Source organism: Nonomuraea sp. ZG12 (genome assembly GCF_052068115.1).
Classification (GTDB): Bacteria; Actinomycetota; Actinomycetes; order Streptosporangiales; family Streptosporangiaceae; genus Nonomuraea.
In genome coordinates, this window is record NZ_JBQHCW010000044.1 from 1 (window position 1) to 41,792 (window position 41,792).

Below are 41,792 nucleotides of genomic sequence, written 5' to 3' on the forward strand. Positions count from 1 at the left end.
CCCCAACATGGACTACGGCCTGGGAGTGTTCGTGATGACCACCGACGACGGCCACACCGTCATCACCCACAACGGCGGCATCTCGGGCCACGCGGCCCTGATGTACAGCACCCCCGACGGCCGCAAGACCCTGACCGCCGCGCTGAACTATGTGGACGCCTCCGACCTGCCTCTGTCGGAGGCGTTCCAGAAGGCGACGCAGAGACTCGTCAACGAGGTGTTCCGCGGCGGGCGGACCGGATCGGCCCAGCCGAGCTGAGGCGCCTGACAGACGCCACCGGATGGAGCAGTCCCATCGAGCTCTCACCCGGCATGCAGGAGAGCGGCCCCGACCTTCCGAAGTCGGGGCCGCTCTGGACGCAGAGACGGTTTTCGGTCAGACGAAGTACCGGGCCTGCAGGCGGAACAATTCGGCGTAAAGTCCGTCGGCCTCACTCAGCGTGTCGTGGGTGCCGACCTCGACCACCCTGCCACCGTCCAGGACGACGATGAGATCAGCCGCCCGGGCGGTGGTGAAGCGGTGCGTGACGAGGACTGTCACGCCGCCCTCCAGGCGGTTCAAGCCGGCGTACTGCCGGAACAGCCACTCCTCGGCCCGCGCGTCGAGGCTGGCGCTGGGCTCGTCCAGAACCCGCAGCAGCGCCGCCTGTCGCATCGCCGCCCTGGCGTTGGCGACCGTCTGCCACTGGCCCCCGGACAGCCCTTCGCCGTCCCACGATGTTCGCCCGAGTCTGGTCTCCAGGCCCCCGGGCAGCGAAGCGAGGAGCTTGTCGCCGCCCGCCGTCCGCAGCGCCTCGGTGATCCGCTCCGGATCGTCGCGACGCTCGAGCCTGCCCAGCCCGATCGAGTCCCCCAGGGACATCTCGATGTGCACCGGGTCCTGGAAGGCCGCCGTGATCCGGGCGCGCCAGTCCTCCGGGGCGAACCGCGCGAGATCGGTCCCGTCCACCAGGATGCGCCCTTCGCTCGGCCGGTAGAGGCCGCTGAGCATCTTGACGAGCGTCGACTTCCCCGCGCCGTTCTCGCCGACCAGGGCCACCACGGCGCCGGCGGGGAGTTCGAGGTTGATGTCGTTCAGTGAAGGCTGATCACGGTTCCAGTACCGGAAGGTGAGCCCCTCCACCTTGATGCTGCCGTTCAGCCGGGCCGGCACCGTCACCGGCGCGGCCGGTACGACGGCCGCGCGCTCCACGGCGCCGTCCTCCACCACGTCGAGGAACGCCCGGACCGCCCGAAGCGACTCCAGCGTCCAGAAGGTCATGCTCAACAAGTTCTGCACCTGCCCGGTGATCTGGCTGGTGACGGCGACGGCCGCGACGACGAGGCCCAGCGAGGCGTCGCCGGTCAGGCCGGCCCGCACCATCAGGACGATGGCGGTCGCGTACGCCAGCACGAAGAACAGCCAGGCCAGCGCGACCGGTACCCGGGCCCGTCGGTCAGCCCGGGCGATGTCACGGCCTCCGGAGTCCCACTCCTCGCGGTGCCTGCGCCGCAGCTCGCCCGCCAGTCCGAAGAGACGGGTCTCGCGACCGGGTGCGGCCGTGGTGGCGAGCGTGAACAGATGACCGGCCAGCCGGGTCCGGGGCGTGGCACGTTGCACGGCCTGACCGCGCTTCTTGTCGGCCGCCCGGGTGGCCAGCACCGTGGGTACGGCGAAGAGCGGCAGGACGGCGAGAACGGGAACGACCGAGGCCATCACGACGGCCGACGCGATCAGGGCCAGCGCGGCTCCGGCCAGCCACACCAGCCGGTCGAAGGCCGGCCCGATGTCGCCCCGCGCACCACGGACCAGCGCCGCCTTGTCGGAGCGGCTCGAACGCTCGTGGACCTCCAGCGTCGGCGTCGTGCCCACCACGTCGATGAACCGGCGCTCGACATCGTTCTGAATCTCCTCCTGCAGGCGAAGGCGGGTGAAATAGCCGGCGATGAAGGTGCCCTGGGTGAGCATCACGAAGATCGCCACACACACCACGAGTGCCACCACACCGGTGGTCGAACGCCGGTTCGCCAGCTCGCTGAACAGTCCGAGCAGAACGGCGAGGCCGACTCCGGTGGCCTGTTCGAGAATCGCCACCGCCACCGCGAGCAGCGACCGGACCCGGTCGATGCGGGGTCCGGTCGTGAGGACGAAGCGCAGGGCGCTGATCAAGACGGTCCCTCCTCGAAACGCTTCGCCTGCAGGCGGAACAGCTCGGCGTACCGGCCGTCGGCGCTGATCAGCTCCTCGTGCGTGCCATCCTCGATGATCCGGCCGTGATCGAGCACGACCACCCGCTCCGCCTTGCGCACGGTCGCGAACCGATGCGAGATCGCGACGGTGGTGGCACCAGCGGTGAGCTCGTGGAACGTGTCGTAGAGCCGAGCCTCGGCGCGGGCGTCGAGGCTCGCGGCCGGCTCGTCCATGATCAGCAACCGGGCGCCGTGCCGCAGGCCGAACAGTGCCCGGGCGATGGCGATGCGCTGCCACTCGCCGCCCGACGCGTCGACCCCGCCCGTGTACCCACTGGACATCACCGTGTCCCAGCCGTCCGGAAGTCCCTCGACGAACTTCAGCAGCCCGGCCTGGCGCGCCACGGCGCGCAGGCCCTCCTCGTCGTCCGCGTGGGCCAGAGAACCGAAGGCGATGTTGTCCCGCACGGTCAGTTCATAGCGGGCGAAGTCCTGGAAGACGGCGACCACCTGACGCTGCCAGTTCCGGCGGTTGCCGTCCTCGATCGGGGTTCCGCCGACGCGTACGGCGCCCCCGCTCGGCGCGTCCAGACCGGCGACGAGCCGGGCCAGCGTCGTCTTGCCGGCGCCGTTGAGACCGACGACGGCGAGCGACTGACCCGCGGGAACAGTGAGGTCGATGCCGTGCAGCACCTCGTCGGAAGCGCCGCCGTAGCGGTAGCGCAACTCCTCGCAGGAGATGGTCCCGACCGGCGCCGGCCAGGGGTCCTCGTCCGGCGCGACCGGCGTCGCCACGACAGGAAAAGCGAACGCCTCGGCGGCTGCCTTCGAGCCGAAGCCCATACGGAGATCATCGTCATCAGCCCGGAGCACCTGAAGGAGCGCCCGGACGGCCAGGCCGCCGATCGCCAGATCACCCACCGTCGAACCTCCGGTGGCGGCCCGGTATCCCAGGAAGTAGAAGACCGAGGCGACCGTGAGGCCGGTGACCACGACCACCACGACGACGAAGAAGCGGTGCTCACGCCGCCTCTGCCAGACCTCCATCATGTTCGGGCGCCACTCCGACTGGTAGGCATCACGGAAAAAGGCGGCGAGGCCGAAGAGTCGGACTTCCCGGGCCGCGCCCGGCGTGGTCGGCACGTCCCGCAAATAGGACGTACGGCGCAGCTTCTCCGTCTGATCCACGGTCTCGATGACGGCTATCCGGTAGTTCTGGACCAGCCGGGAGTGGATGACGGCGAAGACGGCGAAGACGATCAGCCCCAGTCCCCAGGTGACCTGGGTGAGCAGTGCCGCGGAGCCGATGCTGGTCACCCACATCGACGCCTTGGTCGAGAAGCCGAAGACCGCTTCCCCGGGCGGCATGTCGATGGTTCCGTCGCCCCGGGCGCGCCCGAGCCGGCTGAGGTAGGCGGGATCCTCGAGGTGGCCGATGGTGGCAGGCTCGGAGGCGGCCATCATCACGCGCTCGCCGAGCCGACCGGTGACCCGGCGGCCGAGTGCCCGGCCCAGGGCCGTCCGCGCCGAATCGGCGAGGTGGGTGAGGAAGAACAGCACGACGATGACGGCGGCCCAGCGGTAGCACTCCCGTGCCGCCGGGGTGCCCAGGCCTTGGCCGATCGCCGAGGTGAGCCCATCTACCAGTTCGCCGATCGCGACGGTGATGCCGACCGGCGCCGCACCGGCGACGATGGCCGTGACCGCCGTCAGGATGGTCGCGGCCGGCGCCACCGAGAAGGAGTATCCGATGAGGGTGGGCATCACCCACCGCGTCGCCGGGGGCGGCAGCCGACTCGTATCCGCGGTCATGCCTGCTCCTCGTCGTCGAGGTCACCGGCGACCGTGGCCCGGACCTGGGCGCTTGACATCTTTCCTCCCTGGTCGAGCGGGGGCTTCACTCATGGCCGCTCTCGGGGAACTCCCGGCGCACGAGCGAGGACAGCGCTGTCGCAGGCACCTCGGGCCGCTCGAATGCCTCGTCCAGATCGGGAACGGTTACTCCCACACCGAACTCGATCCGGCCAGGCGAGGCGACGAGCTTCCGAATGGTGACACCGGCGTCCACCTCGCCGCAATGCAATTAAGACGTCGCGGAGGCGGCCCAGGGCGATGGCGCGCGCTCGGCCACCGCAGGCGTCGATCTCCGGCAAATGGGCCGGCAGGATCTTCTACGGGCCGGACCAGACCTTGATCAATCACTCAGCCCTTCGGAAACCAGGTCATGCGCACCTCGGTCGCGTGACGGCTGGTCCGCCGATCGCCTGCCTCTACAACACGTCGCGTTGATCGAGAACCTGACTGCGGTCCGGGTCTTCGTCGTACGGTACGTCGCCGAGGCTGCGCGCCCTGTTCGACCGGGTGGTGGTCCGGCCGGGTACTGGCGGTGGGCTCGTCTTGGCCCCAGGGACAGACTCACCTCAGGACGATCCGTCGTGCCCTGGCGAGGTTGGCGATCAGTTCGGAACGTGTCTGGTGCTCGTGCGCGACCCACGCGGGCTGACCGGGGCCGCTGCGCCACGACTCGCTGAGCGGGCTGTTGTCGACGGTGTCGAACCCGAACTGGTCGTACAGTCGCGTCACGAGTTCCACGGCTTCGGGAAAGTCGCTCGAGGCCGACAGCGCCAGACGGCCGGGGGCGCCCGCCGCTTTGCCCGCGGTGGTGATGCGGGGAGCTTGGATGTGGGTGAAGGCCTTGACGACCTTGGAGCGCGGAAGCTGTTCTTGGCGTAGTTCGTGAACGGTCTTCTCGCCCGAGTCGATGACCGGGATATGCCCATCGCGCCAGACCATGTAGTTGTTCGTGTCAAGCATGATCTTGCCTGCCAGCTCCTCCGCAGGCATGTCGTTGACCACCTTGAGGGGGACCGCCACGACTGCGAACTCACCGGCAGCGCCGGCGGCGGTTGCGGCACGCGCTGACGGTCCGAGCTCGTCAATGAGGTCCTTCAAGGTCTCAGGTCCTCGTGAATTGGCGATAACGACGTCGTAGCCGCTCGCGATCGCCGCCCGCGCGACCTGGCCACCGACCTCACCTGCGCCGATGATGCCGATTACGGTCATGGGTCCTTCACCTCAACCTCTCGGGTCGTCGGCCGGGCTCAGATCTGGTTCAGGCCGCCGTCGACGTACAGGCTCGAACCGGTAATGAAGCTGCTCTGCTCCGAGGCGAGGAAGGTCACGGCGGCGGCGATCTCCTCCGGGCGCCCGAGCCGGCCCAGCGGCACCTGCGCGGCCAGTTGCTGCCTGAGGCGGGCGGCCTGCTCCGAGTCGGGAGCGAGCCCCGACAAACCAGGGGTATCGGTCGGGCCGGGCGTGATGGTGTTCACCCGGATGCCGCGTCCCTTGAGCTCGTTGGCCCAGGTCCGGGAGAACGATCGGGTGGCGGCCTTGGTCGCCGCGTACACGCCGAACGCCTCGTCGCCGACGTCCACGTTGGTGGAGCCGTTCAAGATCACCGAAGCGCCGTCGTTGAGCAGGGGCAGCGCCTTCTGCACGGTGAACAGCGTGCCCCGGACGTTGATCCCGAAGAGGGTGTCGAAGTGCTCCTCGGAGACCTGCTCAAGTGTCACGAACTCGGCGACGGAGGCGTTCGCGAACAGTACGTCCAGACCCCGCCCCCGGCTGCGGATCGTCTCGTAGAGCCGGTCCAGGTCGGCCAGGTTCGAGATGTCGCCGATCACCGCGGTAGCCGCCGAACCCATCACGTCGACCGCCGCGTCGAGTTCGGTCTTGCGCCGACCGGTGATGAACACGTGTGCGCCCTCGGCCGCCAGTCTTACGGCACTGGCCAGGCCGATTCCGGTGCCGCCGCCGGTGACGAGTGCGGTCTTACCCTCAAGTAGTCCCATCCGAACAACCTCCTCAGACTTCCGCATCGATCGATGCGGAATTAGAACAGTAGCACTTCTGCAGCGATCGATGCGGAAGGGGTAGACTGCAGAACGTGGAGACCAAACAGAGCGGCCCCATCGGCCGGCCGCGAGGATTCGACGCCGACGAAGCCCTTGAGCGCGCCATGCTGGTCTTCTGGGAGCACGGCTACGAGGGGGCCAGCCTGACCAGGCTGACCGACGCGATGGGCATCTCCACCACCAGCATGTACGCAGCCTTCGGCAACAAGGAGGAGCTGTTCCGCAAGGCCCTGGAGCGCTACACCGAAGGCCCGAGCGCATACCTCGCCGAGGCGCTTGAGGAGCCGACCGCCCTCGGCGTCGCCACCGCGATCCTGTCAGGCACCGTCCGGACCACCACCCGCCCGGCTCACCCCCATGGGTGCATGGGCGTCCAGGGCGCCCTGGCCTCTGGCGACTCCGCGTATGGGGTCCGTGACCTTCTCGTCGCCTGGCGTAACAACGGCTGCTCCCGCGTCCGAGAGCGGTTCCAGGTAGCCATCGACGACGGCGAGCTGCCTCCGGAGACCGATCCGGGCCTGCTGGCCCGATACGTCACCACCTTGGCATTCGGCATCGCCGTGCAAGCCGCGAGCGGTGTCGGCCGCGACGAGCTCCAGGAGATGGCCGACGCCGCCCTACGCACCTGGCCCCTCCCCTGAAAACCGCCCGGCGCCTGCGTCAGGGCTCGGTGAGGGCGTCGACGGCCAGGTGCACCAGCGGCGCCCTTCCCGGCCGGGCGCGGGCGAGATCCGGTTCGGACAGATCGGACCTGGACCAGCAACCCCGAGGAATGCACCCGCATGACAACCAGTGCTCAGCAGCTGATCGAAGCGGCACGTCTCGCACCGCTGGCCGGCCCGTTCGACTGGGAGCAGGCCGAGCATCGGCTCGGGGCGCCCGTGCCGCAGGACTACCGCGAGCTTCTCGACGCAGGGGGTGGCGGACTCTGGCTGGACTACTTGAGGCTCTACGTTCCGGCGCCCGGCCCCGGTCTCAAGCACGTCGATCTCGAGAGGTCGGGGCTGGAGTTCGAACAGCTCCAGGACCTGTTCGAGGACGAGGTCGTGGGACCGCCCGACGATCTCGACCCTGATTCCAGGCTGCTGCCCTGGGCCTCGACCGGCACGGGGGTCACGCTCTATTGGCAGGTCTCACCCGAGGCGGCGGCCGATTCGTACCCGATCCGGGTCTCGGACCGGAACGGCGACGTGTGGGAGAGGTACGACCTGCTCACCACCGACCTTCTCCTGGGAATCGTCCAGGGCGAGGTGCACAGTGAGCTGCTCAACGAGTCGTGGATGGAACGCGACGTGCTCTTCAAGCCCTACGCCGACGAGTAGCGTGGTTCGCGCCCTGCTCGGTTCCTGCCCGACATTCGCCTGCCACGTGAGGCAGGCCCGTCTGGCTAGGACCACGAGAACGAGCACCGTTTGTCGTTAGAATGGGCCGCATCTGGGTGGGCGGGCTTGGGCGTGTTCACGAGTGTCAGCACCACTGTTGTCGTTGCGGTGGGATGATAAGGACGCTACTCCCTGTGAGGATGCGCCGTGTCCCGGTCGGAGAAGGTCGCGTGGCATGCCGACATTCGCCGTGACCATCGGACTGGGATGTCGGGGCGCGCGCCGAGCGCAAGTACGGGTGAGCTGCCGGACGGTGGCCAAGGCACTGGTGTCGGCGTGGCCGGAGCCGCACGGGGACGGCCATGACCACAAATCATCTTGTGATCCTCAACGAGCTCGCCCAGGAGCTGAAAGCACTCGAGACCGGCATCGCCTGGTTCAGCTCCCTGAACCCCGCCGAACAAGGCCAAGTCCTCCGTGAGCTCTCCAACTACTGCATCCAAGCCCACCCCAGCCAGGAAGAGACCGCCGAGAGCATCCGCCGCGCCGGCCTTCGCCCAACCCATACGCCTGCAATGCTCATCATCCGCCCAGGCCTCCCCAGACAGCTCAACAAGATCATCCATCTGCCGCAGGCCGAGCGGATCAAATCCTTCCGACTCCTGATCGCACTGCTCGGCATCGCTGACATGCGCAGACGACTGCAAGATTGCATCAACGGATGCAACCATCCCTGGCACCACCTCTAGGCCGGCACGCCCTACGAACCCCGATGCTCGCGACGAGGAGGGGGTCTTCGACGAGAACGGCTCCTGAAGTACTGAGCGATGATCATGGCTGCCGGCGGCCAGGCAAGTGTGGCCACCTGGGCGTCAGGATCCGTGGTGGGATCGCTCGTTGGCGATCACCGCGATCAACAGCGGGATCACCGCCCACGCGGCGAGCGCGGTGAACGCCGTCCAGGTGGGCATGATGTCTGGGACCTGCTCGATCAGTTGGAGCGCCGGGTACGCCGGCAGGAACGGGCTGATCTGCTCGCCCCAGGGCAGGTTCATGGCGAGGAACGGCAGCACGAGAACGATCGCCACCAGCGCCGCCGTCGCCACAGCGCCGTTGCGCAGGATCGTACCGAGCGCCAGTCCGAGCAGCGTGGTGACCACGATCATCAGCGTGCCGCCGGCGATCACCGTCCAGGCTCCGGCAGGCAGCAGCGAGGGGCGGAACTCCGCGGCGACGAACCGCCCGAAGAGATAGCCGGGCACGGAGATGAGCAGCGAACCGCCGACCGCGGCTCCGCTCAGGACTACCGCCTTGGCCATCAACACCCGGGCCCTGGACGGTGTTGCGACGAACGTCGTGTCGATCATGCCGGACGCGTGCTCGCCGCTGATGGTCATCGTGCCCAGCATGCCGAGCGGAAGCTGAGCCAGGACCACTCCCACGTACACGGCCACGACGATTCCCATGGCGGCCTGATCGCTCGTACGGGCGGGATCCCAGCGCGAGATGACGGTGGCGGCGCCCAGCGCGGTGAGCGCGAGCGACACCAGCACCCCGATGCCCAGCGCCCACCAGGTCGAACGCAGACTCCGCAGCTTGATCCACTCGGCGGCGACCGCGCTCACGGGGCGCTCCTTTCGATGATGTTCATGAACGCGTCCTCCAGCGACATGCCCGGGCCTACCAGCGCGGTGATCGCGGCGTCGGCGCGTAACCGGCCCTGGGCGACGACGATCAGATGGTCGGCCGTGACCGCCATCTCGCTCATCAGGTGGCTCGACACCAGCACGGTGCGGCCCTCGGCGGCGAGGGACTTGAGCAGGCCGCGCATCCAGCGGATGCCTTCGGGGTCGAGTCCGTTGGTGGGCTCGTCGAGCACGAGCACTTCCGGGTCGCCGAGCAGAGCCGCGGCGAGCCCCAGCCGCTGCTTCATGCCCAGCGAGAATCCGTCGACGCGCTTGCCTCCCACGTGGCCGAGCCCCACGAGCTCCAAGAGCCCGCCGATGCGGGTGCGGGAGATGCCGTTGGAGCGGGCCAGCCACCACAGGTGCTGCTCCGCCCGCCGCCCGCCCTGCACCGCGGTCGCGTCCAGCAGCGCGCCGACCTGGGTGAGGGGCCTTTTCAGCTCCCGGTAGGGCAGGCCGTTCACGGTGGCCCGTCCGGCGGTGGGCTGGTCGAGGCCGAGGAGTAGCCGCATGGTCGTGGTCTTGCCGGCGCCGTTCGGACCGAGGAAGCCGGTGATCCTGCCGGGCGAGACCGTGAAGGAGAGGTCGTCCAAGAGGCGCTGACCAACGTGCTCAAACACGCTGGAGCCCGCCATGTCCTGGTGCGGATCGAACGGCAAGCGGACGGGCTGACGGTGCAGATCACCGATGACGGCACGCGAGGCCGGGCACAGCCGTACGGACACGGCCTGACAGGGCTGCGCGAGCGCGTGCACCTCTTCGGCGGCGAGTTCGAGGCAGGCGCTCGCCCCGTACGCGGCTTCCGTGTGATGGCGAGGCTACCGCTGTGATCAGGGTGCTGGTGGCCGACGATCAGACGCTCATCAGGGCGAGCTTCCGCAGGTTGATCGACTCCACGCCGGGGTTCCAGACGGTCGGCGAGGCGGCGACGGGCGCGCAGGCGGTGACAGCGAGCGCTCGCGATCACCCCCGCCTGGTGCTCATGGACGTGCGCATGCCGGAGATGGATGGCATCGAGGCCACGCGTCGCATCTGCGCCGACCAGCCGAGGACGCGCGTGCTCATGGTGACCACGTTCGACCTGGACGAGTACGTCTACGGAGCGCTCCAGGCGGGCGCCGCGGGCTTCCTGCTCAAGGACACGCCACCCGCCGAACTGATCAGGAGCATGAACGTCATCGCGTCGGGCGAGTCGCTGCTGGCGCCGACCGCCACGCGGCGGTTGATCCAGCGGTTCGTGAACCCGCCATCGCGGGCAGGTGGCCTCGACATCACCGAACGCGAGCGTGAGGTCCTCGTCCTGGTGGCCCGGGGCATGTCCAACGCAGAGATCGCCCAAAGCCTGTACGTCAGCCTCAGCACGGTGAAAACGCACGTCAGCAACCTGCTGACCAAGCTCGATGCCCGGACCCGCGTCCACCTGGTCATCGCCGCATATGAGGCGCACCTTGTCTGAGTAAGTGTCTTCTTGAAGCACTTCCGGGGCGCGCGACGACGACGACTACCTCCGCGTGGAGGCCCACGCCTGCCCGATGACCTCCTGCGCCCCGGCCGGTTCGCCCTGTCGGACCGGCAAGGCCGTCGCCCTGGCCGAGCAGCTGCGCGCCGTCGGCATCGGCCGTCGAAGGTGTTGAAGGTGCGGAAGACGAGCGCTCCCCAATGCTGTCGGTCGCCTAGCCCTGCCTCTCCGTGACGGGTCACGCACATGGTCCTCCGCAGGCGGAGGACCATGTGTTCGAAGAGAGGCTTTCGGGGTTCCCGTAGCACTGGGGAGCGGACGTACGAGATCGCGGCCCGAACTCGCGGGGATCGGCAAGCGTGACCAGCACACTGTTGCGGTGTCGGACTCAGGCCGGAACCGCGGGCCGCGACGTCATCGGGTGATCTTCCGGCCGGTCGAAGGCGCCGCCCTCACCCGGCAGATCACCGGTTGCTAGCTCTTGCTCCAGATCGACGCGATCACGCCGTCCTCGGCGCTCAGGATCTGCGGCCGATACCCCAGCGTCTTCAACTGGGCGGACTTGACCGTGTAGGTGACCTTGGACAGGCTCAGGTACTCCTTCAGGCCGGTCGCGCTGCCCTTGCTCCACACGGTGGTGTACAGCTTGCCGGGCTCGACGGCCATGAGGACCGGACGCAGACCCTGCTTGGTCTTCGCGAGCAGCTCCTGGCCGCGCTCCTGCACGGTCTGGCCGAGGGTCACCTGCACGGCTCCGGTGGCGCCGCCGGCCACCCAGACGGCCGCGTACAGGGGCCTCTCCACCGTGCCGTACACGTCCAGGGACGCGATGCTGTAGCCGGCGGCGGTGAACTCGGCGTTGACCTTCGCGAAGGTCTCCTTGGACATGCTCAGCTGGGATTTGGCCAGCTGCGTGGTCTTTTCGAAGACCGCCCCGAAGACCGCGCCCGAGCCCGAGCCGGTGCCGCTGATCAGCTTGGGCTGGTAGCCGGCCGCCAGCTGCTCCTTGATGCGCTTGGGCAGGTCCGTGGCCGACAGGCCCTGCAGTACGTTGACCTTGCGGGTGGCGTCCTTGGTCCACAGGGACGTGTACTGCGGGCTGGCCGCGTTGGTCACGTTCAGCGCCGTGGGGACATAGCCCTTGCTCAGCAGGTCTTTGCCACGCTGCAGCAGCTTCGTCCCGCTGAGCGCGTCGAGCGAGAGCCACTCCAGCGGCAGGTTCTGGACGGTCAGGGTGTGCTTGGCGGACTGCTCGGCCATCGCCGGGGATGCGAGGGCCAGCAGGGGTGCGGTGGCGGTCGCCACCGCCGCGGTAAGGGCGGCAACCCTCTTCGCGTTCCTCATGTTCCTCCTCAGGTAAAGGTCATCCCAATTAGGGACAAGTCGTGACCATAACAGAGGATGAGGAGATAGCGACCCATTGTTACCGCGATCGTGACAAGGCCGTGTCAAAGCTCTCGACATCCGAGGCTTACTCATGTCTTGTGCTGCAAGAGTGCTCACGCTGGGGCGGGCTGCGAAACCGTGCAGGGCGTGCCCTCGGCTCTCCACCTCGGCGGCGAGTTCCGCGGCGGCCGCCATCGTCGCCACCGCGATCAGCATCTCGGCGTCTCGTCGATGCAGCACGATCTGGCAGAAGGGGGAGTCGCCGGCCACTTGAGCGTCCTCGCCGATACTCACGCCGCCGTCAAGCACCTGCGCGAGCAGGGCTTCCCGGTCACCGATGAGATGTGCGCGCGGCTGTCGCCAATCCAGTACGAGCACATCAACTTTCTGGGCCGCTACGCCTTCGCCCGCGCCGGGTCACGGGCCTGTATTTCCCTCGAAGGAGCCCAGGTTGATCAGGCTCACGCGGTGGTCCCAGGCGTCCCACCTCACATACTTGTGCGCGCCCCAGTAGTAATTGTCGAAGCCCATGAGGTCGCCGTAAGCCTCGTCTTCGCGCACCCGGTCGGGTCTGCTGAACGCGGCCAGGAATTCCTCGTACGAGGTCAAATGGTCAAAGTAGGACAGATGAGGGCCGTATATCGTGAAACCGACGACTGCCCCGGTTCGAACCTTGTAGGTGAGCTTGTCGGCGCAGTACAAGAATCCCTCTGACCGAGAAGCATGGTCGACGACCTCGTCGAGAGTCAGCCGCTGCCCGTCAGCGTCGTAATACTCCCTCTCGACGCCGGCCCCGCTGTGGTGTCGGGTGACTACGGAGGACTGAGCCTCGATGATGCTCCGGCGTGGAACCCTGGCTGTCGGTGCCCCCAGGGTTATCCCACCCATCTCGACCGTCGTGAGGTCAAGGTGGGGCAGGGACAACATGTCCAGGTTGTCGAGGATCTCGAGCATCGTCAAAGTCTAGGCTTGCCATCAATGCCAGGCGTGATGTCGACATTGCGCCTGCCTTAGGGGGCCGGACGGGGCGAGTCTCGTTTGTGTGTGGGGCGATGATTTGTTACGGAACGCCTCGGAGATCCAGCCCGACACCATCCACGCAGACACCCAAGGCCAGTCGCTACCGGTCTTCGGTCTCGCTGCGCTCATGGGATTCGACCTGCTGCCCCGCATCCGCAACTGGCACGACCTGATCTTCTACTGGCCCACCCCGAACACCCACTACCAGCACAGCGACTCGCTGTTCGGTGACGAGGCGATCGACTGGACCCTGATCGAGACGCACTGGACAGACCTGCTGCGCACCGCGATCTTGATCAGAGAACCGGCTATCCTCGGTCACCCTGCTGCGCCGCCTGGGCACCCGCCACGGTAACGCTGCACGGGCAGAAGATCGGAATCTTATGAGCCGCGAACCCGACCCAGCCGTCCTCTACCCGGACGTGGCCGCCCACGGCAGCCTCGCCGCAGCACTCCACGCCGCAGTCGCCGGCCAGGGCCTGTCCCTTCCTCTGGCCGTCACTCCCTCTGATCCACTCCGCCATGCCACGATCGCCAGCGTCGTCCCGCATCGCCACTCGTCCTACGTCACGGCGTGGCATCACGAACGGCGCTGGACCATCTGGGGTTCGTCCAACGACAGACTCATGATCTGCGGTGACACCAAGGACATGCGTGAGCTTCCCGAAGTGATTCGTGGCTGGGCCGAAGGAGCCAGCCTCGACGAGATCGACCAGGCTGCGCCCTTTGACCTCCTGACCGGACGTTTCGAGGTCCCCGACAAGAACCCCGCCGCCATCATCGCCTCAGAGTGGCAGTACCTGCTCAAAGACGCCCGCGACGCCGACTGGCCCGCGTACCAGGCACTCATCGAGGCCGCCTACGCCGAGCCCATGCTGCGACGGCTCTACCCCTACACCAGCCACTGGACGCTGGGCTTCTCCAGCAAGCCCGACTACCCGTTCTCCCGGCCCTTCGCCTGGATTGACGCACCACGAGGAGCCGGCGGCTACACCATCAGCGAGGGGCACAACGACCCCGACCCGATGGAGATCCCCACACCCGCCGAAGTGATCTCCATCGCCGTCGACCGAATCCCTGCCGACCTCCTGCAGACATCCCTTGAGGACCCCGCGCAGGACTCCTGAAATCAACCCGGTCGACCCGGGAGGGGACACGATCGGGCATGGCCGACCACATCTACCTTCGGCATGCCACCGACCAGCAGACCGATACCCGCCAACGACACGCCCTGGCCCCGCTGCCGACCGCCGACGCCCCCGCTTATGAGGACCCCGCCACTTCCAGCCGCCAGCGCTCCCTGGATCGCACGGGATTCACCCGGCTCCTGCACGAGGCCACCGTAGGCGACACCATCCGCATCGCCGACGCCGCCCGCCTGTTCCGCTCCGACATCCTCGCCCTGCGCCCCGTGCTCATCCGACGCGGCCTGCACCTGCGGGTCGAATCCGGGCTCCTATCGGGGATCGACCTGGCCAGCGACGACCCCGGCACCAAGATGATGGTCTCGGTCCTTGCCGCCGTGCCGGAGTTCCAGCGCGACATGATCAGCGAGAACACCCGGGAAGGCGCCGCCGAGGCCTCCGGCAAGACCCTCGGCCGCCCCACTGCTCTCGACTCCGAACAGAAGGTCGCCGTCCTAGCTGCCTACCGGGAAGGCGCCGCCGTCAAACCACTGGCCCGTCAGCACCAGGTCGCCCCCAAGACCATCCGCCGTGTCCTGGCCGCCGCCCGCGCCCGCGAGTTGCCCAACCAGCTCGACACACCCCCTGGCCATCCCCGGCCAGGACCACACGCTCCGCGTCACCGCCCCGCTCGCGCTGCACCGCGCTGCCCTGGAGCAGAGCGCCGCTCTCGCCGCCAGCGCCGCCGGACCGGCCGAACGCAAGGCACACCGCGTGTACGCCGCCCGCATCACGAACGCCGGCCAGCAATGACACTTGACACCTGACCGATCTACGCCACCCAACGCCAATCCGCTGACCAGCAACTACCTTGGCCCGCGGCCCGTTTCTGCCGTATCCCGGTGGCACCCCTATGGGAGTGGCGCAGTTCAGCGGCGCTCGAAGGGATTGATTCCCCAAGGGTCGTGGTGCGGCTCACCGCGCTCGCGCAGCTCGATCTGGTAGGCCCGCCAGATGTCGGCCTCTGTCAGTGGCGCCGGGGCGCCGTAGCGCAACGCTCCGGACCGGCCCCCGTTCGCGGTACCCGCCGTTGAAGGCGGCATACGACAGGTCCGGCTCGGCCAGGCGTCGGCGCAGCTCAGTGCGCCGGTCGTCGATGATGGCGGCCTGGCCCGGGCATCATGGCCATGGCCGCTATTCGCTCGCTCAGCGCCTCCACCACGGGGATACTGCATATCGATGATCGAATATGACAGTCCGGCCTCGTTCCGCGGTCAGCTCCAACGGGGACGCGGTGCCGCAGTGCGTCGCACGTCGACCGCCCCCGGCGCCGCCGACGCGGTGTACGAGTGCGTGATTACGGACACGCGCTGGGACCGACAAGTTGACCAGCGCGACAGCTACCTCGCCGGTCTCATCGCTCGGCTCGACCTGCCACTGGCACCGATCCAACAGCACCTGCTCACGTACGACGGCGAGGACGTCGAACCGGTTGAGCTTGCCTTGCAGGTCCTTGCCCTGCTTCCGATGGTCGGTCGACTCGACGCGGCAGCCGTGCTGCGCGGGTACGCGATCGACGGGCCGCACTGGTCCACGGCGCTTGAGGCGATCGGCTACAGCGGGGCGATGAAGCTCCCCGCGATCTGGGACGGGCTCGCTGACGACGTCATCGCCAATCGCGACGATACGCAGCTTGCACAGGCGATCTGGTGCGACACGGAGCCGTGGACGACGTTTGCGCAGTTCCAGCCACGGGTCCGGCGAATCATCGACGAGCTCAAGGCCTCCCGCTCACCCAGACCGGCCAGACGCGACACACCACCCGAAATCGCCGCCATCGACAACGAAGACCTGGTCGCGCTTGTCGCTGCCGGCGGCTCCGAACGGCGGCGGGCGCTGGGGGAACTGGGTAGGCGCGGCGATCGCATCGTCTTCGACTTCGCCGAAGACCCGGCCCTACGCAACGCGGCCGGGTGGCTGCCGGGCATCCCACAGGCGCTCCACCACCTCGGGCCAGACGCGCTGCCACACGCCCGCACGTGGATCGGCAGCGGCGACGACACACTCGTCGCGTTCGGGGAGCGTGTGGTGGCAGAGGTCGGAGACCGGGGCGACGCCCCGGTGTTGCTGGCCGCGCTGCACCGCACAGTCGTCGCCGGAGAATGGTGCGCTGCCGAGGTCCCAGCACGAGGCCTGGGCCGGTTGGAGATCCGTGAAGCCGCGAGCGAGCTCATGGCCGCGTGGGAAGGCACGGTTCATTCACTTGCGCGGGACATTCCTGGACGGGCTTCGGGGATGCGCGCCGCATGAGGCCGAAATCGTCGCGGTCGAGGGACTTGACGATTGCGAGCCAACGGTTCAACAGCGCGCGTGTGAGGCAGCACCAGATACGGCCGCATTCCGCTCGCGTCTGCGGGAGTTGGCTGGCGATCCCCTGGCGCCGGAGGTTCACGAGGCCGCGAACACGAGACTGCAGGTCCTGGCCGGCAGACCCTGAGCTTCTCAAAGCGCTACCAAGATCGGGCCATGGCCCCTTTCTCACGTATTCAGTTCCCATCCCTTGTAGGTGCCCGTCCCCGGAGGACGGTGTCACCTGCGGGGTTAACGCCCGGGCGGGCGACCATCTCCTAGTTGATATGCGTGAGGGGACATCCCCTCGTTGCTGGGGCACGGCCGGAATACGCCCGCGACCAGGGCCCCCCTCCGTGGCGGCCCTGGTCGCGGGCCTGACGTTCCGGCTCGAACACTGATGGATAAGTCGGCATCCTCCGCGACTGTCCATCTTGCGCAGGTCGCCGTGCTCGATATCGTCTCGGCCGTATTCCGGTCGCACCCCTCACAACCCGTTCTCACTCAGATGGGAGCAAGCGCACGTTCTGGGAGATGTGTGTGAGAACGCTCTCCATGGGCCGAGCGTCAACGGATGTGACATAAACCCCGGCTCACCGTTCCACTCCTACTGGCAGGCCAAGGTCGCCGCCGCCAACCCGAGCGTGACCAAAGCGTGGACCGATGCCGGGTTCAAGAACGCGGTCGCCGCGCACGGTGCCGGTCTGGGCATCGACGTGGAGGTGGTGCGGCGCGCCCCGCATACCCTCACAGCTCGGCGATCTCGTCGATTGTCAGGTGTCCAGCAAGTAGGAGTAGGTCGCCGAGGCAATGTACGGCAGCGCGGCAGGGCACTGCCTCGTGGATGTCTCTCCGGACTCCTTCCACGGGCCGTTGATCTTTGTCGACGTCGTTGCGCTCCCCTTGGTCTTGCAACGGATCACGACCCGAAAGGTGTGCACGTTCTTGCACGCTGCTCTGCCGATGTCGATCTTTGGGGTCCGGTCGGCACTTGCACTGCATGTCACTGAATAGGTGGGCTTGGCCGCCGCAACGCTGCCCGCTGATGCGGAGCTGGGTGTGGAGCTGATCAGGGCGATTGAGCCCATCGTTGCAAGGCCGAGCGTGGTGGTCAAAGCAAGTGTCGGTACCAGCTTTCGCATGCGATCTCCGTTCGTAGCATCTTGGACTCGATCCACACGGTGAGCAAAGCAGAAGCCGGTATGAGCGCGGTATGTTGCTGCCGCTCATCCTGGATCCACGGCGGTGAAACTCGAGGCGAGAGCCGCGAAAGAAGTGAGGTGCCCTCCGAGCTGGGAGGACATAGATGCAATAGGTAGTCGTTCATCTGGTTCACGTGAGGTCGGCGAGGAATGCGGGGATGAGGCGTTCTTCCATGACCGCGCGGCCGGCGGCGCCCATCGCGTCGGCGAGGGCCTGGTCCCAGAGGCTGGCCGCGGGGCTGCCGGTGAGTGGGGTGGATTCGCCCAGCTCCAGCCCAGAGGAGTAGTCGGCCGCGGCCATCCGCCAGGGAATCGCGCCATGCCGCAGTTGGGCAGAGGCGAGGATACGCAGCCTGGTCCAGTCGACGTCCGGCACGATCTCGTACTCGACCTGCTGCTGGAGGGTAAGCCGGAACGGGATGCCGTGCGCGGCGGCGTCATCGTTTCTATGCGTCGTGACCCGGTCGGGGCAGTGTCCTGCCGGGACAGCGAGCGCGGCTTGCGCCGTCTGCGGGCGACCAGGCCGAGCTAGGCCGGGCAAGCGGCCGGCCGCTTGCGATCTGGTCCGCCGCGGGTTCGACACGGTCGCGGCGGACGTGCTGTGGTGCGGTGATGTGACCCAGATCGACACCGACCGAGCATCACGATGCCGCGCTGGCCCGCGCCGAGCCCCTGCACGGCGCGGAAAGCGATGAGCTGCGGCATGGTCTGGGCCAGGCCGCACAGCGCGGACCCGGCCAGGAACAGCGAGATGGAGCAGACCGCACCGAGCTCGCCCCCTCATGACCTGGCACATGCGCACCGGCCATTACCCCACTTACCAGCACTACCTGCGCACCGCCACCCGCAAGGACGACAGGCAATGGCAGTTCGACCTCGGCCTCAACTGCCTCCTCGACGGCATCAGCGCCCGCCTGGTGAGGGCGCCCGCTTGGGGGCTCAAGCGGAAAGCAACGGCCCGTGAGAAGTTGCGGGATGACGGAGGTTATCTGGCAACTCAGCGATCATAGGCGTAGCTGATTCGAGACCCGCCCCGGCGACCTTGCCGAGGTCACCACCGCCACAAGGAGCCGGCCGGCAGGCGATGCCCTGTCAGTTAGCCGGACACCGGGTCAGGATGGTCCACGAACGGGGTCCGCTGAGCCAAGGGGCCCGAAGGTCCTGGCCACGGGCGCCAAAGGTACCCGGCGCCTGCGCTCTCGGCCATGTTCGCACCAGCGCTCAGTCGCCGGCCAGGGTCCCGCCCAGAGGGGTGCGTTCGTAGCGCACGGATCGGCCGGTCCGCGTCCGCGTGACCATGCCGGACTCGCGCAACACCGCCAGGTGGCCGCCGACCGCGCCCAGGCTGAGACCCAGCTGGCGGACCAACTGCGTGGTCGTCGCCGGCACCGCGAGCGCCCGCAGCACCTGCGCGCGGTGTGGGCCGACCAGCCGCGCCAGCGCCGCCGCACCGCTCTGCGGGGGCGGCGGCCCGAGCAGGTTCGCGACGCCACGCGCCGGATACACCAGGGCGTACGGCCAGGGCGGCTCGACGTAGCTGATGAGGGTGCCGAAGACGGTCGGCATCAGCAGCAGGCCCTTGCCACCCAGCCGGTGCCGCTCCCACTCGGTCCGGGAGCCGGTGCGCACCTCGATCACACCGTCGGCCCCCTCGGAGCGCCAGCCCACACGCGGATCCAGGTCGGACAGCGCCGCGGCCCAGCCGTACATGGCGAGGTGCCCGGCGCGGTGCACCAGGTCGCGCTCCAGCACCGTACGCAGCCGCGGCCAGTCGGGCTCGACCAGCGCGTGCCAGGTCGCCTCGATCGCGTCCGAAAGCCGGGTGAGCACGTCCGGGGCGGCCAGGATCTGCTGGACGTGGCGCGGCGGCGTACGCAGCCCGACCAGGTTGCGGGCGATCTCCGCGCGAATCTGGCGCAGCGGAGTCGCCCGCACTGCGGCGAGTTCTACGGCGAAGTCGTCGCCGAGACCCGAAGGCGGAGGATGGATGAAGTCGGCGTTGTAGCCGCCGCGGCGAAACAGCGTTGTCAGCGCCCCGACCGCCGGCGTCTCGCGGAGCAGCCGCGCGTACCGAGGCGCGATGCGCTCCGCCCAGGGCCGCAGCGGCCCGGCCGGCTGCTTGCCCGCAGCGACCCGCAGCGCGTTCATTGCTTCACCCAGCGGCGAGATCGCGTAGCGGGTGTGCGCCACATCGACCGGCCCGACTTCGATGGCCAGCATCTTTCGCCTCCACGCGAAAGCTTAACGCCTCCCCCTGCACCGCCCCGAAACTGGCCCGCATGACGACACTCCAGGACGCACCGGCGCGGGCCACCTACCGCGAGGTGTTCGCGGTACGCCAGTTCCGCGTGTTGCTCACCGGCTACACGCTCTTCCTCGGCGGCGAGACGGTGAAGATGCTCGCGCTCTCGGTGACCGTCTACGCCGGCACCGGCTCGTCCCTGCTGGCCGCGCTGGCCTACGTCGCCGGCTTCCTGCCCTACGCCCTCGGCGGCACGCTGCTGCTGGCGTACGCCGACCGGTGGCCGCCGCGGGCCGTGATGGTCGGCTACGACCTGGTCCGTGCCGCGGTCGCCGCTGTGCTCGCCGCCGGGCTGCTCTCCCCCACCGCGATGCTGGTGCTGGTGTTCGTCACCGGCATCCCGAGCGCGGTCGCCTCCGCGGCGCGCAGCGCGCTGCTGCCCGTACTGCTCGACGGCGACCGGTACGTGCTCGGCCGGGCCGTGTTCTCCATGGCCGCCGGCGGCACGCAGGTGCTCGGCTTCGCCGTGGGCGGGATGCTGATCGCGGCGCTCGGCCCGTACGGCGCGCTCTGGATCACCGTGGCGAGCTGCCTGCTGTCCGTCGCGCTGCTGCGCCTGCGGCTGGCCGAGCGGCCGCGCCGCGGCACGGCCGCAGGGTACGCGGTACGCGAGACCTGGCGCGTCAATCGCGAACTGCTGCGCCGGCCGGCGATCCGTTCGCTGCTGCTGGCCCAGTGGCTGCCGCCCGCGCTCGTGGTCGGCACCGAGGGGGTGCTCGTCCCGTACGCCGTCCAGATCGGCAACTCAGCCGGGCTGCTGTTCACCGCCGTGGCGTTCGGCATGCTCACCGGCGACCTCGCGATCGGCCGGCTGGTCACCCCGGAACGCAGGGAACGGCTGGCCGGGCCGCTGGCACTGCTGCTCGGCGCGCCGCTGCTCGGGTTCGTGTTCTCGCCCGGGCCGGTTACCGCGGCGCTGCTGCTCGCCGTGTCCGGGTTCGGGGTCGCGTACCAGCTGGGGCTGGCCCGGCGCTTCCTGGAGGCGGTGCCGGAGGCGAATCGAGGCCAGGCCTTCGGGCTGATGCTGACCGGGACCATGACGTTGCAGGGGCTGTTCGCGGCGGGCGGCGGGGCGTTGGGCGAGGTGTCAGCGCCTGGTCTGGTCGTCGGCGCGGCGGGCGCGGCGTCCCTGCTGGCCGTCTTGGGTCTCTGGCGCGTGCTCGCGTCACCGAGGGCGTAGCAGCGCGTGAGGAGCGACTGATTTCCTGAAGTTCTGTCACCTCGGACTCGTCCCCTACCGACGAGGCGTACGTCGGCCCCTGGCTGCCTCTCACTCAGCACCCGGTGCCGGCAGCCGTACGGTGAAGATCGTGCGACCGGGCGCGCTCTCCACCGCCACGCTGCCGCCCTGCTCCAGCACCACAGCGTGCACGATGGCCAGCCCCAGCCCGGTGCTGCCGGCCGCCCGGGAGCGTGAGCCGTCGCCGCGTGCGAACCGCTCGAAGACGTGCGGCAGCAGGCCGGCGGGGATGCCGGGGCCGTTGTCCGCGACACGCAGCACCACCTCCCGCCCGCTCACGCCGACGCCCACCGTGACGCGGGTCCCCTCCGGCGTGTGCGTACGGGCGTTGCCGAGCAGGTTGGCCAGCACCTGCTGCAGCCGGGCCGAGTCGCCCACCACGATGACCGGCTCCTCCGGCAGGTCCAGTTTCCAGTCGTGGCGCGGGCCCGCCGCGTGCGCGTCGCTGACGGCGTCCACCGTCAGCATGGACAGGTCCACCCGGTCGTGCGCGAGCGGCCGGCCCGCGTCCAGGCGGGCCAGCAGCAGCATGTCCTCGACCAGGGCCGTCATGCGTTCCGCCTCGGACTCCACCCTGCGCAGCACATGCGCCACCTCGGGCTGTACCGGCTGCCCGCCGCGCCGGCTCACCTCCGCGTAACCGCGGATGGCCGCCAGCGGGGTGCGCAGCTCGTGGCTGGCGTCGGCGACGAACTGGCGTACCTGCGTCTCGCTGGCTTGCCGTACCTCCAGCGCGTTGCCCACGTGGTCGAGCATCCGGTTCAGGGCCGCGCCGACCTGGCCGACCTCGGTGCGCTCGTCGGCGTCACGCTCGGCGACCCGCTGAGGCAGCTCCACTTCGCCGCGGTCGAGCCTCAGCTGGGACACCCGCGTGGCGGTGGCCGCCACCCGGGACAGCGGGCGCAGGGCACGCCGTACGATCACCACGCCCAGATAGCCGACCCCGGCCAGTGCGAGCACGGTCACCCCGGCCACGACGCCGGCGACCAGGTAGAGCGTCTCCCGCGTCTCGGCCAGCGGCAGCCCGGTGATCAGTACGTCCCCGTCGGGCATCCGCCGCGCGACCAGGCGGTAGTCGCCCAGATCGCCGAGGTCGTAACTGCGGGGCACCGCGTCGGCGGGCACGCCCAGCAGCGTCGCGTCCTGTCCGCTCAGGTCGGGCGGCGTCTGCCCCTGCTCGGGGAGCACGCCGGCGAAGACGACCCGGCCCTGCCCGATGTGCGCCGCCAGGGTGCCGATGACCTGTCCCGGCGGGAATCTGCCTTCACGCGGGCTCGGCGGTGGAAACCGGTCGAATCCGCGCGGCGTCCTGGCCGCCGCCGCCGTCAGCTGGTCGTCGACCCGGCTGTACAGCGCTCTGACCAGCGTCGCCTCGGTGGCCACGCCGACGATCAGAAACGCCGCCGCCAGCAGGCCGACCATCGCCGCGACCAGACGCGCCCGCAGCGACCAGCTCGCCGGCGCCCGCCACCGCGGCGGCTCATTCGCCGGGCTTGAGCACATACCCCGCACCACGCAGCGTGTGGATCATCGGCGGCAGGCCCGCGTCGATCTTCTTGCGCAGGTAGGAGATATAGAGCTCCACCACGTTGGCCTGCCCGCCGAAGTCGTAGTTCCACACCCGGTCGAGGATCTGCGCCTTGCTGAGCACCCGGCGCGGATTGCGCATCAGGTAGCGCAGCAGCTCGAACTCCCTGGCCGTCATGTTGATCAGCTTGCCGCCGCGCCGTACCTCGTGGCTGTCCTCGTCCAGGACCAGGTCCCCGACCACGATCTGGGAGCCGGCCAGCAGCTCGGTCCTGGCGGCTCGGCGGATCAGCCCGCGCAGCCGCGCCACCACCTCTTCCAGGCTGAACGGCTTGGTCACGTAGTCGTCGCCGCCCGCCGTCAGCCCGGTGATGCGGTCTTCGACGGAGTCACGCGCCGTCAGGAACAGCACCGGCACGTCCGGCGCATCCGCGCGCAGCCGCCGCAGGACCTCCAGGCCGTCGATGTCGGGCAGCATCATGTCGAGCACGACGGCGTCGGGGCGGAAGCCGCGGGCGGCGCGCACGGCGCCCAGCCCGTCGGCGGCGCTGCTCACCTCCCAGCCCTCGAAGCGCAGCGCCATCGCCAGCAGCTCGGCCAGCGTGGCCTCGTCGTCGACCACCAGCACCCGCACCGGACTGCCGTCGGCCCGGCGCAACTGCCCGCGAGCCTCCGCATTCGCCATGCTCATGGTCCGATCGTGGGGAACGACTCTGTGTGTGTCCTTGGCGCAACCTGTCTATCACCTGTGAAGACCCGCCTGACCACGCCGAACACGTCCAGGACCAGCCTCTACACCCCGACCGGACGGGCAGCCTCACCCGGGACCGGACCGCGGCCGGCCTCCGCGACGGCGTCAGTCCCGATGCCGGTTGGCCAGCTCCGCCGTGACCGCCCGCTCCCGTAGCCGCCCGGCTTCGGCCCGCGCCGCCTCGACCTCGGCCCGCGCGTCCTCCAGCCGCGCCCGTTCCAGCCGCAGGTCGAGCAGCAACTGATCCCGTTCGCGAACGGCGGCCTCAGCCCGCGCCCGCTCCCCCTCGGCCCGCTCCTTCTCCCCCTCGGCCCTGGCCCGTTCATCCAGAACCGCGGCCGCGGCCTCCTTCTCCACCGCGGCGAGCCGGTCGGCCGCCATCGCCAGCTCCCGCCGCCTGCTCTCCTCAGCCCGCGCCACCTCGGCACCGGCCACCTCACGTGTCCGCGCGACCTCAGCCTCAGCCGCCTCATGCGCCCGCGCGACCTCGGCGTCGGCCGCCTCGCGTGCCTGCACCGCCTCGTTGAGTGCGACAGCGCGCTCCCGCTGCGCCTCCGCGGCAGCCCGCTCGGCGCTCTCGGCGCGTGCCACCGCCCGGTCGCGCTCCTGCTCAGCCGCCTGCGCCGTGGCCGCCGCCGCGGCGACGTCCCGCTCGGCCCGTTCCCGCGCGCGTACGGCCGCCGCCATCTCCTCGCGTGCCCGATCCCCTTCCGCCCGCGCCTGCTCAGCGTCCTGCCGAGCCTGTACGGCCAGCGCCTTCGCTTCCTCGGTACGCGCGTCGGCAGCCTCCACCTGCTCGGCCAGCTCCTGAACCGCCTGATCCCTGGCCCGCTCGGTCAGCTCGACACGTCGTACCGCCTCCTCGGCCCGCTGCTCGGCCACCTCCGCCCGCCGACCGGCCTCCTCGGCCGCCTGCAGCGCCTGACGCTCGGTACTGGCGGCCTCACGCAACGCGGCCAGGGCCTGCTCACGGGCCCTTTCTGCGTCGCCGAGCGCGTTGTCCCGCTCCGCCTCGGCCTCTTCCAGCCGCTCGCGCATCTCCCCGGTCTGCCGCCGCGCGTGCTCAGCGGCCTCACGCGCCAGCCGTACCTGCTCGAACGCCTGCTCCCGCTCAGTGCGCGCGATGGCCACCCGGGTGTGCGCCTCGGCCTGCACGGCACTCAGCCTGGCCTCCACCCCGGCCGGGCTCAACTCGTCGGACAACGCCTGCGCGAGCGGCTCGATCGCCGCGGCCAGCCCACTCTCCATGCGCTCGTACAACTGCTCAGCCCTGGCCAGCGCCCCTTCCAGCCCAGGCGTCGCCCGCCGCAACTCCCGCTCCCGCTTCGCCGCGGCCTGACAGTCCCCTTCGGGGCAGTAGGCCTTGGGCCGCCCTCTCCCCCGCCGCTGCTCGATGGGCGCCCCACAGTGCTTGCACGGCGTGACCGTGCCGGTCTCAAGAGTCACGACCGCAGCGTACCATTTTTGATTTTCCAGAAAATAAAAATCAGGAATTAACTTCTGTTGCGCACTGCCAGGCTGGCTGCAACTTGCGAGAATGCAGAATTCCCGCAAGTAACCCACCGTGGCAGACGATCAGGAAACTGTGGTGGCTGTGGGTTCTCATGGGACTCGTCACTTTGCGGTGCTGACCGACGGCTGGAAGATCCGCTGGCGCGCTCGTGCTGTCAACACCGGCGCTACTACGACCTCGGCGTGGTCGGACTGGCTGGCCGCTACGGTGGATGTGCCCGACCCCGGCGGTCAACCGACAGTAACCGCCCTCCAGATCGACCCGTCCCAGCAGGTCAACGGCCAAACCGTGACCACAAGCCTCACGCCGGCGCTGCTGGCACAGGTCACCGACCCAGCTGGCCAGCCGCTGCGCGTGGAGTACGAGGTCGAGCACGACCCCGCCGCGACCGAACAGGGCACCGGCCAAATCTGGACCGGCGCGCTGGACAACATCGCTTCCGGGGCCCCGGCCAGGATCACAGTGGCAGAAGGAAGGCTCCAAGACGGCTGGAAGGCGCGCTGGCGCACCCGCGCTCTCAACACCGCCGCCGGCACCAGCTCAGCGTGGTCGGACTGGCAAGAATTCCAGGTGAGCGTGATCGAGCCGACCGATGACGCCCTCGCTTACACCGCCGGAGCTCTGATCCCAACCGATGGGAACTTCACCGTCACCGCATGGTTGCGCTGGGACGACAAGGACGGCGCCTACACCGTCGTCGAGCAGAAGGGACTGCACCAGGCTCCCTTCCACCTCGGCAACACACCGGAGGACGGCCTGGTGTTCACCTTCACCAGCGCCGACTCTCCCGATGCCACGACCGAAGGCGTGCGCTCGCAGGTCGAGCCGCCCGTTAACGAGTGGTTCCACCTCGCGGGCGTCTACGACGCCGCTTCAAAGAAGGCAACGCTGTACCTCAACGGCGCTGCGATCAAGTCAGAGACAATCAGCTTCCCCGCCTGGCGCGCCACCGGCTTCACCACCCTCGGCACCCGGATGAGCGGCGCCTTGGATGATGTCCGGATCTACGACAAAGCTATCACCGCAGATGAAGCTGTCATCTCAGCTGGTGGAACTCCACAGCCCACCACTGCACCTAGCACCAAGAGTGAGCGCGCAACCACTGCAGCCTCAGGGCTCGTCGCCGCGCCCGCCTACAACCGCATCCAGCCCGCCGATTGCATTGCCCGGAACGACTCCTTCTACCGCCCGGCAACCACCCGGGTACCGCCAAAGAATGAGCGAGGATGGACGCCGGGTCCCCACGACTGGTGCGTCAGCCAGAAACCGAAATTCACCGTGGAGGTCAAGACAAAACTCGGCTGGCAGGTGACCGACCAGGCAGAGTTCGTCTTGATGACCATCGGTCGCACCGCCAACGATTCCCGTACGACTGAAATCGACGTCATCACCCTAGCCATGAATGACGCCGTCAAGGGCGTCCTGCTCAGGGATCAGGTGTTCACACTCGGCCTCATGGTGCAGGGGTCACCGGCTAATTCGTGCCGACAGGTGGTCGACGCCAACCATCCCCAGGTCTTCGCTGGGAACCGGCACTACTGGCAAAACAGCCGGAAGGTGACATTCAAGGTCGAATCCCCGGAGACCGGCTGGAGCGGGGGCGGGAACAATCTACTGTCCGAATGCACCATCCAGCTGTCTCTCACGGTTCCACATGTCCAGGGAATGATGTACAAGAACCGCTCAGCGAAGGCGCTCATTCGCTGTGACTCCTCTACGGAGAACAGGTACTTCCCCCGCGGATGCATCTTCGACCACAACATGCGCGCGCTGGAACTCCATGAAAACACCTTCCCGAATGCCTACGCCCACATCTCAAAGGCGTACCTAACCCCCAACATCACAACACCCTCAACCAGCACCACAGATCGAAAACTGTGGCCACGGCATCTGGCCTTCGGAACAGAGAAGAAATTCCCGGGCTTCAGCCCCGCCACGCCGCTGACCCGCCTGAAAGCCGGACCCCGGAAGGGCCGGAACTACTACCGCTCTTTCAAGATCTGCGCCTTCGACTACGGCATCAGGACCGGCAATCCCTACACGGGGGGCGCTGCTCCATGGGACACCGATAAGCAGGAGTGCGACGAGTTCCCCTTCCAGAGCACCTATCAAGGCTCCTGGGTGAGCTGGCAAAAAGACAAGCCCACAGACAAGGGAGCACCTTATATGCCGGGTGTCGCCATCTCAGTATCCCTGATCCCCAAGCAGGAGAATCGAGACTGGGGCGACGTACACCATATCGCAGGGCTCGGACGCTTCTACCAGAACGACCGAATCCTGCACGATGAAGACTTCATCCTCCACCTTTACAATGCGATGAACGAACGCATTAACTAGCGAGACATAGAGGCCCCGAGCGAGCTGTCCCGTTCGGGGCCTTGTCATTTCTTATTGCTAGTCGCGTGCCTCAGCCGGCCAAAACCGAAACACGAATTCCTCGAGCCCCTCCTCCGGAAAACCCGGATCGTTATCATCATCGTCGTCATCATCGTCGCCACCCCAATCCAGTGCCACCCGTCCGCGCCCTCCTCGGCCCGCCACGCCGGCGGCCACTTACGTCGCAAGCCCTCAGTGTCCGACGCCACCCGCATGCCGAGAGACAGGCGTTGACCCCCGGTCTTTCGGGTACCGCCGAAACACCTTTACCGAGTGATCACCTCTCACCGATCCTAGAAGCGGAAGGGATATCCGGCGGCACACTCTGTGCCCGGCAAGGGGAGAAGCCGATGAAGAGAAGGAACATACGGTCGCTGATCATCGCATTCCTGGTGATCATCGGTATGTCCGGCGTGATCGCGAGCCCGGCGTACGCGAATGGTGGTTGCACCGATCACCCGAACACCGAACCGTGTATCAGCAAGTCAGGTAATTGGCTTTACGCGGACTTCTACCAAATCAAAACGCCCGACGCCAGTATGTACACGTACAACCTGACGATCATCAAGAATGGCAGCGCGGTCACCAGCACGGGATGGCAACGCCTCAATCGAACTGGACGATTCGGTCCCATCAGCAACAACGTCGCCACGCTCCCCCCGACCAGGGGGTCCGCCTACGCCCGCGTGCAGGTGCGCACCTCGTCCGGGGTCTTGCATTACTCCGTTAACAGCCCCACGCAGACGTGGTGATCCAGGTGTGAGGTGGTCGACAGGCCGAGAACGGGGGGGAGGGGCGCCAGCCGAATCGGCTGACGCCCCTCCCCGCGAGGGTGTCCCCCGCTCAAGAACCGGTCCCACCGGCCAGGTCAGGCGGTTACGGCCAGGATGGTGCGAACGGGTAGGTCAGTGCTGCCGCATGGTCTCTCGGTTAGTCCTCCGGGGTGAAATGCGCGGGCTCGCCTGTGAGCGCCTTGCACAGCTCGTTGGCGACGACGAATGCCCCGACGGTCTTGCCCCAGTTGGTGTCTTCCCAGTTCTTGGGCAGCTTGTTCTGGAGCGCTTCGATGTCCTCGGTCTTGTACCAGTAGCCGGTCTGGGAATCGTAGTAGTCACCCATGTGGCCGTTCCTTCCTTGCTCAGCCCTTGGAGGCGCGGGCCATGGACCCCGAGCACGGCCTCGGAGATGGCGTTGTAGATGGACGCGAGCTTTTGTGCTGCTCGATGGGCGGCAGGGCGGCGATGGCACCGAACAGCGCCTTACCGGCTTCCTCCGCGCTCATACCGCTGTCGTGGGCGGGGTACTTGATGGCCAGCAGCGTATGGTCCTCCCCCTGCTCGAAGTGGTCGGGATCGGGCTGCACGTACAGATGCTTGGCCAGCGTGGCGAGGGCGTCATCGGGGAGGCCCACCACCTCGGTGGTCTTCGTGTTGAGCTTGTCGGTTACGCCCGGAATTTTCAGCGTCCGCCGGCGACATCTGCCCGCACACCGGCCGCGCCCGCCTCGGCTACGACCGCGCCCGCGTCCTGCTCGACAAGCACGCCGGCCTCGACCTGCACCAGCTGCGCCACAGCGCCGCCACCCACCTCGGCGACGCCGAGATCCCGCTGCAGCTCATCATGGGCAAAACCCGCCACAAGAACCCCCGCACCGCCATGCGCTACGTCAAACCCGGCGCCGAAGCCATCGCCAAGGTAACCGAGGTCCTGGCGCCCCGCCGCCGTACGCACTGATCAACCGAGTGGCGGCAGCCTTTAAGGTTTCCTTTCCTAGAGATCGAGACGTGGGCTTCGGGCGTGCCGTGCTCGATCACATGTGAGCCGCTTCTAGGATCGGTGAGAGGTGATCACTCGGTAAAGGTGTTTCGGCGGTACCCGAAAGACCGGGTCAACGCCCGTCCGCCGGCCTTTCGTGAACCCTCAGAGTCCCCTTCCACCGCGTGTGCGACGGCCCGGTGAGAAGCTCGGCGCCGAGCGCGGTCGTGTGGTGGAGCATCAGGTTGGCCTGCCGGACGCTGGCGATCAGCTGGGCCTCGCGTAGTACGCGGGCGTGCTCGCTCGCTGTGGCCAACGAGACCCCCGCTCTGCGGGCCAGCTCACCGGTGCTGCAGCCCGGAACCAGCGCGACGCAGCGAAGGATCTCCGCTCGCGTCCGGCCCAGCAGCGCCGCCAGCGGATCGCCCGCGGAAGTATTCGGAGCGCCCCGGCGAGGGACCGGATAGGCCAGCACAGGCGGCAACCGCAGGTCCACCAGCGCGACCGGGTTCGCCTGGCAGAAGTAGGACGGGATCAACGTCAGCCCTCGTCCCCGGAGAAAGATCTCCCGATTCAGTCCAGCCGGATAGTCGACCTCGAGAATGGGAGGGCGCCAGCGCATCGCGGGCTCCAGGTTGGCGAGCACCTGCTCGGCACCACCTGTGGCCAGGTGACGCAGCATGACGGCGCGCTCTTGAGCCAGTGCGCCGTCGACCTCGGGCCAGTGCGGGGTGAGTACGGCCCGGCAGTACTCGGCCCCGACACGCCCGAGGCGTCCTATAGTCTGCGGATTGCCGCGTGCGAGATCCTCCAGGCCGGAGGACGGTAGGTCGGCGCTGCGGCGCAGGAGTTCCATTTCATCTCGGACGCGCGTTCGAGGGGTGTCCAGGAAGGCCTGGATGCCGTGCTCGTCCCCCACCTGTGCTTCGATCGGTGTGAGGAAATCGGGAAAATACGGCCCTAGCGGAGCGAGCGGGAGCAGTAAGGCGTGTACGGACGGGAGCAGGCCACGTTCGGTCAGCCGGATGTGAGCCTGCCGCCGCCACGCGGTCATCGCTCTGCCGCCGTCACGGGTTTGCAAGCGGTGGAGACTGCCCACCATCTCCCACATGAGATCGGTCCGGGTGGCCATCCGGGTGAGCGCGAGATCTTCCACGGTGAAGACGATCCTCAGTGTGCCTTTATGGTGATTCCCCATGCGTTTCCTTTGGTCGGATTCTCATCGGCCCCGTGGGCTCATACGTTGCATCGGTTGCATCGGTTCCAGATAAGAAACAACCTCCGAGTTTCCGAGCCCCTCTCCAGGTCATCCAGCCCCAGGACCAGGGCGTTTCCCTGTAGAGCACGTCGATCTGGTGGTTGAGGGGATTTCGGGCTCGATGAAGCTTCTCCCTCTTCGTTGAGGTTCTTGTCGTCGTGGTGAAGGCGAGGAGGTGTGTGCCGTGCCCGGCCGAGGGGTCGCCCTGGCAGAGAACGCCTGCTCACGCGGGAGTCGGCGGGCCGATACCGGCCGTGGAGGCCGCGATCCCCTGGTCCAGGTGGGGCCGGCTCACCCTGGGTTCGCCTATGCCGTACGCCTTGCCGACGGCACGGCGCCCGCGCGAGTGGGCTCCCTGCTCAGCGGGGCGAGCCCTGCCAAGTTGAGCAGGGCGCTGAGCACGAGGAGGTCCCTGCTGACGACCACGACGACGACGCCGAGCGCGACGAGCGCCGGGCTCCACCAGCGGATCCGGCCGGCGGAGGCCTCCATGGCGACCAGGATCACCAGGCCGACATAGAAGAACGTGGGCACGACGATGTAGATCACGGGAATTGCTCCCGGGGCGGCCTGGACCTGGTCGAAGAGCCTCCCCATCTCCGCCCGGTCCGCCGCGAGGAACCCGACGACCAGGTCGATGGTGAACTGGGCGGCGCCGGCCGCGATACCGAGCAGGCTGAACGCCGCCACCGCGCCCGCCATCCGTCGGCTTTTCGCCCGGCGGGCCAATTCGAGGACGAGCGGTGCGAACAGGGTCAGGGAAGCAAGGAAGGCGAGGTGGCCCGCGGTCCACGCGAGGCCGGGCCCGTATGTGCCGTCGAGCCCGTCAAGGATGTGGACGACGCCGTAGACCAGGACGAGGAGCGGAGCGAGGATGAAGGGCTTCCGAGTGAGGGTCATACCACCCAGAATCCGCGCTCGACCGCGGGATGTGATCGCCGGCGGGGGCGATCCTCTCCCTCGCCCCTGTGACGGAGAAGCGTGCGCGGAAGTCCCTCGCACCGGCGATGTGCTCGGGCGGATCGCTGTGGTTACTTGTTCTCATGGCGCTTCTGGACAGACTCCGTGCGCTGCCGCCCGCTCTGGTCGATCTCGCGTTGACCGCCGGTGTCCTGGCCGCACAGCTGGCACCGTTCACGGCTCAGGACGGTGATGGCGACGTGGCCGGCTGGCGGGGGCTTCAGCCGTCACCGTCGCTGCCCCCGCCTCCGCCTGGACCTTGCTGCCGGACGACGCCAGCGGTTCTTCCCCGCCGCCTACCAGCCGGCCCCGGACGCCCCTCTGCGGATGGGCAGTGCTGCGCGCTTTCAGAGGCCGGCTCATCGGCGACGCCAGCGTTAGCGGCCCGCCCGGGAGGCAAAACCACCTGGGGCCCACCTGCCCACGCCGCACGACGACGCCTCATCGCAACGGCCCATCGCTGATTGGTCGCCTCTCCACCCTCAAATGTTGCGCACTAAACCCGACCATGCTTGGCATGCTGCGGTCTACTTGCCATACGTGAAAGAAGAGATCATCGTCCTCTGAGCTGCTAAAAGGGTCCTGCAACCCTAGATAACGATCATGCTCTTGGGCTACGCGCGGGTCAGTACCGCCGACCAGAACCCCGACCACCAGATCGACGCGCTGTTGCGCGCGGGCGTCGAGCGCAATGACATCCATCTGGACAAGGCCAGTGGCGCCAAGGCCTCCCGGCCCAGCCTCGACCTGGTTCTCAAGCTGCTGCGCGAGGGCGACACGCTGAAGGTCACCCGGCTGGACCGGCTGTCGCGCTCAGTTCTGCACTTGGTCACCCTCGGGGCGGGCTTGCGCGAACGCGGGGTGGGCCTGCATGTGATCGAGCAGGGCATCGACACCGACACGATGGAGGGTCGCGCGATGTTCGGCATGCTGTCGGTCCTGGCCGAGCTGCAGCGTGAGCTGATCGTGGCCAACACGATGGACGGCCTGGCCTCCGCCCGTGCCCGCGGCCGGGTCGGCGGACGCCGGCCGAAGCTCACCGCCGACCAGGCCGCCCTCGCCCAGCAGCTGTACGACACGCGGGACAAGACCGTCCAGCAGATCGCGGACTTGTTCGGGGTGCCGCGCTCGACGGTGTATGGGCACCTGAAGGGCGACACCGTGCCCCGCCAGCCAAAGAAGACCCTGTACAGGGCGTAGTCAGGGCGCGGGGTGTGTTTGTTCTGTTGTGGGCCAGCGTCTAGCCGCATGCCCCGCGTGGCCAGACACCGGTAATCGCTGACCTTTGTGGGGCTGTTGCGCCGTACCTCGAACCCGAGGGCCGAGTCCCTCACATCGATCGCTCTGCTGGCCGCCTTCCTAGGGCAATCAGTGAACGTCGCGTAGTGATCAGGCTGCGTGTCTCACGCCTGTAGGCCGGTATTCCCATGCGCGTCTCACACGGCGCCCTCACCAGTCACCGTGCCCGGCTGTCTACTGATCGTTACGGCCCCCGCTGCCTCGTGCCCATCGGCCTTACTCGTCATCAGGCCAGTCTCGCCACCTCATGGTGTCCGTCGTCTGGCGGACAGCGATCCACCGATCGGTGGATCGCCAGGTCCCGACCACTGGTCGATGCCGGAAAAGCGCTGGTCATAGCAGGCTGAGGAGCCACAGCACATCGCCGGAAGGACAGGCATGCCACCAGTGATCGAGGTACGCAACCTCCACAAGCGCTATGAGGACAAGGTCGCGGTCGATGATGTCTCGCTCACCGTTCAGGAGGGTGAGATCTTTGGCATCCTCGGCCCGAACGGCGCCGGCAAGACGACGACCGTGGAGTGCATCGAGGGCCTCCGCATGCCGGATCGCGGTGAGATCAGGGTGCTCGGGCTCGACCCCCTCCGAGACCATGCCGAGCTGACCCGGCGGCTCGGCGTCCAGTTGCAGGCCGGCCACCTCCCCGAGCGGCTACAGGTCGCCGAGGCCCTGGAGCTCTACAGCTCCTTCTACCCCGAGCCCGCCGACTGGCGCGCGCTGCTGGACGGCCTCGGCCTGGCGGACAAGGCGAGGACCAGGTACGCCAAGCTGTCCGGCGGCCAGAAACAACGGCTGTCGATCGCGCTGGCGCTCATCGGCAACCCCCGGGTGGCGATCCTCGACGAGCTCACCACCGGTCTCGACCCGCAGGCCCGGCGCGACACCTGGGACCTGATCGAGGGCGTGCGCTCTCGCGGGGTGACGATCGTGCTGGTCACCCACTTCATGGAGGAGGCCGAGCGGCTGTGCGACCGGCTCGCGCTGATCGACGCCGGCCGCGTCCTCATGGTGGACACCCCGACCGGTCTGACCGAGCGGGCGCGCATCGAGCAGCGGATCCAGTTCCGCCCGTCCAGGCCGATGGACGACCGCCTGCTGACGAGCCTGCCCGACGTCTCCAGCGTCACCCGCCAGGGCGATCTGGTCATCGTCAACGGCAACGACAACGCGCTCAACGCCGTCACCACCATGCTGGCCCGCAACCAGATCGTGGCCGAACGGCTGCGCGTCGAGCAGGCAAGCCTGGAGGACGCGTTCGTCCAGCTGACCGGCAAGCGCCTCGAACCCGGCCCCCGGTAACACATCACAGAGAAAGGAGCTCATACCCATGTCAGCCCTGCGCACCACCGCACCCCCCGTCACCGCCCAGCGAGGTTCCGCGACGTGGCGGCTCATCAAGACCGAGAGCACGTTGTGCGTCCGGGACAAGGTCGCCCCCCTCTGGGGTATCGGCTTCCCGCTGGTCCTGTTGATCGTCCTCGGCAGCATCTCCGATCTGCGGGAGCCCGTGGAGGGCGGCGGCGGCCTGACGTACTTCGACCTGTACGTCCCTGTTCTGATCCTGTTCAATCTGGCCATCCTGGCCACGGCCTCCCTGCCGACCACGCTCGCGGGATACCGGGAGAACGGCGTGCTGCGGCGCATGCGGACCACCCCGGTCGGCCCGGCTCGCGTACTCGCCGCCCAGCTCGTGGCCAACTTCGCCATCGCGGTCATCGCGGTGATCCTGTTCCTCGCGGTGGCCGGGCTCGGCTTCGGCGTCGAGCTGCCGAAGCACCCTCTCGGTTTCGCCCTCGCCTGGCTGCTCGCGGCAGCCGCGCTGCTCGCGATCGGCCTGCTGATCACCGCCCTCGCACCCGGGCGTGGCCCGGCCACGGCGATCGGCACGGTGCTGTTCTTCCCGCTGATGTTCTTCGCCGGACTCTGGATACCGATCTCGCAGATGCCGCCGCTGCTGGCAAACATCGCCCACTACACCCCGCTCGGCGCGGGCATGGGGGCCTTCCAGGACGCGTACCTGGGCGACTTCCCGTCCGCCGCGCCGCTGCTGACCCTGGCGGCCTACGCGACGGTGTGCGCGTTCATCGCGGTCCGCTGGTTCCGCTGGGAATAGGCGCCGGGAATAGAATCTCGCGGGGAGAGGGAGTTTTGAGCAGGAAGATTTCGCAACAGCCGCCGTTCCTTCTGGTCAACGTGGTGCCGTACGCGCTGCTGGCGCTCCTCGTCGCGATCTTGATGATCGTGGAGGACTGGTCGGGCGGCGCCTTGCTCATCGACCTCGGCCTGTGCGGGCTGGCGGCCGCGTGGATGCTCGGCATATTCACCCTGCGTCCCGGCTGGTGGGACCAGCCACGGATCATGGGTGTGTTCGTCGCGGGACTGCTCGTGATCACCGCGGTCCTAGTTGCCCGTCACCCCGCTTTCGGGCTCTTCACCCCTGCCGCCTACATCTACTCCTTCACGGTCCTGCGCTGGCCGTGGCGGCTGCTGGGCGTGACCGCCGCGGCGGTCCTGGCCGGTACGGCGCAGGCATCCGGCATCCCCAAAACGGACGCGCTCGGCCTGACAATGTACGGGATCATCGTCGCCTTCAACATCGCCATGATGTGCAGCTGCGCCTGGGTCCTGCGGCTCGCCGAGCAGGAGGAGGAGCGGCGCGAGCAGACCCTCGAAGAGCTGAGCCGGACGAACCGGCTGCTGGAGGCGTCGCTCGCCGAGAACGCCGGCCTGCATGCCCAGCTGCTCGCCCAGGCCAGGGAGGCGGGCGTGCTCGACGAGCGCCAGCGGATGGCCCGCGAGATTCATGACACTCTGGCGCAGGGGCTCACCGGGATCATCGCGCAGTTGCAGGCAGCCGAGCAGATGCACGAGGTCCCGGCGCCGTGGCGCCGGCCCTTCAACGCCGTCAAGAACCTGGCCAGGGAAAGCCTGGCCGAGGCACGGCGCTCGGTCGACGCACTGCGGCCCGAACCGCTGCAGAGCGCGCGCCTGAGCGACGCACTCGCCGACGTCACCGACCGGTGGTCGAAGCTGCACGGGGTCACCGTCCAGGTCACGACGACCGGCACGGCGCGCCCGCTGACACCGGAGGCCGAGTTCGCGCTGCTGCGCACGGCACAAGAGGCGCTGGCTAACGTGGCCAAACACGCGCACGCGAGCAGAGCCGGGGTGACGCTGTCCTACCTGGAGAACGAGGTGGCACTAGACGTGCGCGACGACGGCAAGGGCTTCGACCTGGCGTGCCTTGAGGCCGGCGGGTTCGGCCTGACGATCATGCGGCAGCGCGTGGAAGAGCTGTCCGGCAGCCTGCGTGTCGAGTCCGAGCCCGGCGCCGGCACCGGCATCTCGGCCTGCGTCCCTTGTCCGCTGACCGGGAGCGGCGCATGACCGGCACCCCGATCCGGCTGCTGATCGCCGACGACCACCCTGTTGTCAGGGATGGGCTGAGCAGCATGTTCGCTTCCGCGCCCGGATTCGAGGTGCTGGGCGCGGCCTCTGACGGCGCTGACGCGGTGCGGCTGGCCCAGGAACTGCGGCCCGACGTAATTCTGATGGATCTGCGCATGCCGGGCATGGACGGGCTGGCCGCGATCACCGAGTTGACCCGGCTCGGCGTCACCGCGCGCGTGCTGGTGCTGACGACCTACGACTCCGACACCGACGTCCTGCCGGCGATCGAGGCGGGCGCGACCGGCTACCTGCTCAAGGACTCCCCCCGGGAGGACCTGCTGCGTGGTGCGCGGGCCGCGGCCAGGGGCGAGAGCGTGCTGTCTCCCTCGGTGGCGGCCCGGCTGATGAACCGGATGCGGGCCCCCGCGCCGCAGCTGCTCAGCCCCCGCGAGCTGGAGGTCCTCGAACTCGTGGCGGCCGGGAACACCAACCGCGAGGCGGCCACCCGGCTGTTCATCACCGAGGCCACGATCAAGAGTCACCTGCTGAACATCTACACCAAGCTCGGGGTGAACGACCGCGCCGCCGCCGTCACCGAGGCGTTCAACCGCGGGCTGCTCGTTCCGCGGACGCCCGGACAGCCGTGACCCGCGGACTCCTCAAGGTTTTCCGCTCAGGTGTTGAATCGGAAGATGGCGTGTGGGCGGTGCTGATCCCGTCGTCCTCATGTTCGCGCAGATGTTCGCCCCTACCCTGCCTGAGCGTGCCTTTCTACGGCTGCGAGACGGGCGGCGGGGGACGCCGTCCCACGCCCTCCCCCAAGATCGCCGTTGTGGCTCATGAGGCTCGCCTCGGTCTAACCCCAAGATCGCTCGTCGCTCAGAGCGGGTCATCTGACCGTTGGCCCTCGGCGCTCGGCCCCGGCCCGAGGTCGAGTTGTTTGCTCATGTCGAGCTCGAACCTGCCGTACAGGTTCAGATGGGACCAGAACAGAGCCGACAGGGCGCGCCGGTCGGCGTCGGTGAGCTTCTTTCGCCACTTCGGCTCGGCCAGGACGATCTGTACCATCCTGGTGTTCAGGTAGACGATCGCCGCCTGGACCAGGTGAAGGGCCAGCGCGGAGACCTCGACATGCTCACGGTCGTCGCCGGTCAGATCACCGGCCTTGCCGTAGAAGATGTCCTTATTGGCCGAATTCCAGTTCTCCACCACGTTGAGGCCCTCGTGGATTTCGCGGCGCAGTTCCTCTTCGGCCAGGTAGTCGCAGATGAAGACGGTGCGGATCACCCGGCCGAGTTCCTCGATGGCCCGGTAGGTGGGGTACTTGGGGCCGCCGCGGGTGAAGCGGCGCAGCATCTGATGCGCCTCGGCGGTGCCCAGCCGCAGCGCCGTCGCGTACTTGATCATCTGGTCGTACTGGTTGGCGATCAGCTCCCAGTCGAAACGGGCGGAATTGCGTTGGATGCAACACTCCTGTCATCCCGATGATGGCGTTAGCGCAGGTCATCCGGGCCGCATTCGCTGATGTCGTCGCATGATCGACTGATCTGCCTGGGCCTCTTGCGCGAGAGTGGCCCTGTCCCAACAATGTTGCATCTGATGTAACGGAGGTGGGAGTGGGTCGAGCGGTTGATCTGCCGGGTGCGGCGCACCTGGTGCTGGTGGATAACGTCCTGCATCTGGACCCTGCACCGGCGGTGTTCGAGGCGATGTTGGAGGGGTGGGCGCGGCAGCAGCGGACTCGGTTCCTGAAGTGGGACTCGACGATCAAGCCGCGATTGTCGCTGGTGCGCCGGTTCGCGAATCACCAACCAGTATCCGTGGGAATGGGAGCCTGCCGAGGTTGAGGCGTTCTTCGATCACATTCGCGCGAACAACCCGAACTTCACGGTGTCGACGGGGCGGCAGTACCAGAACGGGCTGCGTAGAACGCCTTCAGCAGTGGCCGAGTCCCGCATCGCCGTCAGCGCGCCCTTGCGGCCCCGCTCCCGCTTGTCCTCCACCCGCCCGTCGGCGGCGTCGAACAGGGCCTGGACCTCCTCATAGGTGAGCGGGCGACGTGCAGGCTGGCCCTCGAACTCGGTCACATGGGTGATCGAGTTCCACTCGTGCAGGATCTGCGCCGGTGCCCGCCCGAACCGCTCCACACAGATCGACAACCATCCATAGCGGGCATCGCAGATGAAGTCCATGAGCTGGTCCCGCTGCTGGCCGAACGCGGCATCCAGCTCTCGCGGGAACAGGTGTTCCGCCTGGTCACCCAGCCGCCACAGCGGCTGTCGATGGACACCCTCGCCGCGCTCTGCGACATCCTCGATTGCACCCCCAACGACCTGATCGAGGTCGAGGCTGTCAACGCCAAAATCCGTAAGACCGCCGGTGAGAGCAGCAGTCCGGCTCCGGCGGTGCGCCGCACCTCCATCCGCCGGCCCGAGGGCCTGTGACGGCGCGGCCGGCGGCCGCCCGGCAGGCCGCGCGCCTGGAAGCCGCGATGCACGCCGCCGTCACTCAGGTGATCACCGCGCTGCCGATGCTCGGCGCTGAAGAGGCCATAGCCGCGATGGAGGCCGCGGTGCCGATCACGGTGAAGGGCCCGGCCCGGTTCCTGGAGGAACTGGCCGCGCACATGGCCGCCCATCCCGGCGCGCTCACCTCGGGTGATTCGCGCTGCCCACCGGTGCTGCTGCGGTTGATCCACCTTCTGCACGAGGCCGGACACCCGGTCGTCCGTCCCGCCTGCGCCCGCTGCGGGACGATCCGCACCGACCTTCGGCAACTGCGCGAAGAAGGGCGGATCTGCGGCACCTGCGACGCCCGCTCGCGCAAGAACGGGACGTGCGGACGCTGCGGTGCCACCGGGGTGCAGATCGTGGCCAAGCGGCCCGAGGGCGGGATCTGCCATCGCTGCTACCGTCGCGATCCCCAGGTCGTCGAGGAGTGCCGCGAGTGCGGCCGCGTCCGCCATCCGGCCGTGCGTCTGCCCGATGGCGGCGCTTTGTGCGTCGGCTGCTGGAAACAGCCCCAGCACACCTGCGTGTCCTGCGGGAGGACCGCGGCGGCCGCCCTGCTCGCCGAGGAGGGAGCCTACTGTCACCTGTGCTACGACCAGCACCGACGGCCCCTACGCCTATGCGGAAGATGCGGCAAGATGGGGAAGATCCGCCGCAATGCCCACGATGACCAGCCCGACCTCTGCGGAAACTGCTACCGAGGGCCCGAGCGGACCTGCTCACGCTGCGGACGGGTACGCCCCTGCGTGCGGATCACCTCCGACGAGCCGATCTGTCACACCTGCTACGCCCGCGACGAGCGGCCCCGCACGACGTGTGCTCGCTGCCAACGGGACATGCCGGTCCAGACCTACTGGCCGATCGGCCCCGTCTGCCAGGGCTGTTACACCGCCATCGTCCGATCTCCAGCAGCGTGCGCGCACTGTCACCAACCCCATCCGCTGATCGGACGAGACGCGAACGGCGCCGGGATCTGCGGGCCCTGCGCTGGACACGACATCGACTTCACCTGTCGCCAGTGCAGACGATCCGGATACCCCTACGGCCACGGCCGCTGCGCCTACTGCGTCCTGGCCGACAAGGTCACCGCGCTGCTCACCGGCCCCGATGGCGCCGTCGCACCCGAACTCCAGCCCCTCGCCGAGGCCTTCGCCCGAGTCCACCTGCCGTTCACCGCCATCCGCTGGATCCGGCAGAGCCCCAGCGCCAAGATTCTCACCCACCTGGTCGCCGAAAACCGACCGATCACCCACGACCTGCTGGATGAGCTACCGCCCACCCGCAACCTCCATTACATCCGGCAGGCCCTGGTGCAGACCGGAGTCCTGCCCCAGCGCGATGAGGACCTCGAACGCCTCCTCGCCTGGCTTGAGCACCACCTGGCAGATAAGCCGATCGAACACGCCAATCTCGTCCGCCCGTTCCTGCATTGGTCGCTGCTTCGTCGAGCCCGCAGCCGCGTCCAAAGGCGCGCCTTCCCGGCCTCGATCGGCCGCCAGCTGCGCCGCCGGATCATGATCGCCCTCGACCTGCTGGCCTGGATCGATCAACAGGGAACCACGTTGGCCGAGCTTGGCCAAGACGACGTCGACCGCTGGCTCGACGAGGAACAGACCCAGCGGCGCAACAGCGCCAGATACTTCCTCACCTGGACCGCCGATCGCGGCCTCAGCCGCCGCCTTACCGTCCCGGCCATCCCGCGCCAAGAACCCGCCGACCTCCTCGACGACGACCAGCGGTGGCGGCTCCTTCAACGCTGCCTCACCGACGACACCCTGCCCATCGGTGTCCGCGCCGCCGGAGCCCTTGTTTTGCTGTTCGGCCTTCAACTCCAGCGGATCCGGCATCTCAGCGCCGACCAGATCACCGAGAAGGGCGGACACACCTATCTGACCGCTGGTCGCCACCCGGTCCTGCTCCCGCCCCGGCTCGGTGCCCTTATCCGCGAACTGGCCGCCCAGCCGCCGCCCCGCCTCATGATCGCCCACAGACCAGACATCCGCTGGCTGTTCCCAGGCCGCATCCCCGGCCGGCCCCTCGACCTCACCAGCCTCACCACTCAGCTCAACCGCCACGGCATCAGCGCCCGGCCCGCCCGCAACGGAGCACTCGCTGCCCTCGCCTCCGACCTGCCCGCCGAGATCCTCGCTGACCTCCTCGGCCTTCACCTCAACACCGCCGTCCGCTGGGTCACCTACGCCCGCAGAGACTGGACCGACTACCTTGCCAGCAGAGCCACCGAGCAGGAACAAGTCATGCCAAGCCAGGCCCACGCGCAGACACCACGATCGGCAGACCAGTGAAGTACGTAAACTTCTCCGCCACTGTCGGCGAGATCGATGGTGTGATCAGCCCGCAGGCGTATCTCGACCGGCTACCCGAGCTCGGCGCGGCGCTGCCCGAGGGGGCCGCAGCCTACGCCTCCGAGCCCGGCCACTACGACTTCAGCAGCGCACGGTGCGTCCATGATCTGAAGCTGGACAAGATCCTGTTTGGTGACGACGGCGATGGCGGCTGGATGCAGCTCGGATTCCGGCACAACTGCTGGAAGCACGAGGAGGACCTGAGCATCCGCTACACCGGCGTGACCAGCTTCACGCTGGAGACCGCATCAGACATGCCTCTGGTGACTCGCCTCGGTGAGGTCATCCTGGACGAGGTGCTGCCGCACCCGGACGGATGCGCCCACGAGATCGCCTGCCACACCGGGTCCATCATCATCGTCTGTCGGGACCTCACCGCAACCTGGGTCCAGGCCGACTGCCCGGACAACTGATCGTGAGAGGAGATAGCGCGGTGGACCCCGGCTACATCCTTGCTGGCTATCGGGTCGCTACACGCGCCGATCGCCAGGATTGGCAGGACGCGGGCCTCCCGGGTCGTGGCCTGGTGTCGCTGAGCGAGTGCGTGGTGGACCTGGTGCCAGTGGATCCCAATGGCTGGGACAGTTGGTTCGCCAGCCCCCACGAGGCTGAGATCGCGTGCGAGCAAGCCAGCAAACCGGGCATGCACGTGCTCGGGGTCGCTTTCGCCGCTGCCGACGTTCCCGGTCTGCTGGCCGATATCGCCGATGGCGGCTGGGATGCATCGGCCGGGAGCCTGCCGGAACGACTGGTCCGACGCGAGACGTTCCCCTACTCAGGCACTCGGCAGATGGGAATCGAACTGGTCGGCTTCGACAGCGGATCCTGGCACACCTGGACCTGAACCGCGCCGGGTCTGATGGAGACTTGATTCCTTGAGAGGATCGAGTCATGGCACGTCCGTCCCCCTACCCTCCC

General features: G+C 68.2%; 43 protein-coding genes and 3 pseudogenes. 25 read left to right on the forward strand and 21 right to left on the reverse strand.

The window, feature by feature from the left end; translation table 11 throughout:
* Positions 1-259 (forward strand): annotated as a pseudogene (locus tag ACTMTF_RS47295) (alkaline D-peptidase); the annotation flags it as partial.
* A 117-nt stretch (positions 260-376) separates the two neighbouring features.
* Here the strand turns inward: ACTMTF_RS47295 and ACTMTF_RS47300 are convergent.
* From ACTMTF_RS47300 to ACTMTF_RS47320, 5 genes are all read right to left on the reverse strand, one after another.
* Entirely contained in the window at positions 377-2,149 is a 1,773-nt protein-coding gene (locus tag ACTMTF_RS47300; protein WP_441116649.1) for an ABC transporter ATP-binding protein, read from the reverse strand.
* Positions 2,146-3,981: an ABC transporter ATP-binding protein gene (locus tag ACTMTF_RS47305; RefSeq protein ID WP_441116650.1), complete on the reverse strand. Its 1,836-nt coding sequence runs from the start codon at positions 3,979-3,981 to the stop codon at positions 2,146-2,148. The genes ACTMTF_RS47300 and ACTMTF_RS47305 overlap by 4 nt, the downstream gene beginning before the upstream one ends.
* Positions 3,982-4,066: 85 nt before the next feature.
* Positions 4,067-4,237 carry a hypothetical protein gene (locus ACTMTF_RS47310; protein WP_441116651.1) on the reverse strand — a complete coding sequence of 57 codons (171 nt, stop codon included), beginning with the start codon at positions 4,235-4,237 and terminating at the stop codon, positions 4,067-4,069.
* Positions 4,238-4,584: 347 nt separating this feature from the next.
* Positions 4,585-5,232: an NADPH-dependent F420 reductase gene (locus ACTMTF_RS47315; protein WP_441116652.1), complete on the reverse strand. Its 648-nt coding sequence runs from the start codon at positions 5,230-5,232 to the stop codon at positions 4,585-4,587.
* 38 nt (positions 5,233-5,270) lie between these two features.
* Positions 5,271-6,020, reverse strand: coding sequence for an SDR family oxidoreductase (locus ACTMTF_RS47320; RefSeq protein WP_441116653.1), 750 nt, complete (start codon positions 6,018-6,020; stop codon positions 5,271-5,273).
* Positions 6,021-6,115: 95 nt separating this feature from the next.
* Here ACTMTF_RS47320 and ACTMTF_RS47325 point away from each other — a divergent pair, with 95 nt between their 5' ends.
* The 3 genes from ACTMTF_RS47325 to ACTMTF_RS47335 all read left to right on the forward strand — a co-directional run bounded on the left by ACTMTF_RS47325 (position 6,116) and on the right by ACTMTF_RS47335 (position 8,154).
* Positions 6,116-6,724: a TetR/AcrR family transcriptional regulator gene (locus ACTMTF_RS47325; protein ID WP_397017730.1), complete on the forward strand. Its 609-nt coding sequence runs from the start codon at positions 6,116-6,118 to the stop codon at positions 6,722-6,724.
* A gap of 141 nt (positions 6,725-6,865) precedes the next feature.
* Positions 6,866-7,405, forward strand: coding sequence for a hypothetical protein (locus ACTMTF_RS47330; protein ID WP_441116654.1), 540 nt, complete (start codon positions 6,866-6,868; stop codon positions 7,403-7,405).
* A 362-nt stretch (positions 7,406-7,767) separates the two neighbouring features.
* Positions 7,768-8,154 carry a DUF5958 family protein gene (locus ACTMTF_RS47335; protein WP_441116655.1) on the forward strand — a complete coding sequence of 129 codons (387 nt, stop codon included), beginning with the start codon at positions 7,768-7,770 and terminating at the stop codon, positions 8,152-8,154.
* Between the two features lie 123 nt (positions 8,155-8,277).
* On the opposite strand, the gene ACTMTF_RS47340 is transcribed toward ACTMTF_RS47335, so the two are convergent.
* Complete coding sequence (locus ACTMTF_RS47340; RefSeq protein WP_441116656.1) at positions 8,278-9,030, reverse strand: ABC transporter permease; 753 nt, start codon at positions 9,028-9,030, stop codon at positions 8,278-8,280.
* Positions 9,027-9,683, reverse strand: a complete 657-nt coding sequence (locus tag ACTMTF_RS47345; protein ID WP_441116657.1) for an ABC transporter ATP-binding protein — start codon at positions 9,681-9,683, stop codon at positions 9,027-9,029. Before ACTMTF_RS47345 ends, ACTMTF_RS47340 begins: the two co-directional genes overlap by 4 nt.
* Positions 9,684-9,698: 15 nt before the next feature.
* Between ACTMTF_RS47345 and ACTMTF_RS47350 the strand changes: the two genes are divergently transcribed.
* Together ACTMTF_RS47350 and ACTMTF_RS47355 are read left to right on the forward strand one after the other, a co-directional pair.
* Positions 9,699-9,920, forward strand: a complete 222-nt coding sequence (locus ACTMTF_RS47350) for an ATP-binding protein (RefSeq protein ID WP_441116658.1) — start codon at positions 9,699-9,701, stop codon at positions 9,918-9,920.
* Positions 9,917-10,546, forward strand: coding sequence for a response regulator (locus ACTMTF_RS47355; protein ID WP_441116659.1), 630 nt, complete (start codon positions 9,917-9,919; stop codon positions 10,544-10,546). Before ACTMTF_RS47350 ends, ACTMTF_RS47355 begins: the two co-directional genes overlap by 4 nt.
* Before the next feature lie 477 nt (positions 10,547-11,023).
* On the opposite strand, the gene ACTMTF_RS47360 is transcribed toward ACTMTF_RS47355, so the two are convergent.
* Positions 11,024-11,893 (reverse strand): hypothetical protein, encoded by an 870-nt coding sequence (locus ACTMTF_RS47360; RefSeq protein WP_441116660.1) that lies wholly within the window; start codon positions 11,891-11,893, stop codon positions 11,024-11,026.
* Positions 11,894-12,166: 273 nt separating this feature from the next.
* Between ACTMTF_RS47360 and ACTMTF_RS47365 the strand changes: the two are divergent.
* Positions 12,167-12,322, forward strand: a pseudogene (locus tag ACTMTF_RS47365) (Tn3 family transposase); the annotation flags it as partial.
* 30 nt (positions 12,323-12,352) lie between these two features.
* Here ACTMTF_RS47365 and ACTMTF_RS47370 read toward each other — a convergent pair.
* Positions 12,353-12,889, reverse strand: a complete 537-nt coding sequence (locus tag ACTMTF_RS47370; protein ID WP_441116689.1) for a hypothetical protein — start codon at positions 12,887-12,889, stop codon at positions 12,353-12,355.
* A 97-nt stretch (positions 12,890-12,986) separates the two neighbouring features.
* On the opposite strand from ACTMTF_RS47370, the pseudogene ACTMTF_RS47375 reads away from it, so the two are divergent.
* The 4 genes and pseudogenes from ACTMTF_RS47375 to ACTMTF_RS47390 form a co-directional block, all read left to right on the forward strand.
* Positions 12,987-13,310, forward strand: a pseudogene (locus tag ACTMTF_RS47375) (Tn3 family transposase); the annotation flags it as partial.
* A 28-nt stretch (positions 13,311-13,338) separates the two neighbouring features.
* Positions 13,339-14,082 (forward strand): DUF6193 family natural product biosynthesis protein, encoded by a 744-nt coding sequence (locus ACTMTF_RS47380; RefSeq protein ID WP_441116661.1) that lies wholly within the window; start codon positions 13,339-13,341, stop codon positions 14,080-14,082.
* A gap of 38 nt (positions 14,083-14,120) precedes the next feature.
* Complete coding sequence (locus ACTMTF_RS47385) at positions 14,121-14,906, forward strand: recombinase family protein (protein ID WP_441116662.1); 786 nt, start codon at positions 14,121-14,123, stop codon at positions 14,904-14,906.
* A 412-nt stretch (positions 14,907-15,318) separates the two neighbouring features.
* The gene (locus tag ACTMTF_RS47390) at positions 15,319-16,389 is read left to right on the forward strand and encodes a hypothetical protein (protein WP_441116663.1); all 1,071 of its coding nucleotides are present in this window, start codon (positions 15,319-15,321) and stop codon (positions 16,387-16,389) included.
* Positions 16,390-17,201: 812 nt separating this feature from the next.
* Here the strand turns inward: ACTMTF_RS47390 and ACTMTF_RS47395 are convergent.
* Positions 17,202-17,570, reverse strand: coding sequence for a hypothetical protein (locus tag ACTMTF_RS47395; RefSeq protein WP_441116664.1), 369 nt, complete (start codon positions 17,568-17,570; stop codon positions 17,202-17,204).
* Between the two features lie 190 nt (positions 17,571-17,760).
* Positions 17,761-18,171 (reverse strand): DUF2399 domain-containing protein, encoded by a 411-nt coding sequence (locus ACTMTF_RS47400; protein WP_441116665.1) that lies wholly within the window; start codon positions 18,169-18,171, stop codon positions 17,761-17,763.
* A 253-nt stretch (positions 18,172-18,424) separates the two neighbouring features.
* Between ACTMTF_RS47400 and ACTMTF_RS47405 the strand changes: the two genes are divergently transcribed.
* On the forward strand, positions 18,425-18,640 hold the full coding sequence (locus ACTMTF_RS47405; protein WP_441116666.1) for a hypothetical protein: 216 nt from the start codon (positions 18,425-18,427) through the stop codon (positions 18,638-18,640).
* 211 nt (positions 18,641-18,851) lie between these two features.
* Here ACTMTF_RS47405 and ACTMTF_RS47410 read toward each other — a convergent pair whose 3' ends face one another.
* On the reverse strand, positions 18,852-19,850 hold the full coding sequence (locus ACTMTF_RS47410) for a helix-turn-helix domain-containing protein (protein ID WP_441116667.1): 999 nt from the start codon (positions 19,848-19,850) through the stop codon (positions 18,852-18,854).
* Between the two features lie 59 nt (positions 19,851-19,909).
* On the opposite strand from ACTMTF_RS47410, the gene ACTMTF_RS47415 reads away from it, so the two are divergent.
* On the forward strand, positions 19,910-21,112 hold the full coding sequence (locus ACTMTF_RS47415; protein ID WP_441116668.1) for an MFS transporter: 1,203 nt from the start codon (positions 19,910-19,912) through the stop codon (positions 21,110-21,112).
* Between the two features lie 90 nt (positions 21,113-21,202).
* Here the strand turns inward: ACTMTF_RS47415 and ACTMTF_RS47420 are convergent, their stop codons facing one another.
* The 3 genes from ACTMTF_RS47420 to ACTMTF_RS47430 form a co-directional block, all read right to left on the reverse strand.
* Entirely contained in the window at positions 21,203-22,675 is a 1,473-nt protein-coding gene (locus ACTMTF_RS47420; protein ID WP_441116669.1) for a sensor histidine kinase, read from the reverse strand.
* Entirely contained in the window at positions 22,653-23,390 is a 738-nt protein-coding gene (locus ACTMTF_RS47425; RefSeq protein WP_441116670.1) for a response regulator transcription factor, read from the reverse strand. Before ACTMTF_RS47425 ends, ACTMTF_RS47420 begins: the two co-directional genes overlap by 23 nt.
* 165 nt (positions 23,391-23,555) lie before the next feature.
* A complete protein-coding gene (locus ACTMTF_RS47430; protein WP_397015461.1) occupies positions 23,556-24,896 on the reverse strand; it encodes a hypothetical protein in 1,341 nt (446 codons plus the stop codon).
* Positions 24,897-25,014: 118 nt separating this feature from the next.
* Here ACTMTF_RS47430 and ACTMTF_RS47435 point away from each other — a divergent pair, with 118 nt between their 5' ends.
* Both ACTMTF_RS47435 and ACTMTF_RS47440 read left to right on the forward strand, forming a co-directional pair.
* On the forward strand, positions 25,015-27,300 hold the full coding sequence (locus ACTMTF_RS47435; RefSeq protein ID WP_441116671.1) for a LamG-like jellyroll fold domain-containing protein: 2,286 nt from the start codon (positions 25,015-25,017) through the stop codon (positions 27,298-27,300).
* A 389-nt stretch (positions 27,301-27,689) separates the two neighbouring features.
* The gene (locus tag ACTMTF_RS47440; RefSeq protein ID WP_441116672.1) at positions 27,690-28,091 is read left to right on the forward strand and encodes a hypothetical protein; all 402 of its coding nucleotides are present in this window, start codon (positions 27,690-27,692) and stop codon (positions 28,089-28,091) included.
* Positions 28,092-28,269: 178 nt separating this feature from the next.
* On the opposite strand, the gene ACTMTF_RS47445 is transcribed toward ACTMTF_RS47440, so the two are convergent.
* Both ACTMTF_RS47445 and ACTMTF_RS47450 read right to left on the reverse strand, forming a co-directional pair.
* Entirely contained in the window at positions 28,270-28,458 is a 189-nt protein-coding gene (locus ACTMTF_RS47445; protein WP_441116673.1) for a hypothetical protein, read from the reverse strand.
* A gap of 19 nt (positions 28,459-28,477) precedes the next feature.
* Positions 28,478-28,750, reverse strand: a complete 273-nt coding sequence (locus ACTMTF_RS47450) for a hypothetical protein (RefSeq protein ID WP_441116674.1) — start codon at positions 28,748-28,750, stop codon at positions 28,478-28,480.
* Positions 28,751-28,941: 191 nt separating this feature from the next.
* On the opposite strand from ACTMTF_RS47450, the gene ACTMTF_RS47455 reads away from it, so the two are divergent.
* Positions 28,942-29,073 carry a hypothetical protein gene (locus ACTMTF_RS47455; protein WP_441116687.1) on the forward strand — a complete coding sequence of 44 codons (132 nt, stop codon included), beginning with the start codon at positions 28,942-28,944 and terminating at the stop codon, positions 29,071-29,073.
* 154 nt (positions 29,074-29,227) lie between these two features.
* Here ACTMTF_RS47455 and ACTMTF_RS47460 read toward each other — a convergent pair whose 3' ends face one another.
* Positions 29,228-30,250, reverse strand: a complete 1,023-nt coding sequence (locus tag ACTMTF_RS47460) for a winged helix-turn-helix domain-containing protein (protein WP_441116675.1) — start codon at positions 30,248-30,250, stop codon at positions 29,228-29,230.
* Between the two features lie 408 nt (positions 30,251-30,658).
* Positions 30,659-31,252, reverse strand: coding sequence for a hypothetical protein (locus ACTMTF_RS47465; RefSeq protein ID WP_441116676.1), 594 nt, complete (start codon positions 31,250-31,252; stop codon positions 30,659-30,661).
* Between the two features lie 663 nt (positions 31,253-31,915).
* On the opposite strand from ACTMTF_RS47465, the gene ACTMTF_RS47470 reads away from it, so the two are divergent.
* The 5 genes from ACTMTF_RS47470 to ACTMTF_RS47490 all read left to right on the forward strand — a co-directional run bounded on the left by ACTMTF_RS47470 (position 31,916) and on the right by ACTMTF_RS47490 (position 36,648).
* Positions 31,916-32,512: a recombinase family protein gene (locus ACTMTF_RS47470; RefSeq protein WP_441116677.1), complete on the forward strand. Its 597-nt coding sequence runs from the start codon at positions 31,916-31,918 to the stop codon at positions 32,510-32,512.
* Positions 32,513-32,989: 477 nt separating this feature from the next.
* A complete protein-coding gene (locus ACTMTF_RS47475; RefSeq protein WP_441116678.1) occupies positions 32,990-33,910 on the forward strand; it encodes an ABC transporter ATP-binding protein in 921 nt (306 codons plus the stop codon).
* A gap of 28 nt (positions 33,911-33,938) precedes the next feature.
* Positions 33,939-34,724, forward strand: coding sequence for an ABC transporter permease (locus ACTMTF_RS47480; RefSeq protein ID WP_441116679.1), 786 nt, complete (start codon positions 33,939-33,941; stop codon positions 34,722-34,724).
* Between the two features lie 35 nt (positions 34,725-34,759).
* Positions 34,760-35,998, forward strand: a complete 1,239-nt coding sequence (locus ACTMTF_RS47485; RefSeq protein ID WP_441116680.1) for a sensor histidine kinase — start codon at positions 34,760-34,762, stop codon at positions 35,996-35,998.
* The gene (locus ACTMTF_RS47490; RefSeq protein ID WP_441116681.1) at positions 35,995-36,648 is read left to right on the forward strand and encodes a response regulator; all 654 of its coding nucleotides are present in this window, start codon (positions 35,995-35,997) and stop codon (positions 36,646-36,648) included. Before ACTMTF_RS47485 ends, ACTMTF_RS47490 begins: the two co-directional genes overlap by 4 nt.
* A 232-nt stretch (positions 36,649-36,880) precedes the next feature.
* Here the strand turns inward: ACTMTF_RS47490 and ACTMTF_RS47495 are convergent, their stop codons facing one another.
* The gene (locus ACTMTF_RS47495) at positions 36,881-37,465 is read right to left on the reverse strand and encodes a Tn3 family transposase (protein ID WP_441116688.1); all 585 of its coding nucleotides are present in this window, start codon (positions 37,463-37,465) and stop codon (positions 36,881-36,883) included.
* A 395-nt stretch (positions 37,466-37,860) separates the two neighbouring features.
* Positions 37,861-38,088 carry a hypothetical protein gene (locus ACTMTF_RS47500; RefSeq protein ID WP_441116682.1) on the reverse strand — a complete coding sequence of 76 codons (228 nt, stop codon included), beginning with the start codon at positions 38,086-38,088 and terminating at the stop codon, positions 37,861-37,863.
* Between the two features lie 21 nt (positions 38,089-38,109).
* Here ACTMTF_RS47500 and ACTMTF_RS47505 point away from each other — a divergent pair, with 21 nt between their 5' ends.
* Genes ACTMTF_RS47505 through ACTMTF_RS47520 form a run of 4 tightly spaced genes read left to right on the forward strand, consistent with a single transcriptional unit; the run spans position 38,110 to position 41,718 of the window.
* On the forward strand, positions 38,110-38,445 hold the full coding sequence (locus ACTMTF_RS47505; RefSeq protein ID WP_441116683.1) for a helix-turn-helix domain-containing protein: 336 nt from the start codon (positions 38,110-38,112) through the stop codon (positions 38,443-38,445).
* The gene (locus tag ACTMTF_RS47510; protein ID WP_441116684.1) at positions 38,442-40,814 is read left to right on the forward strand and encodes a hypothetical protein; all 2,373 of its coding nucleotides are present in this window, start codon (positions 38,442-38,444) and stop codon (positions 40,812-40,814) included. Before ACTMTF_RS47505 ends, ACTMTF_RS47510 begins: the two co-directional genes overlap by 4 nt.
* Before the next feature lie 41 nt (positions 40,815-40,855).
* Positions 40,856-41,287 carry a hypothetical protein gene (locus ACTMTF_RS47515; protein WP_441116685.1) on the forward strand — a complete coding sequence of 144 codons (432 nt, stop codon included), beginning with the start codon at positions 40,856-40,858 and terminating at the stop codon, positions 41,285-41,287.
* A gap of 20 nt (positions 41,288-41,307) precedes the next feature.
* Positions 41,308-41,718 carry a hypothetical protein gene (locus ACTMTF_RS47520; RefSeq protein ID WP_441116686.1) on the forward strand — a complete coding sequence of 137 codons (411 nt, stop codon included), beginning with the start codon at positions 41,308-41,310 and terminating at the stop codon, positions 41,716-41,718.
* The last annotated feature ends 74 nt before the right edge of the window (positions 41,719-41,792 follow it).

Excerpts from the sequence above, each read along its gene's own strand:
- ACTMTF_RS47395 (WP_441116664.1), bottom strand. The coding sequence starts at position 17,570 with ATGCGAAAGCTGGTACCGACACTTGCTTTGACCACCACGCTCGGCCTT.
- ACTMTF_RS47405 (WP_441116666.1), top strand. The coding sequence starts at position 18,425 with ATGCGCACCGGCCATTACCCCACTTACCAGCACTACCTGCGCACCGCC.
- ACTMTF_RS47360 (WP_441116660.1), bottom strand. The coding sequence starts at position 11,893 with ATGAGGAACGCGAAGAGGGTTGCCGCCCTTACCGCGGCGGTGGCGACC.
- ACTMTF_RS47490 (WP_441116681.1), top strand. The coding sequence starts at position 35,995 with ATGACCGGCACCCCGATCCGGCTGCTGATCGCCGACGACCACCCTGTT.
- ACTMTF_RS47465 (WP_441116676.1), bottom strand. The coding sequence starts at position 31,252 with ATGACCCTCACTCGGAAGCCCTTCATCCTCGCTCCGCTCCTCGTCCTG.
- ACTMTF_RS47410 (WP_441116667.1), bottom strand. The coding sequence starts at position 19,850 with ATGCTGGCCATCGAAGTCGGGCCGGTCGATGTGGCGCACACCCGCTAC.
- ACTMTF_RS47445 (WP_441116673.1), bottom strand. The coding sequence starts at position 28,458 with ATGGGTGACTACTACGATTCCCAGACCGGCTACTGGTACAAGACCGAG.
- ACTMTF_RS47385 (WP_441116662.1), top strand. The coding sequence starts at position 14,121 with ATGGCCGACCACATCTACCTTCGGCATGCCACCGACCAGCAGACCGAT.
- ACTMTF_RS47330 (WP_441116654.1), top strand. The coding sequence starts at position 6,866 with ATGACAACCAGTGCTCAGCAGCTGATCGAAGCGGCACGTCTCGCACCG.
- ACTMTF_RS47480 (WP_441116679.1), top strand. The coding sequence starts at position 33,939 with ATGTCAGCCCTGCGCACCACCGCACCCCCCGTCACCGCCCAGCGAGGT.
- ACTMTF_RS47475 (WP_441116678.1), top strand. The coding sequence starts at position 32,990 with ATGCCACCAGTGATCGAGGTACGCAACCTCCACAAGCGCTATGAGGAC.
- ACTMTF_RS47390 (WP_441116663.1), top strand. The coding sequence starts at position 15,319 with ATGATCGAATATGACAGTCCGGCCTCGTTCCGCGGTCAGCTCCAACGG.
- ACTMTF_RS47440 (WP_441116672.1), top strand. The coding sequence starts at position 27,690 with ATGAAGAGAAGGAACATACGGTCGCTGATCATCGCATTCCTGGTGATC.
- ACTMTF_RS47420 (WP_441116669.1), bottom strand. The coding sequence starts at position 22,675 with ATGTGCTCAAGCCCGGCGAATGAGCCGCCGCGGTGGCGGGCGCCGGCG.
- ACTMTF_RS47320 (WP_441116653.1), bottom strand. The coding sequence starts at position 6,020 with ATGGGACTACTTGAGGGTAAGACCGCACTCGTCACCGGCGGCGGCACC.
- ACTMTF_RS47315 (WP_441116652.1), bottom strand. The coding sequence starts at position 5,232 with ATGACCGTAATCGGCATCATCGGCGCAGGTGAGGTCGGTGGCCAGGTC.
- ACTMTF_RS47425 (WP_441116670.1), bottom strand. The coding sequence starts at position 23,390 with ATGAGCATGGCGAATGCGGAGGCTCGCGGGCAGTTGCGCCGGGCCGAC.
- ACTMTF_RS47470 (WP_441116677.1), top strand. The coding sequence starts at position 31,916 with ATGCTCTTGGGCTACGCGCGGGTCAGTACCGCCGACCAGAACCCCGAC.
- ACTMTF_RS47370 (WP_441116689.1), bottom strand. The coding sequence starts at position 12,889 with ATGCTCGAGATCCTCGACAACCTGGACATGTTGTCCCTGCCCCACCTT.
- ACTMTF_RS47415 (WP_441116668.1), top strand. The coding sequence starts at position 19,910 with ATGACGACACTCCAGGACGCACCGGCGCGGGCCACCTACCGCGAGGTG.
- ACTMTF_RS47380 (WP_441116661.1), top strand. The coding sequence starts at position 13,339 with ATGAGCCGCGAACCCGACCCAGCCGTCCTCTACCCGGACGTGGCCGCC.
- ACTMTF_RS47305 (WP_441116650.1), bottom strand. The coding sequence starts at position 3,981 with ATGACCGCGGATACGAGTCGGCTGCCGCCCCCGGCGACGCGGTGGGTG.
- ACTMTF_RS47335 (WP_441116655.1), top strand. The coding sequence starts at position 7,768 with ATGACCACAAATCATCTTGTGATCCTCAACGAGCTCGCCCAGGAGCTG.